Origin of the sequence: Actinomycetospora atypica (assembly GCF_042653685.1) — a bacterium.
GTDB lineage: Bacteria > Actinomycetota > Actinomycetes > Mycobacteriales > Pseudonocardiaceae > Actinomycetospora > Actinomycetospora atypica.
This window is the reverse complement of record NZ_JBHSIV010000006.1, coordinates 55,514-111,543: the sequence shown is the minus strand read 5'-3', so window position 1 is coordinate 111,543 and position 56,030 is coordinate 55,514. Positions and strand designations below refer to the sequence as shown.

Below are 56,030 nucleotides of genomic sequence, written 5' to 3'. Positions count from 1 at the left end.
CACGCCGCGAACGGCCACGCGAGCAACGGCCACGCCGCGAACGGGCACACGAACGGCTCGTCGCGCCCCGGCGCGCCCGACCGCGACCAGGCGGCCGACTTCGCCCGCCCCACCGGGGACGACGGCTCGTCGGCGGGCGCCCGCAACGGCTCCGCCCCGGCCGCCGCGCCGTCACGGGAGCCCTCGGTCGCCCTCGCCGGGGCCTTCGGCCGCCCCGAGGGGGCGGCGGAGCCCCTGCAGCGACCCGCCCCCGCTCCCGCGCCCGACGACCGTCCCGACGACTTCTGGGACGGCGACGCCGTCGCCGACCCGTGGCGCGACCCGGGCGCCCCGGTCGAGCTCGGGGCGCCCGCGGTCCGCGAGTCGGGTCCCGGGCCCGACCGCCGCGCCGGCGGCCCGAAGCTCTCCGCCCGCGAGCTCGTCTTCGGGCGGCGGGTGGCCCCGAGCGCGCTCGTGCTGCTCGTCGTCCTCGCACTCGTCGTCGGCGCGGTCGGCGGCCTCGTCGGGCACCTCACCGCCGAGGGCGCCGACGCCGTCGTCGACCCCGGGGCCACGCTCGCCCAGGTCGACGCCGGGAAGGAGCGCCCGGCCGGGTCGGTCGCCGACCTCGCGGGCCGGGTGGTCCCCGCGGTCGTCTCGATCGAGGTGCGCTCCGGCACCACGGGCGGCACCGGCTCCGGCGTCGTCGTCGACGACCGCGGCGACATCGTCACGAACAACCACGTCGTCTCCCTGGCCGCGACCGACCCGCGGGCCACCCTCGAGGCCGTGTTCGCCTCCGGCACCCGCGCGCCCGCCCGCATCGTCGGGCGGGACCCCCAGACCGACATCGCGGTGATCAAGGTCGACGTCGCCGACCCGGTGGTCGCCCAGCTCGGCCGGTCGGGAGACCTGCGGGTGGGCGACGGCGTGATCGCGATCGGCTCGCCGCTGGGCCTGGCCGGCACCGTCACCACGGGCATCGTCAGCTCGCTGCGCCGCCCGGTGCGCCTCGACGCGGAGAGCGCGAACGCCAACCCCGTCATCGACGCGATCCAGACCGACGCCGCCATCAACCCCGGCAACTCCGGGGGCGCGCTCGTCGACTCGACCGGGGCCGTCGTCGGGATCAACACCGCCATCCGCACCCTCGGGGGCACCGACTCCTCGGGGCAGGGCGGGTCGATCGGGCTCGGGTTCGCCATCCCGATCGACGACGTCCGCGTGATCGCCGAGTCGCTGATCCGCACCGGCTCGTTCACGCACACCGACCTGGGCGTGAACGCGAAGTCCGTCACCGACGGGACCTCCGACGGTGCGCAGGTGCTCAACGTGGTCCAGGGTGGACCTGCGGCCCGTGCGGGCGTGCTCGAGGGCGACGTGGTCACCCGCGTCGACGCCCGCCCGATCGCGTCCGCCGACGAGCTGGTGGTCGCCGTGCGGGAGCACCGGCCCGGCGACGCGGTGACGCTGGGCGTCGTCCGCGGCGGGCGGCCGCTGTCGCTGCAGGCCCAGCTCTAGGGAGAGGGAACGCGGTGTTCGAGAGCGTCGGGTGGGGCGAGATCCTCGTCCTCGCGCTGATCGGGCTGTTCATCCTCGGGCCCGAGCGGCTGCCGGGCGCCATCCGGTGGGTCGCCGACACGATGCGCACCGTCCGCGAGTACGCTGCGGGTGCCCGCGACCAGCTGCGCAACGAGATCGGGCCGGAGTTCGACGAGTTCCGCAAGCCGCTCGAGGACCTGCGCTCGATCCGGCAGATGGACCCCCGCCAGGCGGTGCGGCGCACCCTGCTCGAGCCGGTGAACGACGGCACCTGGACCGGCGCGGCCACCCCGGCGGTCCCGGAGCCCGCCGGCGGGTCCGCGGGTCTCCCGGCGGCGGGCGCGAACGGCGTCGTCAAGGGGCAGTCCGACCGGGCCGTCCCGCTCAAGCCCGGCGAGGCCGCCCCGTTCGACCCGGACGCGACCTGAGGTGAACACTCGCAAGCACTGTTCCGTGCCTGGACACGGAATAAGGGGAGCACGCCGATAGGGCCTACGAGGGCTCGCCCACCTCGCGGCTGATCGGGTTCGCCCGCATCCGGCCGCTCGGGTCGAGCCGGCGCAGGATCGCGCCGGCGATGCGGTCGAGGTCGCCCACCTGCTCGGGTCCGATCGCGTCGACGACGAGGCGGCGCACCTCGGCGGCGTGCCCCGGGGCGGTCGCCACGACCTTCTCCCAGCCGGCGTCGGTCAACCGGGCCATCGTGACCCGCCCGTTGCCCGCGCACGGCTCGCGGGCGACCCAACCCTGCTGCTCGAGGCGTGACACCACGTGCGAGAGGCGGGAGAGTGACGAGCTGACGGTGGAGGCGAGCTCGCTCATGGGCATGGTGCGCCCGGGGGCCTCGGAGAGCATCGCGAGCACGAGGTAGGAGAACTGCGTGAGCCCGGCGTCGCGCTGCAGTTGGGCGTCGAAGGCCGCGGGCAGCAGGGTGAACACCGCGGCGAACCGCCGCCAGGCGTGCTGTTCCTCCGCGCTCAGCCAGGGCTCCATGTCCGCCAGGCTACACTTGATGCTTCAACTGTGCAGGACTAGCGTGCCGGTCGACCCGTCACGCGCCAGGAGACCCCCATGAGTTCCCCGTTCGCCACCGCCGCTCCCGGAGCGGCCTTCGACGCCTTCATCGGCCCGGCGCGGGACACGGCCGCCGGCCGCCGTCCCTGGACCCCGGAGGACGGGCCGATGCCGGCCCTCTACCTCTCCCACGGGGCCCCGCCGCTCTACGACGACGCCGACTGGATGCGCGACCTGTTCGACTGGGCGCACCGCATGCCGCAGCCGAAGGCCGTCGTCATCGTCTCGGCGCACTGGGAGTCGGCCCCGCTGACGATCAGCTCGCCCACCGCGGGCACCCCGCTCGTCTACGACTTCGGCGGGTTCGCCGCCCGGTACTACACGATGACCTACGCCACGCCCGACGCGTCGGCCCTCGCCGACCGGATCGCAACCATGCTCGCGGGCTCCGAGGACGTCCACCGGTCGTCCCGCGGGCTCGATCACGGAGCGTGGGTGCCGCTGTCGGTGATGTACCCCAACGCGGACGTCCCCGTGCTGCAGGTGTCGATGCCCGACGAGGACCCCGACCGGCTGATGCGCCTCGGGGCCCGCCTCCGCGAGCTGCGCTCCGAGGGCGTGCTGGTGGTGGGCTCGGGGTTCATGACCCACGGCCTGCCGTTCCTCACCCGCGACATGCTGCGCGGCGAGTCCGTCCCGGGGTGGACCGACGACTTCGACGCCTGGGTGTCCGACGCCCTGGCGCGCGGTGACGTGGACACGCTGCGCCGGTTCGGGAAGGCCCCGGGCATGCCCTACGCCCACCCCACCGCCGAGCACTACGTCCCGCTCTTCGTCACGCTCGGTGTCGCGAGCGACCCCGCGGCGCCCGTCACCACCGAGATCGACGGGATGATGTGGGGCCTCTCCCGGAGATCGTTCTCCGTGGCCTGACCTCCCGGACCGAGACCGGGCTGTAACAAAGACTCTCCCCGTGACGTACAAAGGGTTCGTAAACCCGGTCGAGGGACCTCGACCGGGTGAGTCAACGGGGTCGGGGAGGGACCATGAGTCAGACCGCGGTGCGGTCGGGGGAGGTCGCCTCCCCCGACGATGCCCCGACCGGACGCCTGCCGCGCGCCCGGCGGGCGCGCCACCGGGCGGACCGCCTGACGGTGGCCGACCTGCTCGCCGCGCAGGCCTCCGGTACGGCTCCGCCGGTCCGACGGGTCCCGACGACGTCGGGGGTCCCGGCGCCGCGCGACGCAGACCGCTCGGCCCTCACGTTCACGCCCGCGCGACCGCCGGCGTCCCCCTCGGGCCTCACGTTCACCGCGCCCCGGGCCACGACGACCGCGCCGCCGGCCCCCACGTCCGCTCCGGGCCACCGCGCGGCTCCTGCGCCCGCCCCGGCCCACCGTGCGGCTCCTGTGCCCGCTCCGGCCCACCGTGCGGCCCCCGCTCCCGCCCGCCGGTCCACGCCCGCTCCGGCCCCGACCCCGGCCCGCCGCGCGGAGAGCGAGCCCGCGACCGTGCTGCTCGCGCCGAGGTCGAACCCGGTCCGCGCGGCCGCTCCGGTCGCGGCACCGGCTCCCTCCCCGGCCGCCACCCCGGCCCGGGCCTCCTGGCGCCGCGCCGACACCGCCGTCACCACCCTCGTCGTCCTGGTTCCCGCCCACGACGAGGAGGCGGGCATCGCCGACACCGTCGAGGGCCTCCTCGCGCAGGAGATGCCCGACGGGCTGCGCATCAGCGGCATCGTCGTGGTGGCCGACAACTGCACCGACCGCACCGTCGAGATCGCCCGGCGCTACCCCGTCGAGGTGATCGAGACCCGGGGCAACACCGAGAAGAAGGCCGGGGCGCTCAACGAGGGCTGGCGGCGCGCGGCCCGCGACGCCGACCTCGTCCTGACGATGGACGCCGACACGGTGCTGCGACCCGGGTGCGCGGCGGCGATGGCCGAGGAGCTGCAGCGGAACACGGCACTCGGTGCGGTCTGCGCCCGCTACTGGGCCGCGCCCGGCCGGGGCCTGGCCTGGCGCCTGCAGCGGCTGGAGTACAGCCGGTACGACGACCTGCGCGAGCTGCGGGGCTGGCGGGTCAGCGTCGCGAGCGGGGCCGCCGCGATGTACCGGCGCGAGGCGCTGGACGAGGTCGCGGTCCACCGGTCCGCGGGGCCGTGGGACGGGTCCTCGCTCATCGAGGACTACGCCCTCACCCTCGACCTCAAGACCGCGGGCTGGACCGTCGGGGCCGCCCGCGGCGCCCACGTGCTGACCCACCCGCCCACGTCGTTCCGCGAGCTGTGGGTCCAGCGGCTCCGGTGGGGCCGCGGCGGGATGGACGAGTGCCTCAAGCGCGGATGGACCCGGGCCACCCGCAAGGACATCCTGTCCTACGGGTTGTTCGTGCTCAGCGTGTTCTTCCGGCTGCTCTTCGTGACGATGCTCGTCCTGATGATCACCCACGCGGTGCCGTTCCGGTACGCGCTCATCGGCCTGATCCCGCTCGGCGTGATGTGGCTGGAGCGCGTCACGTCGATGTGGCGACTACCGGGCCGCACGGGCACCGACGTGGCAATCGTGGCCGTCCTGGTCGTCGAGGACCTGTACGGCTTCTTCCTCGAGTTCTGCGCCGTCGTCGCCGCATGGCGGTGCCTGTTCGCCCGACGACAGGGCTGGTAGTCCCCCGACCCCCTCGCTCCCCACCGAGAGGCAGTTCCCCCATGTACGGCGAGTCCTTGTACCTGACGAGCGGTGTCACCGGCGGTGCCACCGGCATGGCGCTGGCGGCGACCCAGGGGGTCAGCGCGATCGCCATGGTCCTCACCGCGGTCACCGTCGCGTTCACGACGATGCTGCTGGTGCGCATCGCCCGCCGCGGCGCCCGGCACTTCCACTGAGGCACCGGACGGACGAGGTGTCGGGCGGGAGGAGACGGCGGGGGGCGCGCGACACCTCGTCGACGGAGACGACGTTGCTCGGGGCGGCCGCGCTGGCGGCCCAGGCGAGGGCGCGCGCCCCGGGGCGACGGCGGGGCAAGGACGCCTTCGACGTCCGCCGGCGCCGCACCCTGGTGACCGTCTCGGTGCTGGTCGCCCTGCTCGGCAGCGGGGTGGCCGGGTTCGCGACGTGGCTCTCGGGGGCGGACGAGGCCACCGCGGACGCGTCGCCGGCGTCGGTGCAGGAGGTGAGCGTCGTCGGGCCGCGCTACGCGCCGACGGCGGCCGACCGGGCCCGCCCGCCCGCCCGCATCACGCCCGGCACCCCGCTCGTCGGGCTGACCTTCGACGACGGCCCGACCCCCGAGCGCACCCCGTACGTGCTCGACGTCCTCGCCGCGAAGGGCGTAAAGGCCACGTTCTTCTTCCAGGGCGACCAGACCGAGAAGCACCCCGACATCGCGCGCCGGGCGCTCGCCGAGGGCCACGTGATCGCGCTGCACTCCTACGAGCACGTGTACTTCCCCGACCTCGACCAGGCGCGCGCCCGTGACCAGATCGTCCGCGGCGAGGAGGCGCTGACCCGCGAGCTCGGCGTCCGGCCGACGATGTTCCGCTACCCGTTCGGCGAGGCCTCGCCGGTGGCCGACGCGGTGCTCGCCGAGCGCGGACTGATCGGCGGCGTCGGCTGGGACTGGCGCTCGAACCTCAAGGGCGACTTCGAGTGCCCGGGGGCGGACGCGCTGACCCGGTTCGTGGTGACGGAGGCGCGCGACGAGGCCGTGATCCTGCTGCACGACGGCGGGGACGCCATCACCTGCCCCGACCCGCAGTGGCAGTACCTGCCGCGGGCCATCGACGCGGTGCGCGACAACGGCCTCGAGTTCGGGGTCGTCCGGCCGACGGGCCGCAAGAACGGGGACGAGGAGACGGCGGTGGTGGCGCCGTGACCCGCGTGCTGCTGCTCGTGGTGGTGCTCGCCCTGGCCGCCGGCTGCTCGACGACGGCGGGCGCCGGGTCGGGCGGGTCGGGTGGACCCTCCCCGAGCCCGGTGGCGGCCTCGGCGCCGGCGGACGTGGCCCGCGGCGTCGACGCGCTCGTCGCGGCGGCCGAGGAGCACCCCGGCGGTGGCCGGGCCTGGGCCAGCGTCATCCAGGCGCCGCACCGGCAGGTCGACCGCGACGTCGGGGCCGCCGGGATCGCCGCCGGTCTGCTCGCGGTGGCCGAGGGCGCCCCCGACGCCGCGGTCCGCGACCGCGCGCTCGACACCGCCCGCGACGCGGCCGACTTCCTCGTCGCCGCCCAGCGCGGCCCGGGCCGGTTCCCCGACTACGTCGACCCGGGTCCCGACGGCGGCGAGTGGGCCCCCGCGGGCTACGCCTACTCCTCCTACGACGACGGCGCGGCCGGCGTCGCGGACCTGCTGTGGAGCGTGGGGGAGCGCACCGGCGAGCAGCGCTACCGGGACGTCGCGCTCGACGCGGCGGCCTGGCTCGTCGAGCGGGCCGAGGACGTGCCCGGGGCGCCCGCCTGCCCGGCGGTGTGCCGCTGGGCCTGGAGCGACGACGGTGAGCCCTCCTATCGCAACGGCATGGGCGAGGGGCAGGCCGGCATCGTGTACGCCCTGAGCGTCCTCGCCGAGCGCTCCGGCGACCGCCGCCTGGCCGAGTACGCGGCGGGCGGGGGCGCCTACCTGCTCACGCAGCAGGGCCCCGACGGCGGGATGCCCGAGCGGGCCGACGTGTCCGCCCGCAACACCGGGTTCCTCTCCGGGGCCGCGGGCGCGGCGTTCTCGTTCCTGCGCCTGTACCAGGCGACGGGGGAGCAGCGCTTCCGCGACGGCGCCTCGCGGGCGCTCGAGTTCCTCGACCGCAGTGCCGTGGAGGACCGGGGCGGCCGCACCTGGCCGATCTGGGTCGACCCCACGGGCGCCGTCGGCAACCCGCGGCGCGCCACCGGCATGGAGGAGGGCGCCGCCGGGATCGGCTGGGTGTCCCTGCAGGCCGCGGCGATCCTCGACGACGACGCGCACCGCGAGCGGGCCGAGGCGGCCGGGCGCTGGCTGCTCGCCGTGGCCGACACGCGCGACGGCGGCACGTCGTGGCCCGAGTTCGAGGGGGCCTCGACCACGCACCTCTCGACCAACTCCGGCGCCGCGGGCACCGGGTGGTACCTCGACACCCTGGGCCGGGTCACGGGGGAGACGTCCTACCGGGACGCGGCCGTCGGCGCGCAGCGGTTCCTCGCGGGCGCGCAGCTCCCGGACGGCTCGTGGCCGTCGAACCTGACCGACGGGCGGCCCCGGCTGGTCGGGGAGCCGTCGTGGCACTGGGGCACGGCGGGTGTCCTGGGCTTCCTCACCCGGATGTCGGGCGGCCCGATGGACACCCCCGCCATGCAGCCGCCCCTGGTCCCGCTCGGCTGAGCGGACCGGGGGCGGACGCGGGCGTGGCGGATTCCGGACGTCCGGTGTCAGCGATGGTCCATCGCTGACACCGGCGCGGGCTAGCGGCCCGCCGGCGAGATGTTCAGCGACATCCCGGCGAGGCCCCGGGCCCGCACGGTCAGCCGGTCGGCCACCTTGCGCAGCTCCGCGCCCGCCGCCGACTGCGGCGCCGAGAGCACCAGCGGGACGCCGGCGTCGCCGCCCTCGCGCAGGCGGGTGTCGATCGGGATCTGGCCGAGCAGCGGCACCGGCGACCCGATCGACTTCGTGAGCGAGTCGGCCACCTGCTGGCCGCCGCCCGAGCCGAACAGGTCCATCCGCGAGCCGTCGGGCATGTCCATCCACGACATGTTCTCGACGACGCCCACGAGGCGCTGGCGCGTCTGCAGCGAGATCGCCCCGGCGCGCTCGGCGACCTCGGCCGCGGCCTGCTGCGGCGTCGTCACCACGAGGAGCTCCGCGTTCGGGATCAGCTGCGCGGTGGAGATCGCGATGTCGCCGGTGCCGGGCGGGAGGTCGAGGAGCAGGACGTCGAGGTCGCCCCAGAAGACGTCGGCGAGGAACTGCTGCAGCGCGCGGTGCAGCATCGGCCCGCGCCACACCACGGGGGTGTTGCCCGGGGTGAACATGCCGATCGAGATGACCTTCACCCCGTGCGCCTGCGGCGGGAGGATCATCTCGTCGACCTTGGTCGGCAGGACGTCGCAGCCCAGCATCCGCGGCACCGAGTGGCCGTAGATGTCGGCGTCGACCACGCCGACCGAGAGGCCCTTGTCGGCCATCGCGGCGGCGAGGTTCACGGTGACCGACGACTTGCCGACGCCGCCCTTGCCCGAGGCGACCGCGTAGACGCGGGTCATCGAGCCGGGCTGGGCGAACGGGATCACGGGCTCGTCGGCGTCGCCCTTGACGGTCTTGCGCAGCTCGCGCCGCTGCTCGTCGTTCATGACGTCGAGCTCGACCGCCACGGCGGTGACGCCCGAGACGCCGGAGACCGCGGTGGTGACGCGGCTCGTGATCGTGTCCTTCATCGGGCAGCCGGACACGGTGAGGTAGACGGCGACCTCGACCTTGCCGTGGTCGAGGACCCGGACGTCCTTGAGCATGCCGAGTTCGGTGATCGGGCGGTGGATCTCGGGATCCTCGACGCCCGCCAGTGCGGTGCGGATCGCCTCGATCGACGGTGCAGCCATACCCCGATGCTACGTGTCGGTAGAGGTCGTCCCGTTCGACGGACCCGTGTGCTCCAGCACCCGGCTCAGGGCCCGGTCGACGGCCTTCTCCACCGCCCGGTCGAGAGCCCGCTCCAGGGACTTGTCGAGCGACTTGTCGACGGCCCGGGTGAGCGCCCGCTGCGTCTCGCGGTCGACCCCGGAGCGCTCGGCGCCGCGGTCGGCGAGCTCGCTGCGCAGGAAGTCGCGGGTCACCATCTCGCCGACCGCGATCCGGACCGCCGCGAGCTCCCGGGACAGGTACTCGGTGTCGGCGATGGTGCGCTGCGCGCGGGTGCGGTCCTCGTCGAGCGAGACGCGGTCGCGGTCGTCCTGCCGGTTCTGCGCCAGCAGGATCAGGGGCGCCGCGTACGCGGCCTGGGTGGAGAAGGCCAGGTTGAGCAGGATGAAGGGGTACGGGTCCCAGGACCCGAGGATCCCGATCAGGTTCAGGATGATCCAGATGATCACGAACACCGTCTGCCACAGCAGGTAGGTGCCGGTCCCGAGGAAGCGTGCGAGCCGCTCGGCGGCCCGCCCGAAGGCCTCGGTGTCGAGGTTGACCCGCAGGCGCGACTGGGGGCCGGCCGGCGTGTCGAGCCGGCGGCGGGTGGAGCGCTCAGGCACGGCGGCCTCCGGGTGGGTTCGGGATCGCCGACGGCGGGATGCGCAGGCTGCCCGTGGTGGTGGGCTCCGGGTCCTGGGAGCGCCAGTCATCGGGCAGCAGGTGGTCGAGGACGTCGTCGACGGTGACGGCCCCGAGCAGGTGGTCGTTCTCGTCGATGACGGGCCCGCACACCAGGTTGTAGGTGGCGAAGTAGCGCGTGACCTCGGTGAGCGAGGCCTCGGGACCCAGCCGGGTCAGCTCGGAGTCGAGCACGCCCGCCACCAGCTCGAACGGGGCCTCGCGCAGCAGGCGCTGGGCGTGCACGCAGCCGAGGTAGCGCCCGGTGGGGGTGGCCGACGGCGGCCGGCACACGAACACCATCGAGGCCAGCGCCGGGGTGAGGTCGGGGTTGCGCACCCGGGCGAGCGCCTCGGCCACCGTCGCGTCCGGCGCCAGCACGATCGGCTCCGGGGTCATCATGCCGCCGGCGGTGTCCGAGGAGTAGGTGAGCAGACGGCGCACCGACTCGGAGTCCTCGGGCTCCATGAGGTCCAGGAGCTGCTCGGACTCGGGGTCGGGCAGGTCGGCGAGCAGGTCCGCGGCGTCGTCGGGGTCCATCGCCTCGAGCACGTCGGCGGCGCGCTCGGAGTCGAGGTGGCGCAGCAGGTCGCGCTGGTCGTCGCTCGGCAACTCCTCGAGGACGTCCGCGAGGCGCTCGTCGCCCAGGCCGTCGGCGACGTCGAAGCGGCGGCGGGTGGGCAGGTCGAGCAGGGCCCGCGCCACGTCGGCGGGGCGCATGTCCTCGAAGGTGGCGAGCAGCTGCTCGGTCCCCTGGCCCTCCTCGGCCAGGGACAGCCCGCTGACCGCCGCCCACGGCAGGACCTGCACCGGGCCCCGTCGTCCGAGCACCCCGATCCGCTCGGTGACCGCGAGGCGCGTGATCAGCCAGTCGCGACTGCGGGTGTGCTCCATGAGCACGTCGGCGACGGTGGCGTCGACGGCCTTGTCGACGATCCGCACGCTCGCGTCGAGCATCTCCCCGACGACGAGGACCTCGTTCGGCCGCTGCACGAACGAGCGCAGGTTCACCTGCCCGGTGGTCAGCGTGACCGCGCCGGCGTCGATCGCGGTGACGCGCAGCATCGGGACGAAGATGCGCCGGCGGGACCCCACCCCGACGACGAGGCCGAGCACGCGGGGCGGTCGGGGCCCCACGGAGACGGCGCACACCGCGTCGCGGACCCGCCCGATGTTCTCCCCGTCGGGCCCGAGAACGGGCAGACCGACCATCCGGGCGACGAACACCCTGGTCATCGCGGTGCTGGCGGCTCGGGTCACGCGCTGAGGTTAGCGGCGTTGCACACCGGGCTCGCGGCGGAGAGGGTGCTCACCTGAATCGGGACAGCTCCGCGCTCGCGTGTCAGCATCCCGTCACCGGACGTCTCCGCGACGAGCGGAGGCCCATGAGGAGGTCTGTCGCAAGTGAGTGTCGAGAACCGCCCGCGTCGGTCGTGTCTCGCGGTGCCCGGGTCGAGCCAGAAGTTCATCGACAAGGCCCGCACGCTGCCCGCGGACCAGATCTTCCTCGACCTGGAGGACGCCTGCGCCCCGCTGGCCAAGCCGGGGGCGCGCAAGACGATCGTCTCGGCCCTGAACGAGGGGGGCTGGGAGGGCAAGACCCGCGTCGTCCGCGTGAACGACTGGACGACGGAGTGGACCTACCGCGACGTGACCGAGGTCGTCGAGGGCGCCGGGGCCAACCTGGACGCCATCATGTTGCCGAAGGTGCAGACCGCGGCGCAGGTGCACGCCCTGGACTTCCTGCTCACGCAGATCGAGAAGACCATGGGCTACGAGGTCGGCCGCATCGGCATCGAGGCGCAGATCGAGAACGCGCTCGGCCTGACCAACGTCAACGAGATCGCCGCCGCGTCGCCGCGCATGGAGACCATCGTCTTCGGCCCGGCCGACTTCATGGCCTCGATCAACATGAAGTCGCTCGTGGTCGGCGAGCAGCCCCCCGGCTACACCGAGGGCGACGCCTACCACTACATCTACATGCAGATCCTCATGGCGGCGCGGGCCTACGACCTGCAGGCCATCGACGGCCCCTACCTGCAGATCCGCGACGTCGACGCCTTCCGCCGCGTCGCCGCCCGGTCGGCCGCTCTGGGCTACGACGGCAAGTGGGTGCTGCACCCCGGCCAGATCGACGCCGCCAACGAGGTCTTCTCGCCCGACCAGAACGACTACGACCACGCCGAGAACATCCTCGACGCCTACGAGTACTTCACCTCCGAGGCCGGGGGCAAGAAGGGCTCGGCCATGATCGGCGACGAGATGATCGACGAGGCCTCGCGCAAGATGGCGCTCGTCATCGCGGGCAAGGGCCGGGCCGCCGGCATGACCCGCGGCGAGCGCTGGACCCCGCCGGAGAGCTAGTCCCGCTCCGCCTCGTGCGTGCCTTTCCGCCCTCTCGGGCGGAAACGCACGCACGTCCGGGGCATACTCGCCGGTAACTTCACGTCGTCAGGAGCGATCAGCATGGCCCGTCTCGCCCAGACCGCCGGCCTCACCGAGGTCCAGACCGAGATCCTCTCCACCGTCCGCGACTACGTGGACAAGGAGATCATCCCGCACGCCCAGGAGCTCGAGCACGCCGACGAGTACCCCACGGAGATCGTCGACGGGATGAAGGAGATGGGCCTGTTCGGGCTCATGATCCCGGAGGAGTACGGCGGCCTCGGCGAGTCGCTGACCACCTACGCGCTGACCGTGGAGCAGATCGCCCGCGGCTGGATGAGCGTCTCCGGCGTCATCAACACGCACTTCATCGTCGCCTACATGCTCATCCACCACGGCACGGAGGAGCAGAAGCAGCGCTATCTCCCGAAGATGGCCACGGGCGAGATCACCGGCTCGTTCTCGATGTCCGAGCCCGAGCTCGGCTCCGACGTCGCCGCCATCAAGACCCGCGCGACCCGCGACGGCGACGACTACGTGGTCAACGGCGCCAAGATGTGGCTGACCAACGGCGGCTCGTCGAACCTCACCGCGGTGCTCGTCAAGACCGACGAGGGCGCGGAGAAGCCATACCAGAACCTGACGACCCTGCTGGTGGAGAAGCCCCGCGGGTTCGGCAAGGTCGCCGAGGGCCTCGCGGTCCCCGGCAAGATCGACAAGATGGGCTACAAGGGCGTCGACACCACCGAGATGGTGTTCGACGGCTTCCGCCTCCCGCAGACCCAGGTGCTCGGCGAGCTGCCGGGCAAGGGCTTCGCGCAGATGATGGACGGCGTCGAGGTCGGCCGCGTGAACGTCGCGGCCCGCGCCTGCGGCATCGCGATCCGCGCCTTCGAGCTGGGCATCGAGTACGCCCAGCAGCGCTCCACCTTCGGCAAGCCGATCGCGCAGCACCAGGCGATCGCCTTCAAGCTCGCCGAGATGGCCACCAAGGTCGAGGCCGCCCACCTGATGATGGTCAACGCGGCCCGCCTGAAGGACCGCGGCGAGCGCAACGACGTCGAGGCCGGGATGGCCAAGATGATCGCCTCCGAGTACTGCAAGGAGGTCACCGAGGAGTCGTTCCGCATCCACGGCGGCTACGGCTACTCCAAGGAGTACGAGATCGAGCGGCTCATGCGTGAGGCGCCGTTCCTGCTCATCGGCGAGGGCACCTCGGAGATCCAGAAGACGATCATCTCGCGCGGTCTGCTGAAGGACTACAAGCTCCGCTGATCTCCCGGCCCCGCGTGTCAGCGATGGCACATCGCTGACACTGAACGGCAGGGAACCGCCACGCTCGACCCAGCGGCGGCGTGCACTGGACCAGTGCGCGCCGCCGTTCGGCGTACGGAGCGACCTCACACACACCCCGCGTGGGCACTTTCCACCCGGTCCGACCGTTGACAGGATGCTCGGACCTCGTTCCGGAGGTCGAGAAGTCAGCGGAGGAAAATCGTGAGCTCGCCGTTCCTCGGGAGCCGCCCCGGAGCCGCTCCCGGGCTGCCGAACCTGCCCGAGCCGCCCTCGGGGTGGCCGATCGGGTCGTACGCCAAGTACGAGGAGGCCCAGCGCGCGGTCGACCACCTGGCCGACAACGACTTCCCCGTCGCCGACGTGACCATCGTCGGGGTCGACCTCATGCTCGTCGAGCGCGTCATCGGCCGGCTGACCTGGGGCCGCGTCCTCGCCACCGGCGCCGCGTCCGGCGCCTGGCTCGGCCTGTTCGTCGGCGTGATCCTGTCGTTGTTCAGCGCCAACGGGTCGTTCGGTGCGATCCTGCTCGGCCTCGGCATGGGCATCGTGTTCGGCGTCGTGTCCGGCGCCATCACCTACGGCGCCTCGCGCGGTCGTCGGGACTTCACCTCGGCCAGCCAGATGGTCGCCGGCCGCTACGACGTCCTCTGCCAGCCGCGCAACGCCGAGAAGGCCCGCGACATGCTGGCCAAGCTCGCGATCGGCACCGAGCAGACGTAGCGGCCCGACGAGGCCCGGGCGCCGCTCAGGCGGCGACCGCGCGCCCCGTCCAGGTCTCGAACCGGCGCCAGAACAGCCGCTGGGACAGCGCCCAGAGCCGCAGCATCCGCGGGTGGACGTGCGCGTCGATGCTGACCTCCACCTCGGTGCCGCCCGGCGCGTCGGCCACGGCGATCTGCAGGCGCGTCGGGCGCAGGAGCCGGAACGAGACGGCCCAGGCGCCGTAGAGGTACTGCAGGTCGCGGTACTCGCCGTCGCGGATCTCGCCGAGGACGCCGGGCAGGTGCAGGCCGGGGCCGTGGTGGGTGGTGACCGTGCCCTCGTCGAACCCGCCGCCGAGGAACTCGACGCGCCACGGCGGGATCTGGGTGTCGGTGAACGTGGCCGGGTCGACCAGCCACGCCCACACCCGCTCCCGGGGCGCCGGCGTGACGAAGCGCTGCACGTGCTGGTGGGTCCGCCACCCGGGCGGGACGGGCTGGTCGGGCCCGGCGAGGCTGGTCACGGGAGGTGATGCTGCCCCGCCGGGCGCGGCCCCGCGCGCCGGGCGATCGTCGGGAGGAGCGTCAGGCCCCCGACCCCGACGCCCGCACCACCGAGAGCGGGATGGCGACGTCCTCGAGCGACTTCTGCTCGGCGTCGACGCCGAGGACTGCCGCGACCACGCCGCCGATCATCATCACCACGGCACCGAGGATGTAGGCGTAGAACAGGCCCGTCCCGCTCGGGGCGTCCTTCGGCCCGATCATCGCCGCGTAGACCAGCGGTGCCACCGACCCGAAGACCTGGGCGATCGCGAAGAACACCGCGATGGCCTTCGCGCGGACCTCCATCGGGAAGATCTCGCTGACGGTGAGGTAGGCGGCGCTCGCCCCGGCGGAGGCGAAGAAGAAGATCACGCACCAGGCGATCGTCTGGGTGGTCGCGGTGAGCACGCCCGCCCGGAACAGGAACGCGCTGATCACCAGGAGCCCGCCGGCCAGCAGGTACGTGCCGGCGATCATCTTCCGGCGCCCGACGGTGTCGAAGAACCGGCCGAGCAGCAGGGGCCCGAGGAAGTTCCCGACGGCGAACGGGATGTAGTAGAGCGAGGTGTCCGCGTCGGGGCCGAGGTAGAAGTTCGCCAGCACGATCGCGTACGAGAAGAAGATCGCGTTGTAGAGGAACGACTGGGTGATCATCAGGACGGCACCGAGCGTGGAGCGGCCCGGGTAGGTCCGGAACAGCACCCGGAGCAGCGCGACGTACCCGGTCTGCGGGCTCGGGGTGATCTCCAGGGCCCGGCTATCGTCGACGGGCTCGACCTCCTTGCCCGTCGCCGCGACCTCGCGCTCGATGTAGTCGATCGACCGCTCGGCCTCGTCGCCCCGGCCGTGCATGATCAGCCAGCGCGGGCTCTCCGGCACCGCCCGGCGGAGCACGACGATCACGATCGCCAGCACCGGACCGATGAGGAACGCGACGCGCCAGTCGAGGCCGGGGCTGATGGCGCCCGAGAGCAGCGGGACCTGGATCGCGGCGGCGATCGCGGCACCGGCCCAGTACGTCCCGTTGACGGCGATGTCGGTCTGACCGCGGTACCGGGCCGGGATCAGCTCGTCGATGGCCGAGTTGATCGCGGCGTACTCGCCGCCGATCCCGGCGCCCGCGATGAACCGCGTCGCGTAGAGGAAGGTCAGCGACAGGGCCCCGGAGCCGAGAGTGAAGGCGGTGAGGGCGCTGCCGCCGAAGTAGATGGCCAGCGTGATGAAGAACAGCCGCCGCCGGCCGAGGCGGTCGGAGAGGTTGCCGAAGACCAGGGCGCCGACCACCTGGCCGAGCAGGTAGGCCGTGGCCAGGAAGCCCACCGCGGTGGTCGAGAGGCCGAGGCGGTCGGCGTCGGTGAGCTTCTCGCCGACGTTGCTCGCGATCGTGATCTCGAGGCCGTCGAGGATCCAGCAGGTGCCGAGGGCGACCACCATGCGGGTGTGGAACGGGGACCACGGCAGGCGGTCGATCCGGGCCGGGATGAGGGAACGGACCGGCCGCTCCACCGCGCTCGTCATGGAGGAAGCCTACGCACCTAGTGTGCCTACGCAAGATTTACGGGCGGCGGCCCGAGTGTGCACGCACGAAGGGCGGAGCCCTAGAGCCAGTGGTTGCGGCGGAACGTCCGGAAGAGCCAGGCGCAGATCGTGATGATCACGAGGATCACCAGCGGATAGCCGAACTTCCAGTGGAGCTCGGGCATGTAGTCGAAGTTCATGCCGTAGATGCCCGCGAGCATCGTCGGGACCGCCAGCAGCGCGGCGTAGGCGGTGATCTTGCGCATGTCGTTGTTCTGGCGCAGCGTGATCTTGGCCAGCACCGCGTCGACGAGCGTGGTGAGGAGCTCGTCGAACTGGGCGACGCGCTCGGAGACCGTGACGAGGTGGTCGTCGACGTCGCGGAAGTAGCTGCGCACCTCGGTGGGGATCATCGGGGAGTAGCCCTCGGTGAGCCGGCGCAGCGGGGCCACCAGCGGCGCGACCGCGCGGCGCAGCTCGAGCACCTCGCGCTTCATCAGGTAGATCTGGTCGGCGCCGAGCTCGGAGTGCGGGGCGAAGACCTCGGCCTCGATGGTGTCGAGGTCGCCCTCCACCGCGGCCGACACGTCGAGGTAGGCGTCGACGATGTGGTCGGCCACCGCGTGCAGCACCACGGCGGGGCCCTGGGCCAGGTGCTCCGGGTCGCCCTCGAGCATCCGGCGGACCCGGCGCAGCCCCGAGTGCTGCCCGTGGCGCACGGTGACGACGAAGTCCTTCCCGACGAAGCACATCAGCTCGCCCGACTCGACGATCTCGTTCGCCGTGGTCGGCGAGGCGTGCGCGACGTAGCGCATCGTCTTGAACACCGAGAACAGCATGTCGTCGTAGCGCTCGATCTTCGGGCGCTGGTGGGCGTGCACCGCGTCCTCGACGGCGAGCGGGTGGAGCCCGAACACCTCGGCGATGTCGTCGATCTGCTCGGCGTCGGGCTCGTGCAGGCCGACCCAGACGAAGCCCTCGCCGCGGCGGCGGACCTCGGTGATGGCCTCGCGGTGGTTCCAGCGCCCCTCGAGGCGGTGCCCGTCGACGTAGACCGCGCAGTCGACGACGAACGCCGAGATCGGGACGTGCGGGACGTGGACGCCGTTGTCGAGGGCGCGGGGGCGGCGGGCACGGGTGGCCGTGCGCAGCGAGGGGAGAGCGGGCATGGGTGGCCTCGTCATGGTGGGGAGGGGCGGAGGGCGACTCTCCGCGTCACCTGCGTCAGCGGGGGGTGACCCACGACGAGGGGACGCGGCCGGTACTTCCGCCCGGGGTGTCAGCTGCCTGCTCGGTCTGGTCCACGTCCACCTCCTGACACGATCCATGTCGTACGGCTCACGCATCCGCGCTGGTCCGCGCGCTGCACCAATGGTCCATCCTACGACTTCGTCGGGGCGAACCCACGCCCGGACGCCATGAGGTCGACGACGTTCAGGGAGTGGACACGTGCAGTTCGGTCGGTACTTCGAGGAGTTCGAGGTCGGGGCGACGTACAAGCACTGGCCCGGCAAGACGGTCACCGAGTACGACGACCACCTCTTCTGCCTCATCACGATGAACCACCACCCGCTGCACCTCGACAGCCACTACGCCGAGGGCACGCAGCAGGGACGCAACGTGGTCGTCGGGAACTACGTCTACTCGCTGCTGCTCGGCATGTCGGTGGCCGACGTCTCGGGGAAGGCGATCGCGAACCTCGAGGTGGAGTCGCTGCGCCACGTGAAGCCGGTCTTCCACGGCGACACGATCTACGGCGAGTCGACGGTGCTGGACAAGAAGGAGTCGTCGTCGAAGAACGACCGCGGCATCGTCCAGGTCGAGACCATCGGCTACAACCAGGACGGCGTCGTCGTGTGCATCTACCGCCGCAAGGTGATGGTGCCGAAGCGCCCGGTGGCCGACAGCCCCGAGGAGCAGTTCCAGCTCGAGCAGCCGAACCGGCCGGTGCCGCAGGACCGCTGACGACGCCCCTCGGCGTGTCGATCGGGGCCGGTCACCCGGTCTGCCTAGGGTCGGGCGACGTGGACGTGAAGAAGCTGGGTATCGCGATCGGCGTCATCTTCGCGCTGTTCTTCGTGATCTCCCAGCCCCGGGGGTCGGCGGACTTCGTCCTCGACATCCTCGGGCTCCTCGAGGATGCGGCCGGTTCGGTGGTCCTCTTCCTCCGTTCCCTCTTCTCGTGACCACCACGGGATAGGCTGACGCGGACGGAGGGGAGGACCGCCGTGCTGGCACCTCGCGACATCGACGAGTACGTCCTGCCCACGGAACGACGGGTCATCCGCTTCCGCCGGCACTGGGTGTTCATCGTCAGCGAGGTCGTCCAGGCGGCCGTCCTCATGACGATCCTCGGCGTCGCGGCCTACGTGCTCCCCGACGGTCCCGTGCTCGACAACATGCTCTGGTACGCGGCGCTGCTCGTGCTGATCAAGGCCTGCTACAAGGTCGCCGAGTGGTGGGTCGAGAAGGTCGTCATGACCGACAAGCGCGTGATGCTCGCCGAGGGCGTGTTCACCCACAAGGTCGGCATGATGCCGCTCGGCAAGGTCACCGACCTGACGTTCGAGCGCTCCTTCACGGGCCGCGTGTTCGGGTTCGGCACGCTGGTCATCGAGTCGGCCGGTCAGATCCAGGCCCTCAACAAGATCACCTACATGCCCGACCCCGACGAGGTCTACGAGGCCATCTCGGAGCTCGTGTTCGGCGAGAAGCGCCAGACGCCGTCCCGCCCGTGACCAGGGCGAGCGCAGCGACGGGGCTCGGATGATCGACCTGCACCTGCACTCCAGCGCCTCGGACGGCACCGACGCCCCGGCCGACGTCGTCCGGCTGGCCGCCGCGGCGGGCGTCACCACGCTCGCGCTCACCGACCACGACACGACGGCCGGCTGGGCCGAGGCCGCCGCGGCCGTGCCCCCGGGGGTCCGGCTCGTGCGCGGCGCGGAGTTCTCGACGACGAGTCCCGACGGCCGCGGCGGCGAGGTGCCGGCCCACCTGCTGGGCTACCTGTTCGACCCCGGGCACCCGGCGGTCCTCGCCGACCAGCAGCGCCTGCGGGTCGAGCGCCGCCGCCGGATCCGGGTGATGGCCCAGCGGATGGCCGACGCCGGGTACGGCGTCGACCCCGACGAGCTCGAGTCCCGCCTCGACCCCGACGCGCCGATCGGCCGGCCGCACCTGGGCCGCGCGCTGGTGGAGCTCGGCGTCGTCGGGTCGGTGGGGGAGGCGTTCGAGTCGCTGCTGGCCAAGGGCGGGCGCTTCTACGAGCCGAAGGCCGACACCCCGATCGCCGAGGCGGTCGACACCATCCGCGCGGCGGGCGGCGTCGCCGTGTGGGCGCACCCGTGGGCCCGGCTGCGCGGCGACGTGATCGAGCCCGAGGTGATCGCCGACCTGGCCGAGCGGGGCCTCGCCGGGATCGAGGTCGACCACCGCGACCACACGCCCGCCGACCGCGACCGGCTGCGCGGGCTCGCGGGCGAGCTCGGCCTCGTCGTGACCGGCTCCAGCGACTACCACGGCGAGAACAAGACGATCCCGATCGCGGCCGAGACCACCGCGCCCGACCAGCTCGACGCCCTCCTGGCCCGGGCCACCGGCGCACGGGTGATCACCGGCGGTACCTAGACTGGAACCGATGAGCGGGCAGCTGAGTCTCCAGGACATGCCCCTTCCCCTGGTCAAGGTCACCCCCGCCCGCCTCGCCACCTGGGACGACTGTCGTCGCCGCTACCGGATGGCCTACCTCGACCGCCCCACCCCGCCCCGCGGCGGCGCGTGGGCGCACGCGACGCTCGGCGCGGTGGTCCACAACGCGCTGCGCGCGGTCTACGAGATGCCCCCGGCCCGACGATCGCCGGGGCGCGCCGCGGGCCTCGTCGGGACACTGTGGTCGAGCGAGGGGTTCCGCGACGACCGCCAGGCCGCGGCCCACCGCGAGCGCGCCCAGGACTGGGTGGCGCGCTATGTCGCCGAGACCGAGGTCGGCGAACCGCTGGGCATCGAGCGCTGGGTCGCGGCGCCGGTGGGCGGGATCGTGGCGGAGGGCCGCGTCGACCGCATCGACGCCGGCCCGCACGACGACGCGGTGGTGGTCGACTACAAGACCGGGCGCGGCGTCCCGGGGCCCGACGACGCCCGCGGGTCGCGCGCGCTCGCGCTCTACGCCCTGGCTGCGGCGCGCACGCTGCGCCGAGCGTGCCGGCGCGTCGAGCTGCACCACCTGCCGTCCGGGACGGTCGCCGTGGCCGAGCACGACGAGGCCTCGCTCGCGCGGCACCGCGGGCGGGCCGAGGAGTCGGCCCGGGAGATGGCGGACGCGACCGCGGCGCTCGCGGCGGGCGGCGACGCCGAGGCGCTGTTCCCCCCGACTCCCGGCGGCCAGTGCGCCCGGTGCGACTTCCGGCGGTCGTGCCCGACGGGCCGGGCGGCCTCGGCCACCCTGCCGTCGTGGGCGTTGCTGGCCCCCCTCGACGAGGCCTCCTGATGGCGGCGGTGCACCCCGAGGACGAGCCGACGCCCCCGTACGGTGTCGAGGCCATGGACCACGCCTTCACCCCCACCCCGGCGCGGCCGCTGCGGGCGGTCCCGACGGTGCCCGTGGGCTCGTCGAACCCCCGGACCGGGGCGTTCGGCCGGCCCATCGGCAAGCACCGCCCGACAGCGCTGCACCGCCTCGTGGAGGTCTCCCGGGTGCTGACCGGTGGGCTGATGGTGCTCGCGATCGCCGTGATCGTGGCGCCGCTCGTGCTCTCGGCGGTGGGGCCCGGCGTGTCCACGCTGATCGGCCACCTGGTGGGGGCCGGGGCGGCCCTCACGGCCACCGGGATCGCGGCGTCGCGGCGGACCCCGGTGTGGGCGGCGACCGTGGCCGCGGGTGCGGTCCCGGTGATCGTGCTGGCGGTGCTCGCCGTCTACTGGTGGGCCTAGCTCTCGGGCAACGGAACTAGCCGAGGGCCAGCAGGCCCTCCGCGACCTCGGCGAACGACGTCGACAGCGGCGCCAGGCCCACCCGGATGCCGTCGGGTGCCCGGTAGTCGGGGATGACCCCGCGCTCCCACAGCGCCGCGACGACCGCCTTCGCGTCCGGGTGCCGGAGCGTGACGTGCCCGCCGCGGCGGGCCGGGTCGCGGGGCGAGGCGACCTCGAGGGCGAGGGCGTCGGCGATCTCCACCGCGAACGCCGTCAGCGCCTCCGACTTGGCCCGCACCGCGTCGATGCCGACCTCCGCGTACAGGTCGAGCCCCACCTGCAGCGGCACGGTGGCGAGCACCGGCGGGGTGCCGGAGAGGAACTGGCGGATGCCGGCCGCGGGCTCGTACCCGGCGGCCATCGCGAACGGGTCGGAGCGGCCGAACCAGCCCTGGACGGGCTGGCGCAGCACCCCGTGGTGGCGCTGCGCGACGTAGGCGAAGGCCGGGGAACCGGGGCCGCCGCCGAGGTACTTGTAGGTGCACCCGACGGCGAGGTCGGCGCCCCACGCGTCGAGCTCGACCGGCACCGAGCCCACCGAGTGGCAGAGGTCCCAGCACACGGGCGCCCCGGCGTCGTGCACGAGCCGCGTGATCGCCGCGGCGTCGGCGAGGAACCCGGACCGGTAGGTCACGTGGGAGAGCACGACGAGGGCGGTGCGCGGCCCGACGACCTCGGCCACCTGCTCCGGGGAGACGCCGCCGGCGCGGTCGGTGGGGATCCAGCGCAGCGTGCGGCCGGTCTCGGCGGCGACGCCCTCGAGCAGGTAGCGGTCGGTGGGGAAGTCGTCGTCGGAGAGCACGATCTCGTCGCGTTCCGGCGGGGCGGCGTCGACGGCGGCGCGGGCGAGCTTGTAGATCAGGACGCTCGTGGAGTCGCCGACGATCGTCTGGCCCGCGGCGGCGCCGAGGAGCAGCGCCCCCAGCCGGTCGCCCAGCTCGGTGGGCAGCGCCACCCACTGTTCGTCCCAGCCCCGGATGAGCCGCCCGCCCCAGTCCTGCTCGACGAACCGCGTCATCGCCCCGGCGGTGACCCGCAGCGGGCGGCCGAGGGAGTTCCCGTCGAGGTAGGAGACGACGTCGGGGTCGACGAGGAACCGGTCGCGACAGTCGGCGAGCGGGTCGTCGCGGTCGAGCTGCGCGGCCCGGGCGCGGAGGCCGGCGGGATCGGGGGAGCTCACGCCGCGCCGCCGAGCAGGTCCTTCTCCTTCGCCAGCGCCTCGCGGGCCACGGGGCCGCGTTGCCAGGTCTCGGGGAGCGACAGCATGCCGCCGCGCAGGGCGCGCAGCGCGAGCCCGGCGGCCAGGTCGGTCGTGGGCAGGCCCGGCATGCCGTGCAGGCGGCGCGCCCAGCGGGGCTGCAGCGCGAAGCCGAGGACGCCGAGCGCCGCCCACGCGGGCCGGGCGGGCGTGGCGAGCGCGACCTTCGCGGGCATCGGCGGGGCCAGCAGGCGCAGCACGCCCCGACGGCTCGTCGAGGAGGCGCGCAGCTCCGGGCGGACCGCCTCGAAGTAGTCGGCCACCTCGGCGCGCGAGGCCGGGACGTCGGTGGCCCCGAGCAGCTCGGCGGCGCGGACCTGCTCGGCGAGGAAGCGGTCGGCCTCGTCGTCGGTGAGCCCGCTGCCGGCCCGGCGGACGGCCTCGAGGAAGCCCGTCACCTCGGTGACGTGCACCCAGCGCAGCAGGTCGGGCTCGGAGGCGGAGTAGGTGCGGCCGGTGACGGGGTCGACGCCGCGGACGTCGAGGTGGGCGGCGCGCACCCGCGCGGCGATCGCGTCGACCTTCTCCCGGGGCGAGTACGTCACGGTCATGACGTACTCGGCGGTGCGCATGAGCCGCGGCCAGAACTGGGTGTGGAAGTCGGAGTGCTGGTCGACCCCGGCCAGCGCCCGCGGGTGCAGGGCCTGGGTGAACAGGGCCGCGATCCCGCCCGGACCGGCCGCGGGGTCGGCCATGACCTTCCAGGTCACGCTCCCCGGACCGAAGTAGCCGAGGGCCGGGTCGGCCGGGATCTCCGTCATCCCTCCAGGGTGTCCTCCCGCAGCCAGGTGCGCCACGTGGGGACGACGACGTCGAGCAGGGCGGCCGGGTTCTCGACGTTGGGGGCGTGCACCGAGCGGGCCACCGCGGCGAACTCGGCCTCGAGCCGGTCGGCCATGGTGCGCTGGGTGGTGACCGGCCAGGCGTCGTCGTACATGCCGCACACCACCAGCACGGCGAGCCGGCGCCCGCGCAGCGTCGCCACCAGCTCCGGCACCCGGTCGGGCTCGCTGCGCAGCGCGTCGCCCATCCCGAGCAGCGCGACCGTCGACGACGAGAGCAGGCGGTGGCGCAGGAAGCCGGCGACGGCGGGCGCGACGAGGTCCCAGTCGCCCGCCTCCTCCCGCAGCGCCACGACCGCTTCGAGGCCGCGGCGGCGCAGCACCGGCTCGAGGACGTCGAGGCGGGTCCGCCGGGGGCCCATGGGCAGCTCGCCGGGGCCGGAGTCCATCAGCGTCAGTCCCCGGACGGGCGCCCCGGCGAGGACGGCGGCCCGCGCGACGAGCCCGCCGTAGGAGTGGCCGAGGAGCAGCACGGTGCGCCCGGCGCCGACCTCGGCCCGCACGAGGTCGGCGACGAGCGCCCCGAGCGGGCCCGAGCGGTGGTCGAGCTCGCCGGGCAGCGGCGGGGACTCGAACTGGCCGGGCAGGTCGATCGCGAGCACCCCGATCCCGGCGTCGGCGATCGGGTCGATCAGCGGCGCGAAGTCCTCCTTCGAGCCCGAGTAGCCGGGCACGAGCAGCGCCACGGCGTCCCACGTCTCGTCGGGGGTGCGCGGGCGTGCCTCGGCCCGCAGGGCGGCGATCGGTCCCGCCGGACCCGGGAGGTCGACCCGGCGGGCGCGGTGCGGTGTCAGCTGCGCGGCGACGGGCAGGTCGGCGACCCGCACCGGGAGAGGGTCGCCGCTCACCCGGAGGAGTCTGCCCCATCCCGGGGGTGCGCCGGGGTGAATGCGCGGGTCTAAGCAGGCGGCCGGAGCCCGACGACCGTGGCCCCGCGCTGCTCCACCACGGTCGACCCGACCACCGCGACCCCCACCGGGCCGGCCGGGTCGGCCCGCCGGTCGACGGGCAGGACGGGACGGGCAGCGCCGGTGGCGGCGTCGACGGGGACGAGCCCGGCCGGCACCGGGACGAGCACGGTGGTCGGCGCGCCGAGCACGCCGGTGGGCACCGCCGCGCCGGGCCCGAGCGTGCCGGGCAGGGTCCAGCGGGGGAGCAGCGTGCCGGGGTCGAGCCCGAGCGTCGCGGTGCCGGTCCACCACAGCAGCACCGGCCCGGCGAGCCGGACGCCGTTGGACTGACCGGCCGGGTCGGTGGTGGCGGCGTCGGGGAGGCGTCCGGCCGCGCCACCCAGGGGAACCGTGGCGACGGGGGTCCCCGCGGTGTCGTAGACGCGCAGGGTGCCGTCGGGGGCCTCGAGGGCGGTGCGGCTCTCGCCGGTCGCGACGAGGCGTCCGCCGGTCACCCCGGACAGCACGCTGAAGCGGTCCTCGGGCTTGTCGTACTCCGCGGGGGTGGAGGAGATCACGGAGAGCCGGTCGGACGGCTCGGCGGGGCAGCGCTCCAGCACGGCGACCGAGTCGGCGCCCGCGGCCACCGAGACGTGCGGGCAGGTCGCGCGGGCCTGCGGGGTGCTCTGCACGGGGGTGGGGAGCGTGCCGTACTCGAGGGTGGCGACGAGGTCGTCGCGCCAGGTCTCCAGGTAGTCCCGGCCCGTGGCGGTGACGTGGGAGCCGTCGGCGAGCAGCCGGGTGCCGGGGCGGACGTCGGAGGTGCGGGTGGGGCCCCGGGCGCCGCTGGAGGGGTCGAACGTCGTGACCTCGCTGCAGTAGGTGCCGACCGGCGAGGAGGTGGAGAACATCGCGACGATCTCGCCGAAGGCGGCGTCGAGGGCGCACAGCGGGGCGGGCCGGCGGTACTCCCACGCGACGGTGCCGGTGGCCGCGTCGAGCCCGGACACGACGCTGCCCCCGGCGTCGGTGCGCCCGGTGGCCACGGCCGGCCCGGAGGTGGCCGGGCCCGCGAGGAGCCCAGGCCCGGGGGGTGCCCCGGCCGGGTTCGCGGCCCGCCACGCCTCGGCGAGCGCGGTGGGCACGGGCCCCTCCGCCACCGGCGCGAGCGGGGTCGGGGCCTGGGTGAGCGAGGTCGACGACTCGTCGCCCGCGTTGAGGACGAGCACCGTCCCGACGACGGCCGCGACCACGATCAGCGCGATGACCACGAGGTCGGTGCGCCGGCGCCGTTCGGGACGGGGGAACCAGGTGTCCCGCCAGGACGGCGGCGACCCGGGTGCGGGCGCGGGGCCCGACCCGGGCGGCCGCTCGTGCTGCGCGGGGGCACTCACCGACCGATCAGTCCTCTGCGCCCACCGCGGCGGTCTCCGGGGCCGTCCCGGCCGTGGAGCCGCCCCGGCTGCCGCGGCCGCGACGGCGGCGGCGGCGTCGACCCCCGGAGTCGCCGTCGGACGCGCCCTCGGCGTCGCCGTCGGCGGACTCGGCGTGGTCGGACCCGGTGGTCGGCGCCGCGACCGCGTCGGCGGCCGGACCGGCGTCGTCGGACGCCTCGTCGCCGTCGCCGGCCTCCTCGGACCCGGAGACGACCTCGCCGCCGCGGCGGCGGGTGCGGGCGCGGGAACGGCGGGGCCGCTTCGGCTCCTCGGTCGTGACCGTCGCCTCGGGCTCGGCGGGGGCGTTCTCGTCCTCCTCCTCGGCCGGGCGGCGACGCCGGGCGACGCGCCCCGTGGCGTCGTCGGGGATCCCGAGGTCGCGGTAGAGGTGCGGCGAGTTGGAGTAGGTCTCCGGCGGGTGCGGCGCGCCGAGCTCGAGGTCGTCGGAGATGACCTTCCACTTGGGCAGGTCGTCCCAGTCGACGAGCGTGATCGCGATGCCGGTCTTCCCCGCGCGGCCGGTGCGGCCGATGCGGTGGATGTAGGTCTTCGCGTCGTCGGGGCACTGGTAGTTGATCACGTGCGTGACCCCGGTGACGTCGATGCCGCGGGCGGCGACGTCGGTGCAGACCAGGACGTCGATGCGCCCCGTGCGGAACGCCTTCAGCGCGTGCTCGCGGGCGCCCTGACCGAGGTCGCCGTGCACGGCCCCGACCTTGAAGCCGCGCTCGGCGAGCTCCTCGGAGACCTTGCTCGCGGTGCGCTTGGTGCGGGTGAACACCATCGTCGGGCCGCGGTCGGTCGCCTGGAGGGTGCGGGCGAGCATCTCGACCTTGTCCATCGCGTGGGCGCGGTAGACGAACTGGGCGGTGCGCTCGCCGATCGCGCTGGCGTCGACCTGCTCGGCGCGGATGTGCGTGGGCTGCGTGAGGAACGTGCGGGCCAGCGTGATGATCGGCCCGGGCATCGTCGCGGAGAACAGCATCGTCTGGCGCGTGGCCGGGAGCATCGACAGGATGCGCTCGACGTCGGGCAGGAAGCCCAGGTCGAGCATCTCGTCGGCCTCGTCGAGCACCAGCCCGCCCACCTTGGCGAGCACGAGGTGGCCCTGCTGGGCCAGGTCGAGCAGCCGGCCCGGGGTGCCGACGACGAGCTCGACGCCGGACTGCAGCGCGGCGATCTGCTGCTCGTAGGGGCGGCCGCCGTAGATGGACACGACGCGGGTGCCGAGGCCCTTCGAGGCGCCCTCGAGGTCCTTCGCGACCTGCACGCACAGCTCGCGGGTGGGGACCACGACGAGCGCGCGGGGCGTGCCGTCCTCGGTGGGGACGCCGAGGCGCTGGAGCAGCGGGACGCCGAAGCCCAGCGTCTTGCCGGTGCCGGTGCGCGCCTGGCCGATCACGTCCTCGCCGGCGAGTGCCAGCGGCAGCGTCAGCTCCTGGATGGCGAACGTGCGCTCGATGCCGTTCGCGGCGAGCGCCTCGACGATCTCCGGGGCCACGCCGAGCTCGGCGAAGGTGGGGGAGCTGTCCGACGTCGTGGTGGTGGCGACGGCGGTGGTGCCGAGGTCGCCCTCGTCGGCGGGTGCGGGATCGTTCTCGGTGGTGTTCAAGCGGGCTGCCTTCCTCGCGGCTCGTGCACGCGAGATGTGCCGGCTGGCTCGACCGCCTTCCCGGTCCCGGGCAGCGATGCCCGGTCGGGACGGTGCCGGCGGGGCCGGCACCGGGGCGGGAGAGCCGACGTGGCGCCCGCGCGCTCTGGTGCGTCCCGCGGTGGCGGTTCCGGGTGGTGGGTACCTCTCGGCCGCACGCCCGCGGGAGGCCGGAGCCGGCGACGGAGTGCGTGGGGGAGCGGCCCCGGCGGGGCCACATCGGTCTGAGGGGGCGTCACCGGCTCGGACCAGTCGCCATGGTACCCGTCGGTCCCGCGTGCGGTCGGCACCACCACGTCGCGCGCCCGGTTCACCCCTAGGGTGGCCGCCGTGAGCGGTGATCCCAGCGGTGTGCAGGACGAGGCCGTCGCCCTCCTCGGCCTGGTGGCCTACGGGGAGCTCTGCGCGTTCAGCCGGCTCGCCGCCGACGCGCAGCAGGCGCCCGACCTGGCCGGGCGCGCCGAGCTCGCCACGCTCGCCGCCGTCGAGATGGACCACTACGTGCGGGTCCGCGACCACCTCGCGGGCCGCGGGGTCGACGTCCTCGACGCGATGGCGCCGTTCGTCGAGCGCGTCGACGGGCTGCTGCGCACCGTGGAGCCGCGGGACTGGCCCGAGGCCCTCGTCGCCACCCGGCTGGGGCGCGGGCTCGTCACCGACCTGCAGGCCGAGGCCCTCGAGGGGCTGACCGGGCCGGAGGCCGAGCTGGTGCGCGAGGTGATCGCCGACGCGGGGCACGACGCCTTCGTCGACGCCCGCGTCCACGCCGCGTGCGCCGACCCGCAGGTGCACGCGCGCCTGGCCATGTGGGCCCGTCGCCTGCTCGGGGAGGCCCTCGCCGCGGTGACGGCGGCCCTGCAGGAGTACCCCGGGCTCGCCGCGGTGGTCCCCGAGGACACGACGTCGACGCGCTCCGTGGTGCTCAAGCGCCTCAAGTCGGCGCACAACCGGCGGGTGACGGCGCTGGGGCTCTGATCCGGGCGCCGGCCCGTCGCGCGTTCGCCCTCAGCGAGCCCGGCCCTCCCGGGTGGTCGATCTGCACTAACCTGCGGTCGCCCGCCGGTATCGGGGGGCAGTCGATAAGGACCGGAGGGTCGCGTGGAGGTCAAGATCGGCGTCGCGGAAAGCCCGCGCGAGCTCGTCGTCTCGAGCGCTCAGACGCCCGAGGAGGTCACGGAGCTCGTCGACGGCGCGCTGTCGGGCAGCAGCAGCACGCTGTCGCTGACCGACGACAAGGGCCGTCGCTACCTCATCCCGGCCGCCCGGATCGCCTACGTGGAGATCGCGCCGTCCGAGGTGCGCCGCGTCGGCTTCGGTGTCGGCAGCTGAGATCCCCCGCTCGACCGGGGGTCCCGCGGGGCCCCCGGCCGGGCTCGGGTGTCGCCCGGCGGGGTGACTCGGTCTAGTGCTCCTGGCGGGGGAACCCGCCGCCGATCCCGCGCCAGGCGAGGGTCGACATGAGGGCGATCGCGTCCTCGCGCGGGGGCTGCAGGCCGGCGTCGAGCCAGTAGCGGGCCGCCGTCGTCGAGAGCCCCACCAGCCCGACCGCGAGCAGCCGCGCCCGCTCGGGCTCGAGCCCCGCGTCCGCCGTCACCACCTCGGTGACCGCGTCGATGCAGTCCGACGTCGCCCGGTCGACGATCTCGGCGATCTCCGGGGTGGCGCGCGTGTCGGTCTCGAAGACCAGGCGCATCGCGCCGTCGCGGGACGACACCACGTCGAAGTAGGCCTGGACCGCCGCGTGCACGCGGGCCTTGTTGTCGGTGGTGGAGCGCATGGCCGCCCGGACGGTGCGCACCATCTCGTTGGCCGCGGTGTCGACGAGCGCGCGGTACAGGTCGAGCTTGCCGGGGAAGTGCTGGTAGAGCACCGGCTTGCTGACGCCGGCACGCTCGGCGATCTCGTCCATGGCCGCCGCGTGGTAGCCCTGGGCGCCGAACACCGACCGCGCGGCGGCCAGCAGCTGCGCGCGTCGCTGCGACCGGGACATCCGGGGGCGACCCGCTCCCGACGGCGCCGTGGGCGCACCCGCCATCCGTCCGGGCTCGCTCATCGCCCGTCCCCCGCTCTCCCGCTCGTCACCGGCTCGTCGGTCGCGTGACCGTGGGCACCCGTCCCGGTGAGCACGGGCCCTGACCCGGCGACCCTACCGATCGTCCGGTCCCCGTGCGTCCGTCACGGACCGTCCGCGCGTCGTCGCGCGGCGGACACCTCGGGGTCGGGTTCGCTTCACCCGCCGGACACCGGGCATCCTGGTCGGGTGACGATCACGGTGCCGCGCGGTGGCCAGCCGGTGACGGGCGGGTGGACGGTGCCGCTCGCCCCGACGCGCGCCCTCGGGCCGATCGGCGCCCCGACGCCGCACTGGCCCGGCCGCCGGGTGGTGGCGGACGGGATCGAGCTGCACGTCCGGGAGACCCCGGCGGTCGGCGAGGCGACCGGCACCGTCGTCTACGTCCACGGCCTCGGGGGGTCGGCCACCAACTGGACCGACCTCGCGGGCGGGCTGTCGTCGCGCTGGCACGGGCACGCCGTCGACCTGCCCGGCTTCGGGCACTCCTCCCCGCGTCCCGACCGGGACTACTCGCTGCGTGCCCACGCCGACGCCGTGGCCGCCTACGTCGACGGGCTCGACGGGCCCGTGCACCTCGTCGGGAACTCCCTCGGCGGCGCGGTGTCGCTCACCGTGGCGGCCGAGGTGCCCGCGAAGATCCTGACGACGACGCTGGTCAGCCCGGCGATGCCCGACCTGCGGCCCGCGCCCGCGCGCCTCGGCGACGGGAAGATGGCGCTCGCGGCGATCCCGCTGGTCGGGGCCCGCACCCGCCGGGAACTGGCCGCCGAGGACCCCGGGACACGGCTGCGCCGCACCATGGCCCTCTGCTACGCCGACCCCGACGCCGTGAGCCCCGCGGCGTTCGCCCAGGCCGTGACCGAGGCGACCGAGCGGGCCGCCTACCCGTGGCTGGCCGAGGCGCTGCAGCGCTCCTTCGGCGGGCTCGTCGGCACCTGGTTCGCCCCGCGCTCGCGCTCGCTCTGGGCCACGGCCGCCCGCGTGAGCTGCCCGACGCTCGTCGTGTGGGGTGAGCAGGACCGGCTGATCTCGGTCCGGAAGGCGCGGCGGACGGTCGCGACGATCCCGCGGGCGCGGCTCCTGCGCCTGCCCGGGACCGGGCACGTGGCGCAGATGGAGCGCCCGGAGCTGGTCGCGCGGGCGGTCCTCGGGATGGCCGATGCCGTGGCCGCGGGTTCGTGGGACACCGTCGGGGGCACGTCCGAAGTGTGTGGGACCGTGCAGGAGTGACCCGACCGAGCGGCTCGTCGCGCCCGTCGGGGACGGAGCACGGCGAGGCTCGGCCTCCGCGGGGCGCGGACGCGCCCGACGACCGGCGTCCGGAGGACCAGCGCCCGGCCCGCTCGCGGCGGCGCCGGGGCGAGCCCCTCGCCGCGTCGTGGAGCCCGGAGCGGGCGCCGGCCGCCCCCGCGCCCCGCTCGCGCCGGGGCGCGCTCGTCGCGATCGGCGTCGTCCTGCTCGCCCTCACCGGCTTCGTCGTGGTGCGCGCCCTCGCGCCGAGCGCGGAGACCACCGACGTCCGCTCGCCGGCCGCGGCGGCCGAGCAGGGCCCCGTCGTCGGGGAGGCCCCGCTCGGCGGGGACTACGCGGGCGTCAGCATCCCCACCGCCGAGCTGCCCGCGGGCGGCGACTTCCCGGTCTCCGGCGCGGGCACGTGGCGGGTGGTGCCGGGCACCACGCCGCAGGTCGGCGTCGGGCGCGTCTACACCTACACCGTGGAGATCGAGGACGGCGCGACGCTGGCCGAGGGCGACGGCGCGTTCGCGACCGCGGTCGACGCGACCCTCGACGACCCGCGCAGCTGGGCGGGCACCGGCCAGATCGCGCTGCGCCGGGTCGACGCGACCTCCGGCGTGGTGCCCGACTTCCGCATCAGCCTCACCTCGCAGCTGACCACGCGCGCGCAGTGCGGCTACCAGATCCGGTACGAGGCGTCGTGCTGGAAGTCCGACATCGGGCGGGTGCTGATCAACGGGTCGCGCTGGGTGCGCGGCGCGGCCGCCTTCGAGGGGCAGCTGGGCCTCTACCGGCAGTACGCGATCAACCACGAGGTCGGGCACGTGTTCCGCAACCAGCACGTGCCGTGCCCGGCGGCCGGGGAGCTGGCGCCGGTGATGATGCAGCAGAGCTTCGGGGTGTCGAACGACTACCTCGCCCAGCTCACCGACTCGAACCCGCAGGGCATCCAGATCCCCCGCGACGGCAAGGTCTGCCGGCCGAACGCCTGGCCGAACCCCACGGGTCGCTGAGGCGGGAACACGCGCCGCGGCCGTGGGGTTGAATCGTGGCGAGGTAGTCGACGAAGGAGATGGACGCGCGATGGCATCCCTGCCGCCCCTGGTGGAACCGGCCGCCGAGCTGACGAAGGAGGAGGTCGCCCGCTACTCGCGGCACCTGATCATCCCCGACGTCGGGGTCGACGGTCAGAAGCGCCTCAAGAACGCCAAGGTCCTGGTGGTCGGGGCCGGCGGCCTCGGCAGCCCGGCGCTGCTCTACCTGGCCGCCGCCGGTGTCGGCACGCTCGGCATCGTCGACTTCGACGTGGTCGACGAGTCGAACCTGCAGCGCCAGGTGATCCACGGCCAGTCCGACATCGGGAAGCCCAAGGCCGTGTCGGCCAAGGAGTCGGTCGCCGAGATCAACCCGTTCGTGCACGTCAACCTGCACGAGCAGCCGCTGGACTCGTCGAACGCGCTGGACGTCTTCCGCGACTACGACCTGATCCTCGACGGCACCGACAACTTCGCCACGCGCTACCTGGTGAACGACGCGGCGGTGCTGCTCGGCAAGCCCTACGTCTGGGGCTCGATCTTCCGCTTCGAGGGCCAGGTCTCGGTGTTCTGGGAGGACGCCCCGAACGGGCAGGGCCTCAACTACCGGCACCTCTACCCCGAGCCCCCGCCGCCGGGCATGGTCCCGTCGTGCGCCGAGGGCGGCGTGCTGGGCGTGCTCTGCGCGTCGATCGGCTCGATCATGGTCACCGAGGCGATCAAGCTGATCTGCGGCATCGGCGACACGCTGCTCGGCCGGCTCAAGGTCTACGACGCCCTCGACATGGAGTACCGCGAGGTCAAGATCCGTCGCGACCCCAACGCCGTCGAGATCACCGAGCTCATCGACTACGAGGCCTTCTGCGGCGTCGTCTCCGACGAGGCGCAGTCGGCGGCCGCCGGCCACACCATCACGGCGGTCGAGCTCAAGGAGAAGATGGACGCGGGCGACAAGTTCGAGCTCATCGACGTCCGCGAGCCCCACGAGTGGGAGATCGTCCGCATCCCGGGCGCGAAGCTCATCCCCAAGGACAAGATCCTCTCGGGTGAGGCGTTCGCGGAGATCCCGCAGGACCGCCAGACGATCCTCTACTGCAAGTCCGGCGTCCGCTCCGCCGAGGCGCTCTCCGCCCTGCAGCACGCCGGCTTCTCCAACGCCGTGCACGTGGGCGGCGGCGTCACCGGCTGGGCCCAGCAGGTCGACACCTCGCTGCCGACGTACTGATCCCCGGAACGGACGAACGGCCCGCTCGTCACCTTTTCTGGTGACGAACGGGCCGTCGGTCGTTCTCCGACGGGCCGGGCGGGATCAGGCCGAGGCGCCCACCGGCGTCCGGTCCTTCTCCTCGGCGTCGAGGTCCTCGCCGCCCTGGGTCTCCTGCTCGATCGCGTCGCGGACCAGCGACGGGTCGTCCAGCGCGGCCTTGAACTTCACGTCGTCGCGCTCGCCGCACCAGCCGGCCACCACCATCACGGCGACCGTGTTGCCGATGACGTTCGTGAGGGCGCGGCCCTCGCTCATGATGCGGTCGATGCCGGCGATGATCGCGATGCCGATCGCGATCGACTCGACGGTGTAGAACTCGCCGCCGAAGGCCTGCAGCGAGGCCGCGAGGGTGATGAGGCCGGCGCCCGAGACGCCGGCCGCACCCTTCGAGGTCAGCAGCATCAGCGCCACGAGGCCCAGCTGGACGCCCCAGGGGAGGTCCTGCCCGCCGGCCTGGGCGATGAACAGCGCGGCCATCGTCAGGTAGATGCAGGTGCCGTCGAGGTTGAACGAGTACCCGGTCGGCAGCACCATGCTGACGGTCGAGCGGGAGGCGCCGGCCGCCTCGAGCTTGGCGAGCAGGCGGGGGAGCACCGTCTCCGAGGACGACGTCCCGACGATGATGAGGATCTCGTCCTTGATCATCCGGATCAGCTTGAGGACGTTGAAGCCGGACAGCAGGCAGACGACGCCGAGCACGCCGAAGACGAAGAGCGCGCAGGTGGCCCAGAAGGTGACCATCAGCGAGAGCAGGTTGGTGAGGCTCTCCCCGCCCAGGGCGCCGACGGTGTAGGCGATGCCGCCGAAGGCCGCGAGCGGCGCCAGGAACATGATCATGCGGATGATGCCGAAGATGACCTTGGCGATGAGGTCGATCCCGCCGACGACCCGCTTGCGCAGGGCCGGGGCCAACATCGAGGTCGCGGCGGCCACGAGGATCGCGAGGACCAGCACGCGCAGGATCTCGTTCTCGACGAACGGGCCGAGGAAGCTCTCCGGCAGCAGCGAGTTCTGGATGAAGTCGAGTGCGCCGCCGCCCTTCGAGCCCGCGGCCACGTCCTCCTGGGCCTCGGCGAGCGTCGACGGGTCCGGCGGGATCTGGGGGAAGCCGGCGCCCGGCTTGACGATGTTGACCACGACCAGGCCGAGCCCGAGCGCGATGACGGTCATCAGCAGGAAGTAGCCGAGGGCCCGGGCCGCGATCCCGCCGGCGGAGGCGAGGCTGCCGATCGAGGCGATCCCGACGATGACGGTGCAGAAGATGACCGGCGCGGTCACCATCTTGATGAGCTGGATGAAGATGTCGGGCAGGACCTTGAGGTCGGAGGCGAAGCCGGGCGCCGCCAGACCCACGACGATGCCGGCGGTGATGCCGACGACCACCCAGAACCACAGCTGCTTGTAGACACCTCCCCGGCGCTTGGCGGGCGGTGACGGATCGGCCGGGGCGGCCTCGGCGGTCGTCGACATCGATGTCTCCTATTTCGGGCGGTGTGGCGGCCGACCCGGCCCCAGGGGTGGCGCAGGTCTCATCCGGTGCTGTGAGGTTAGGGACGGCCCGACGGTGTGGCACAGGTCGCGCACCATGAACTTGAGGAATCTTTGAGCCAACCATGAAGGTGCTGCTGGTCGAGGACACCGAGGCCGTGCGCGAGGCACTGGCGAAGGTCCTGCGCGCGCAGGGCTGGCGGGTCGCCACGGCCGGGACCGGGGTGGCCGCCGTGGAGCGGGTCGCCGACACCGCCGACCCGCCCGACCTCGTGCTGCTCGACCTCGGCCTGCCCGACCTCGACGGCATCGAGGTCTGCCGCCGCATCCGCGGCCTGTCCTCCGTGCCGATCATCGCCGTCACCGCCCGCGGCCACGACAGCGCGCGCGTGATGGGCCTGCGCAGCGGGGCCGACGACTACGTGGTCAAGCCCTTCTCGATCGACGAGCTGCTGGCGCGGATCGAGGCCGTGATGCGCCGCTCGGCCGGCCACGCGCTCGCCTCCGCCGTGACGGTCGGGCCCATGCAGATCGACCTCGCCGCCCGCGAGGTGCGGATCGACGGCGCCGAGGTCGTCCTGCGCCGCAAGGAGTTCGACCTGCTCGCCGCGCTCGCCCGCCGCGAGGGCCGGGTGGTCACGCGGGAGGAACTGCTCGACGACGTGTGGGGCCTCGCCCCCGACGACGCCGGCGCGGACGCGGGCCGGCGCACGCTCGAGGTGCACGTCGCGGCCCTGCGCTCACGCCTGGGCGCCCCCGGGCTCGTGGTCACGGTGCGCGGCGTCGGCTACCGCCTCGCCGCGCAGTCCGCCTGAGCTGCCTGAGCTGCTCCCGCGCGGCAGGGTCACGACGAAGCCCGTCCCGCTGCCGTCGATGCCGGGGCCGGTGGTCACCGTCCCGCCCCGCCGTTCGACCACCCGCGCCACCAGGGCCAGCCCGAGCCCCCGGCCCCCGGGACGACCGCCCTTGGTCGACCAGCCCGGGGTGAAGGCCGCGTCGGGGTCGGCGAGCCCGGGGCCGTCGTCGGCCACCCGGATCGCCACGGCCCCCGCGCCCTCGCGCAGGTCGAGCTCGACGGTGCCGCGCCCCGGTCCGTCGAGGACGGCGTCGAGGGCGTTGTCGAGCAGGTTCCCGACGATGGTCACGAGGTCGTCGGAGCCCTCCGGGACCTCCAGCGCCGACTCCGCGGTCACCCGCAGGTCGACCCCGCGGTCGCGGGCGTCGGTGGCCTTGTCGAGCACGAGCGCCGCGAGCCCGGCGTCGGCGATCCGCTCCCGCAGGTCGACGCCGAGGTCGGCGATGTCGCGGCTCCAGCGCACGGCGAGCTCGCGGGCGTCGTCGTGGGCGCCGAGCTCGATGAGCGTCGAGACGGCCTGCAGGTGGTTGGCGTGCTCGTGGGCCTGGAAGCGCAGCGCGCCGGCCACCGAGCGGGCGTCGTCCAGGGCACGCATCACCTGCTCGACCTCCGTGCGGTCCCGCAGCGTGAGCACCCACGAGCGGCCCCGTTCCCCCGTCGCTCCGCTCGCCTCGCCGGCACGGGTGCGGTTGAGCAGCAGCAGCCGTTCCCCGACGAGCAGGGTCTCGTCGGCGACGGGACTGGGGTCGGCCAGCCGTGCGGCGAGCGCGGGGTCGACGCCGAGCTCGGCGAGGGTGTGGCCGACGGTGTCCGGCGGGAGACCGAGCAGGCGCACCGCCTCGTCGTTGACCACGACGATGCGGTCGTCCGCGTCCAGGACCAGCAGGCCCTCGCGGATCGCGTGCAGGACGGCCTCGTGGTGGCGGTGCAGGGCCGTGATCTCCGAGGGCTCGAGCCCGAGGGTGTCGCGGCGAACCCGCCGGGCCGCGAGCACGGCGAGACCGACCCCGAGCCCGATCGCCACGAGCGCCCCGAGCGCGAGGAACCCGAGCTCGCGGAGCACCCGGCCGGCCACGTCGACCTGCAGCAGCCCGACCGCCACCATCCCGACGACCGCGCCGTCGCCGCCGCGGACCGGCACGATCGCCCGCACCGAGGGCCCGAGGGTGCCCGGGAAGGTCTCGACGACCGTCTCGCCGCGGGCGGCCGGGAGGAACGTGCCCTGGTAGGTCGCGCCGATGAGCGAGCGGTCGGGGTGGGTCAGGCGCGTGCCGTCCGGGGTCATGATCGTGACGAACGAGGTGTCGGCGGTGGTCCGCACCTGCTCCGCGGCGGGCTGGAGCGTGGCGACGTCCCGGGCGACGACGGCCGGGGCCACCCCCGGGGCGGCGGCCACGGTGCGGGCGAGCCCGAGCATCCGAGCGGTCGCGTCGGCCTCCACGAGCGAGCTCGTACCCACCGCGCTCACCCCGGCCGCGATGAGCACCGTCACGAGGACCGTGACGATCTCGATCCCCAGCAGGCGGCGGACCAGCCGCGACCGGCGCGGCCGGGCGGGGCGCCCGCCCGCCCGCGAGAGGGGAGGACGGCGACCGGACATGCCGAGCACCGTGACGCCGACCACCCGTCCGCGCAACCGTCTCCCTCGAACGCCCCGCATCGTGAGGATCAACCGGACGAACCGGACAGCGTACCCGGGAGGGTCCACGGACGGTGACGGCACCCGCTCGTCCCGTCGGAGCGTGACCGGATCGAGATGTCACACTACGGACACGATCGTCGGCGCGTGACGATCCCGGTGACGAGGACGGTGGACGGGTGGCACGTTCGGGTGACGCGTCCACGCGCCCCTCGGTCGGCACCTGGCTCGTCGTCACGGTGCTGGTGCTGCTCGTCGCGACGGTGCTCGCGGTGACCGGCCTCGTGAACGCCTCGGTGGGCAACGACGCCGTGGAGCACGAGCAGGGCGAGAGCGCCACGGTGCCGCCGGAGGTCTCGAACGGCGGGACCTTCGTCGACGGCCGCACCGCCCCGGCGCGGTCGACCCCGATCCCGCCGCGCACGATCGCCCTGACCTTCGACGACGGCCCCGACCCCACGTGGACCCCGCAGATCCTCGCGGTGCTCGCGAAGCACCGCGTGCCGGGCACCTTCTTCGTCGTCGGGTCGCTCTCGGTGCGCCACCCCGACCTGCTGCGCCAGATCCGCGCCGCCGGCAGCGAGATCGGCATCCACACCTTCACCCACGTCGACCTCGGCACGGTGCCCGCGTGGCGCCTCGACCGGGAGCTCGGCGAGACCCAGCTCGCGATCGCGGGCGCCACCGGCGAGACCACCTACCTCGTCCGCCCGCCGTTCTCCTCCACCCCCGACGCGATCGACGACCCCGCGTACGCCGCGGTGCTCGAGTCGGGCCGGCAGGGCTACGTCAACGTCTTGACCGACGTCGACGGCGAGGACTGGCAGCGCCCCGGCGTCGACGCGATCGTCCGGAACTCCACCCCGCGCGACGGGGCGGGCGCCGCGGTGCTGCTCCACGACGCCGGCGGCGACCGCGCCCAGACGGTCGCGGCCCTCGACCGCCTGATCCCCGAGCTGCGGGCGCAGGGCTACCGGTTCGAGACCGTCACCGGCGCCGTGGGCGCGCCCTCGGCGCACATCGCGGCCACCGACCGCGACCGCATGGTCGGCGGCGGGCTCGTCGGGGCGGTCGACCTCGCCACCGGCACCGTGCGGTTCCTGCAGGCCATGCTGATCGTCGTCGGGCTGATCGTGGTGCTGCGCCTGCTGCTCACCCTCGTCGTGGCCCGCCGCCACGCGCGGCGTCGTCGGGACCCGTCCTTCAGCTGGGGCCCGGCGGAGCGCCGGCCGGTCTCGGTGATCGTCCCGGCCTTCAACGAGACCGAGAACATCGAGGCCACGCTGCGCTCGATCCTCGCGAACGACCACCCCCTCGAGGTCCTGGTCGTCGACGACGGCTCCACCGACGGCACCGCGGAGCTCGTCGAATCGCTCGGCCTGCCCGCCGTGCGCGTGATCCGGCAGCCGAACAGCGGCAAGGCGATCGCGCTGAACACCGGCGTCGCGCGGGCGAAGAACGACCTCGTGATCATGATGGACGGCGACACCGTGTTCCAGCGGGACACCGTCGCCCGCCTCGTCGCCCCGTTCGCCGACCCGGCGATCGGGGCGGTCGCGGGCAACGTCAAGATCGCCAACCGCACGGCGCTGATCCCGCGCCTGCAGCACATCGAGTACGTCGTCGGCTTCGGCGTCGACCGCCGCGTGCAGGACACGCTCCGGGCCATCACGACGATCCCCGGCGCGGCCGGGGCGTTCCGGCGCGAGGCCGTGCTCGGGGTCGGCGGGCTCTCCCTCGACACCCTCGCCGAGGACACCGACCTCACGATCGCGCTCGGCCGGGCCGGCTGGGGTGTGGTCTACGAGGAGCGGGCGATCGCCTGGACCGAGGCGCCGACCACGCTGTCCCAGCTCTGGCGGCAGCGCTACCGGTGGACCTACGGGACGATGCAGGCGGTCTGGAAGCACCGGCGGTCGCTGCGCGAGCAGGGCGACTCGCGCCGCACCGGCTGGCTCGGGCTCGGTCACATCGGCCTGTTCCAGGTGCTGTTCCCGCTGGCCGCGCCGCTGGTCGACCTCTTCTTCGTCTACGGGCTGATCTTCGGCGACCCGGCGCTGACGCTGGCGCTGTGGGGCTCGATGCTGCTGCTGCAGACCGCGGCCGCCGCCTACGCCTTCCGCCTCGACGGCGAGCCGCTCGGGCCGCTGTGGGTGGCCCCGGTGCAGCAGGTCCTCTACCGGCCGCTGATGTACGCGGTCCTCGTGCGCTCGCTGCTCGCGGCGGTGATGGGCGGCCGGGTGCGCTGGCAGCGGATGCAGCGCCTCGGGGCGCTGCGCGCGCTCATGCCGGGTCAGCCCGCCGTGGTGCCGGCCGGCGCCGGTGGTGCCGGGGCTGTCGGTGTCGGGGCCGGCGGTGTCAGCGGTGGCACTCCGCGGACGTCCGGTGTCCGCGGTGGCACATCGCTGCCACCGGCCCGGGCCACCGGGGCCGCGGTCGTCGGGAAGGACCCGGCGGTCGTCGCGAAGGACGCCGCGAGCCCGAAGGGCGAGGCCCCGCTGGAGCGGACCCGCTGGCTCGACGTGCTGCGGGCCGTCGCGCTGGTCCGCGTGATCGGCTACCACGTCGTCGGGTGGGGCTGGCTGTCGTTCGTCTTCCCCTCGATGGGCGTGATGTTCGCGCTCGGCGGGTCGCTGATGCTGGCGTCGCTGCGCCGCGCGGAGGCCGTCGACGTGATCGGGCGCCGCCTCAAGCGGCTGCTCCCGCCGTTCTGGCTGTTCGCGGTGATCGTCGTACCGGTGATGGTGTGGCACGGGTTCGGTCCCGACGAGGCCCCCGACACCGCGCAGTGGCTGTTCTGGGTGCTGCCCGTCCTCGACCCGCCGGGCACGGAGTGGGCCGGCGAGGCGACCACCGTCCTCTGGTACATCCGCACCTACCTGTGGCTGGTGCTGCTCACCCCGGCCCTGCTGTGGGCATGGCGGCGCCGCCCGGCGCTGGCGATCCTGGCGCCGCTCGTGATCGTCGCCCTCGACGCGGTCCTCGGCGGCGCGGTGCGCGACTTCGGCGCGGTGGGCACGGCCCTCGTCGACGCCTCGATCTTCGCCGGCTGCTGGATGCTCGGGTTCGCCCACCGCGACGGGACGCTGCGCCGGCTCAACTGGGGCTGGGCGCTGCTGGCCGCGGGGACCGCGATCGGCGCCGGGGTCGCGTGGGCGCTCTCGCACCCCGAGGGCGAGATCGGCATCGACCTCAACGACATCCCGCTCGGCCAGGCGCTGGTCTCCCTCGGCGCGGTGCTGCTCGTCCTGCGCTACACGCCGCGCCTGGCGTGGCTGGAGCGCATCCCGGGGCTCGGCCGCCTCATCACGGTGATCAACGCCCGCGCGGTGACGATCTACCTCTGGCACAACGTGGCGATCGCGCTGGCCGTGCCGCTGAACGATCGGTTCGGCTGGCCCGGCACGTGGGAGCTGGTGGGGACCGCGGTGGTCCTGACCACGGCGTTCGCGCTGGGTCTCGGCTGGATCGAGGACCTCGCGGCCGGGCGCCGGCCCGCGATCGTCCCGGGCCCCGCCCAGCGCCCCCTGCGCCCCCGCGGGGCGCGCCGCCCCGCCCCGGCCCCGCCGGTGATCGACGCCGGCTCGATGATGCTGCCGAGCGAGACCGAGGAGAGCCCGCTCGCGGCCCTCAACGCGCTGCGGCCCGCGTCGGACTTCCGCCGCGACCCCCGGTTCCAGGCGCCGCCGTCGCCCCCGCGGGGTCTCGCGCGGACGACGACGGTGCGCGTCCCCGAGTCCCGGCGTGCGGGCCCCTCGTCACACCCGGGGACGGCCGTGCGCCCGCCGCTCGCCCCGGCCCCGCCGCGCCGCACCCCGGTCCGGCCCGCGCCCTCGCAGCCGGTCCCGGCCGTGCCTGCGACGGGACGGCGGCGGGCCCCCGAGCCCGACGCGGTCACCGGGGTCGTCCCTCGCCCGGCGAGCGGCGGGCGGCGCCGCCTCATGTCCTTCGGCGAGGGCGACGAGTCGGCCGGGAGCCGTCACCAGCACGACGAGCCCGCGGTCTCCCCGAGCGGGGCCGGCGGGCGTCGCCGGGCCGAGGACGCCGACGCGCGGCCCGGCGACCACCGGGCCGCCGACGAGTCGCCGAGCCGCCACCGCAGGTGAGCACACGTGAGCACTAGTCCGTGCCCCGGCACGGATCAGTGCTCACCGGTGATCACCCCACGAGGTCCGCGAGGCCGATCCGCCGGTAGAACTCGGTGCGGATCCGGTCGCCCACGGCGTTGACCACCTCGGCGCCGTCGTCGGCCGGGTCGACGTGCACCCGCAGCGGGCGGCGGCCGTTCGGCAGCCCGACGACGCGCACGATCTGGCGGGCCACCTCGGTGGGGTCGGCGTCGGGCGGGGAGAGCTCGGCGAGGCGCTCGCCCACCTGGTCCATCAGCCCGGCGTAGTGCTCCTCGTAGGCGCCGGCCACGGCCTCGTCGGCCGCGTGCCCGGCGTTCGCGAAGTGGTTGGTGCCCGTGGTGAACGATCCCGGCACGACGATGCTGGTGTCCACGCCGAAGCGGGCCAGTTCGGCGGCGTAGCTGACCGCCAGGGAGTCCTCGGCGGCCTTCGCCGCGAAGTACGGCGCGAGGTAGGGCGGGGTGCCGCCGCGCGTGCTCGACGACCCCACCCAGAGGACCAGCCCGTGGCCCTGGGCCCGCAGGTGCGGGAGCGCCGCGCGGTTGACGCGCTGGGTGGAGAGCACGTTGACGTCGTAGACGGCCGCGATCTGCTCCGGGGTGAACGCCTCGGTGGGCCCGAGGACCATGTGCCCGGCGTTGTGCACCACGACGTCGAGCCCGCCGGCGTCCCGCACGATCGTCGCGATCGCGGCGTCGACGGAGGCCTGGTCGGCGACGTCCATCTCGACGGTGCGCAGGTCGACCCCGTGCGTGGCCGCGTACTCGGCCGCGTCGGCGACCGCGGGGGCGTTGCGGCCCTCGGTGTCGCGGATGCCGGCGTAGACGGTGTGCCCGGCGTCGGCGAGGGCGCGGACGGTCATGGCGCCGAATCCGCTCGACGCTCCGGTGACGATGCTGATCATGAGAATCCCTCCGGGGCTCAGGCGAGCCCGCCGTTGGTGAACAGGGTCTGGCCGTTGGTCCAGCGCGCCGGACCGGCCAGGAACGCGACCGCGCCCGCGATGTCCTCGGGTGTGCCGAGGCGCTCGAGCGGGGCGGCCTGCGCGAGCCGGGCGACGTCGTCGTCGGACTTGCCGTCGAGGAACAGCGGCGTGGCCGTGGGGCCGGGGGCGACCGCGTTGACCGTCACGTCGCGCCCGCGCATCTCCTTCGCGAGCACCGGGACGATCGCCTCGACGGCCCCCTTGGTGGCGACGTAGCCGCCGTAGGTGGGGAACGAGGTGCGCGTGACGGTGGTGGAGAACAGGACGATCGCCCCGCCGGCCCGGACCCGCCGCGCCGCCTGCTGGGCGACGACGACCGTGCCGCGGACGTTGGTGCGGTGCATCCGGTCGAACGCGTCGAGGTCGAGCTCGGCGATCGGGGCGAGCGTCATGATCCCGGCGGTGTTCACGACCACGTCGATCCCGCCGAACGCCGCCTCGACCTCGTCGAACGCGGCGGCCATCGCGTGCTCGTCGGCGACGTCGCCGCCGACGGCGATCGCGTGCCCGCCGGACGAGGTGATCGCCTCGACGACCTCCTTCGCGCGGGCCTCGTTCCCGGCGAAGTGCACGGCGACGGCCATCCCGTCGGCCGCCAGCCGCTCGGCGGTGGCCCGCCCGATCCCGCCCGACCCTCCGGTGACCAGGGCGACCCTGGTGCTGTTTGTGAACGTCATGTCCATATGGAAGCACGATATGCTCGTCGTGTCCACAAGCGGGAGGAGATTCGTCGTGGCTCGAGGTCGACGGCCGGCGGCCGAGGTACGGAGCGAGGTCCTCGACGCGGCCGGGGAGCTGCTGCTCGAGGGCGGGATGGGCGGGTTCACCTTCGAGTCGGTCTCGGCGGCGTCGGGGGCCAGCCGGACGACGCTGCACAAGTGGTGGCCCTCGAAGGGCGCGCTCGCGCTCGAGGCCTACTTCCACGCCGTCGAGCAGCAGCTCGCGTTCCCCGACACCGGCGACATCGCCGCCGACCTGACCACGCAGCTCCGGGCGTTCGCGCGCCTCGTCGGGACGACCCGGGCTGGGCAGGTGATCGGCGAGCTCATCGGGCAGGCGCAGTCCGACCCCGACCTCTCCGCCGCCTTCCGCGCGACCTACTCACGGCCTCGTCGGGACCTGGCCATCGAGGCGGTGGTCCGGGCGCAGGGCCGGGGGCAGGTGCGGGAGGACGTCGACCCGGAGATCGTCGTCGACCAGCTCTGGGGTGCCTGCTACCACCGCCTGCTGATCCCCGACCTCCCGGTGACCGAGGAGTTCGCGACGGCGCTCGTCGACACGCTCGTCCGGGGCCTCCGGCCTGTGAGCACTAATCCGTGCCTGGACACGGAGTAAGGGGAGCACGCCGATAGGGCTCACGGGCGCCGAAGGCGTACCTGCTGCCGACCGCCCCCGGGAGGAACGCGTCGCCGAGCTCCTGGGCCAGGCGCATCTGCGCGCGCCAGCCGGTGCAGTGGGCCGGCACGACGACGTCGGGGGCCAGCTCGACCAGCGCCGCGACGGTCGGCTCGATGATCTGCTCGAAGCCCGGGCCAGTGAGGTGCAGGCCGCCGAGCAGGGCGTGCAACCGGTCCTGCCCCGTGAGCCGCAGCGCGTGGCGGGCGATGTTCACCGCACCCGCGTGCCCGCAGCCGGTGAGCACGACGAGGCCGTGACCGCGCACGTTCACGACGAGGGCCTGGTCGTCGACGATCCACGGGTCGGGGCGCCACGTGTCGTCGACGAACGCCTCGTGGAACGCCATCCCCCGCTCGAACTCGGTGGTGCGGTCGACCTCGCCGGTGATCAGGACGCAGTCGTCGAGCAGGAACGACGGGTCGCGGCGCTCGACGAGCTCGATGCCGTCGCCGACGAGGGCGGCACGGTCGAGCTGCGGCATCGCGAACGGCGGGGCCCCGGGCGGGGCGAGGCGGCGGCGGGTGAACGCCGCCGGGTGCAGCACCAGCGGGCTCGCGGTGCGGCCGAGCCAGCGCTCGAGACCGGGGAAGCCGCCGGTGTGGTCGGCGTGGCCGTGGGAGAGGACGACGGCGCCGATGTCGGTGGGGTCGACGTCGAGGCGGCGGCCGTTGGTGGCCATGCCCTCGGCGGAGACGCCGGTGTCGAAGAGCAGCGTGTGGTCGTGCCCGTTCCGCGTCACCGTGACCAGCGCCGAGAACCCGTGCTCGGCGACCAGGCCCGGCCGGGCGAGGCCGTCGACGTACTGGCCCGCGGGCTCCCCGGGGCCGGTGCCGAGGCGGGCCCGCGTCGCGACGTCGGTGTTCGCGAGCAGGGCGTCGAAGGAGTTGTCGACGAGCACCGTGATCGTCAGCGCGTCGACCGGCTCCAGGTGCACGGGATCGACGGCGGCGCCCTCGACCGGACGCGGGGCGGAGAACGCCACGGCGGTGGGATCGGCGATCTCGGTGCACACGGCGTCGATCCTGGCCCTACGTGAGGTCCAGCGTCATCTCCGGTCCACCGGCCACGGAGACGGTCCAGCGCTGACCCGGCTCCACCCACGGCGGCGCCACCAGCGTGCCGGTGGTGACGACCTCGTCGGGCCCGATCGGCAGGGCGCCGGGGAGGTCGGCGAGCGCCCGCAACGACTCGGCCGGCCCGCCGAGCACGTCCGCGCCCCGGCCGGTGACCGTCGTCCCGGGTCCGGTGAGGGTCACGACGAGCCCGGCCAGGTCGTCGGTCGGCAGCGGCGGGCCGAGCACGAGCAGCGTGTGCACGCCGAAGTCGGCGACCGCCTCCGCCGGGGAGAACCGCCACCCGGGGTGGTGGCTCGCGACGATCTCCACCCCGAGCGCCGCCCACGTGATCGCCAGGTCGGGTCCGGTCCCGACGACGATCTCCGGCTCCAGCCGGGGTCCGGGGAGATTCCCGACGACGACCGTGGTGTCGCGGGTGAGCGTGGCGTCGTAGACGGGCGCCCAGATCGGCCGGTCGAGCCCGTGCTGGTCCCACGTCGCGCGGTTGGTGAAGCCGATCTTGCGCCCGACCCGCCGGTGCCCGCGCTCGACGAGCCGGCGCTCCAGCTCGGCGGCGACGACGTAGGCACCGGGCAGGTCGAGATCGGGGTCCCGGGGGAGCGCCGTCCCGGCGTCCCGGGCGGCGAGCCGTGTCGCGACTCGTTCGGCGAGGTCCACGGCGGTCAGTAGTACCCGAGCGTCACGCCAGGAGCGTGCCCGGGGCCGGCTCGTAGGGCCGGAAGAAGTCGTTGGCGGGCGCTCCGGCCAGGGTGAGCACCAGCGCCGGGACCGAGACCCCGTCGATCTGCTCGCGGATGATGTCGGCGTGCCCGGCGTGGCGGCCGAACTCCTCGACGAGGTGGACCAGGTAGTACCGCGCGTGGATCGGCCGCGCCTCGAACACCCCGTGCCACGGCGCCGGCGGCGCCGTCGTCACACCGGCCGGATCGGTCGCGGCGATCGCCGCGATCAGCTCCACGCGCGTGCGGTCGAAGTCCTCGATCACTCCGGCGACCTTCTCGTCGTCCCGCACCACGAAGCTGTCGGTGAAGGCGGCGTAGGCCACCGCGTCGAGCGGCTGCTCGGTGACCTCGGTCCGCAGCCGCTCCAGCGCGCCGCGCATGACGTACGCGGCGTGCTTGATCAGGCCCCCGACCGACAGCGCGCTGCGGCACGGCGTCTCGCGCGCCTGCTCCTCGGTCAGGCCGAACGCGGCGGACCGGAGGGCCGTCAGCTGCTCGTCGACGTAGTTGACCAGGCCGGTGACCTCGTCGTGCTGGGCGGGTGCGTACATCGGGCGACCTCCGGGGCTCCGCGGGTGGGTGGACGGAGTCTCGCGGATGAGGCGGTCAGGTCCTGTCCTCCACGGGCGCGCCGCCGGCGAGCAGGTCGTCGAGGGAGCGGGGGTGGTGACCGGTGAGGGTGCGTACGTCGTCGGTGGGGCCGTCGAGCTCACCCGCCGCGATCGCGGTGTAGGTGCTGACCCAGGCGTCGAGCTGCCAGTCCGGGGCCTGTCCGGCGCGGGAGGCGTAGGCCTCCTCGAGGGTCTGGTTCCGGAACGTCACGGCCCGGCCGGTGCGTCGCGCGATGATCCCGGCGGCCTCGTCGAGGGTGAGGGCCTCGGGCCCGGTGAGGTCGTAGGTCGCGCCGTCGTGCCCGCGGGGCTCGAGCAGGACCGCGGCCGCGGCCTCGGCGATGTCGTCCTGCGCGACCGCGGCCACCCGGCCGGTGCCCGCGGGCCCGCGGATGACGCCGTCGTCCTCGACGAGCTCGGGCAGGAAGTCGAGGTAGAAGTTGTCGCGCAGCACCACCGGGGTCAGGCCGCTCGCGCGGAGGTGCTCCTCGGTGTCCCAGTGGTCGCGGGCGAGGGTGAACGTCGCCGTGGGGGAGGCCCCGAAGAAGGAGACGTAGACGAGGCGGCGGACCCCGGCCGCGGCGGCGGCGTCGATGAAGCACAGGTGCTGCGCGACGCGGTCGGGCGTCTCGGAGCCCGAGACCATGAGCACGGTGTCCACGCCGTCGAGGGCGGCCCGGACCTGGTCGGGCCGGTCGTAGGCGCACGCGACGGGCTCGGCGCCGGGGAGCTCCGGGGCCCGGGCGGGGCTGCGGACCGCCAGCCGCTGGGGCACGCCGCGCTCGGCGAGCAGCCGGGCCACCCGGCCGCCGAGGCGTCCCGTCGCCCCCGTCACCGCGATCTCCGGTCCACCAGCACCCACGAGACGTCCCCTTCCGCCGACCCGGTCGGACGCCGCAACGTCGCCGTCCGCCCGGGTCTTCCCGGCGGGGCGGTCAGTAGTACCAGGGGAAGGGCGACCAGTCGGGCTCGCGCTTCTCGAGGAACGACTCCTTGCCCTCGGTCGCCTCGTCGGTCATGTAGGCCAGGCGCGTGGTCTCGCCGGCGAAGAGCTGCTGCCCGACGAGGCCGTCGTCGATGAGGTTGAACGAGTACTTGAGCATCCGCTGGGCCTGCGGCGACTTCCCGAGGATCTCCCGGGCCCACTGCAGCGCGGTGGTCTCCAGCTCGGCGTGCGGGACGACCTCGTTGACCGCGCCCATCCGGTGCATCTGCTCGGCGGTGTAGGTGCGGCCCAGGAAGAAGATCTCGCGGGCGAACTTCTGGCCGACCTGGCGGGCGAGGTAGGCCGAGCCGTAGCCGCCGTCGAAGGAGCCCACGTCGGCGTCGGTCTGCTTGAACCGGGCGTGCTCGGCGGAGGCCAGGGTCAGGTCCGACACCGCGTGCAGGGAGTGCCCGCCGCCGGCGGCCCAGCCGTTGACCACCGAGATCACGATCTTCGGCATGAACCGGATGAGCCGCTGGCACTCGAGGATGTGCAGCCGCCCGGCCCGACCCTGCTCCTGCGCCGACACCGCGGTCTCGGAGTCGGCGTACTGGTAGCCCGTCCGCCCGCGGATGCGCTGGTCGCCCCCGGAGCAAAAGGCGTGCCCGCCGTCGCGCGGGGAGGGGCCGTTGCCGGTGAGCAGGACGACGCCGACGTCGGCGGAGGTCCGTGCGTGCTCCAGGGCGGAGGCGAGCTCGTCGACGGTGTGCGGCCGGAAGGCGTTGCGCACCTCGGGCCGGTCGAACGCGATGCGCACGCAGCCCAGCTCGACGGAGCGGTGGTAGGTGATGTCGGTGAGGTCGAAGCCCTCCACCGGGCGCCAGGCGGAGCTGTCGAAGAGGGGTTCGTCCACGACGAGGGACCCTAACGGGACTTCCGGGCGCGCCCGGACGGCGCCACGATGGCGCGATGCGGCGGCGTCTCCTGCGATGGCTGCTGCGCCGCGATCCCGGACTGGCGGCCTCGCGGCGGGCGGTGCGCATCGCGGTGGCGGCCTCGGTCGCCTTCCTCGCGTGCCGGTACGGGCTGGGCGAGCCCACCGTGGCGGTGTACGCGGTCTTCGGCGTGCTGGGGTTCGGCGTCTTCTCCGACGTGAGCGGCACCCCCGCGCAGCGCACCCGCACCATCGCGGTCTGCTGCCTGGCCGGTCTGGGGCTGGTCGCCCTCGGGTCGCTGCTCGCGGTGAGCACGTGGGCGGCGACGGTCGGCGTGCTCGTCGCGGGGGTGGTGGTCGGCCTGCTGGCGCTCGGCGGTCCACGGGCCGCCGGCGTGGCCGTCGGCCTCCACCTGCTCTACATCCTGCCGTCGTTCCCGCCCTTCGCGCCCGACCAGCTCCCGCTGCGGCTCACCGGCCTGGTGATCGGGACGGCCCTGCTCGCACTGGCCGACCGCTACCTGCTCCCGCCCGCGTCGCCGCGCCCGTTCGCCCGGCGGGCCGCGATCGGTGCGGCCACCCTCGCCGACCACCTCGACGCGCCGGCCCACGGCGGCGGGCCGGTGGGGGACCTCGCGCGGGCCTCGGCCCGGGCGGCGGGGCGGCTGCGGCTCTCCGTCGTCCCGATGTCCGAGCGCCCCACCGGTCCCGGCGCGGTCGACCGCGGGCTCACCCACCTCGCCGCGGCGCTGCGCGCCCTGCACAACCGCGTGGCGGCCCTCGCAGAGCTGGCGCCCACCGCGACCGACGGGGGCTCCGAACCGGACCCGAGGGCGCTGCTCGCCGCGGTCGCCGGGTCCCTGCGCCAGGTCGCCGCGGCCCTCGACGGGCACCGCCCGCCGCCCGACCTCGAGGGGCTCGACGCCGCCCGGGCCGCCTTCACGCTCCGGCGGCTGCACGCCGTCGAGCACCTCGGGCCGGGGGAGGGGACGGTGCTGCGGGCGGAGGCGGCCGTGGCGGTCTCGCAGATCGCCGAGGAGGCGCGCATCGTCGTGCTGGCCACGCACGCCGTGCTGCGTCCCCGGACACCGGCCCCGGCGACGCCGGGGGAGGACCTGGACGGCCCGTCCTGGTACGCCGGGGCGTCGCCGGTGCGGCTGTGGTGGCGCCGGCTGCGGTGCCACCTGTCCCTGCGCTCGGTGTACCTGCAGAACGCGCTGCGGCTCGGGGTCGGCCTCGCGCTCGCCCGCCTGGTCGCCGGCGAGCTCGACGTGGCCCACGGCTTCTGGGTCCTCCTGGCGACCCTGACCCTGCTGCGCACCTCGGCCGCGGCCACCCGCGCCGCGCTGCCCCCGGCGCTGCTGGGCACGACGATCGGCGGCGTCCTGGCGGTCGGTCTGGTGCTGGTCGTGGGCCCGCACCCGGTCGCCGTGGCAGCCCTCCTGCCGGTGGTCGTGGTGGTGGCGGTCGCCTCCGGCCGGCTCGCGGGCGTGATCACCTCCCAGGCCTGCTTCACCCTCGTCGTCGCCGTGCTCTTCACCCAGCTCGCGCCCCCGACGGTGCTGCTCGGGCCCGAGCGGGTGCTCGACGTCCTCCTCGGGGCCGTGGTCGGCCTGCTCGTCGGCGCGGCGATCTGGCCGGCCGGCGGCCACGGGGAGATCCGCCGGGCCGCGGCCCTCGGGCTGGAGGACGCCGCGGCGCTCGTGGACGACACCACCGCGTGGCTCGCGGGGGCGGCCACCCGCCGGCTGGTGGCCGAGCGGCTCGCCGCGACCTCGGTGGGGCTCGCCCGCTACGAGGCGACCTACACCCAGTTCCGCTCGGAGCACGGCCCCGCCGACTCCCACCCCCACGACCTCGACTGGATGGCCGTCCTCGGCGTCCTCCACCGCGTGAACCGGGGCGCCCGCAGTGCCCTCGCCGACCCGCCCGGCCCCGCCGAGGCCGCGCCCTGGCCCGGGCTCGCGGCCCGGCTCCGGGCCGACGTCGAGATCGTCACCGATCGCTACCACCGGTGGGCCACGACGCTGGGCCGCGACGAGGACCCGCGTCCCGTCCGGCCCCCGCCCCCGAACCTGGTGCGGGCCGGGCTCCGGGCGGTCGCCGACCTCCCCGACCGGGCGGCGCACCCGGTGGTCGCGATGCGCCTCGTCGACGCCTGGGGGTGGCTCGGCTGGCTCGCCGACGACCTCGTGGTGCTCGAGCGGATCGCCCCGGCCGCCGCGGGGGCGTCCGTCACCGCGCGAGGTGCTCCGTGAGGAAGGCCGCCAGGGTCGCGCGGTGGCGCCGGTCGGCGGCGTCGTCGTGCGTGGGGTTGTCGGGCACGGCGAACCCGTGGGCGGCGGGGTAGGTCTCGATCGTCGCCGTGACCCCGGCCGCGTCGAACGCCTCGCGCAGGCGGGCGTGCGCCGCGTCGTCGAACGCGGCGTCGTCGGTGGCGGCCGCGACGTACACCGCCGCGCGCAGGTCCCCGACGAGGAGGTGAGGGCTGGTCGGTTCGTCCGGCGCCGCGAGCCCACCGCCGTGGACGGACGCGACGGCGGCGACGGTCTGCGGGACGGTCGCGCCCGCGCGGAACGCCATGGAGCCACCGAAGCAGTAGCCGACCGCGCCCATCCCGGAGTCGGCCACCTCGGGGCGCGCGCTCAGCGCCTCGACGTAGGCCCGCGCGTCGGTGACGACCCGGTCGGGCGTGAGGCCCGCGACGAGCTCGCCGAGGCGCGCGAACTCCTCCGGGTCGCCGAACAGGGTGGCGGTGTCGAAGGGCGCGTAGGGCGTCCGGTAGTAGATGTCGGGCAGGAGCACGGCGAAGCCGGACCCCGCGACGGCGTCGGCCATCGCGGCGATGGTCTCCCGCACGCCGCCCGCGTCGGGGTAGTGCAGGACACCCGGCCACGGCCCGTCGCCCTCGGGCGTGTGCAGGGTGGCGCGGCAGGTGCCGTCGGGGGTGTCGACGGTCAGTTCGGTGCGGGGCACGCCGGGATCGTCGTGCATCGGTCGCGGTCGGGACGCGGATCTCGCCCAGGGCGAACGGATCAGGCGGGACCGATCAGAGCGGATTGATCACGGCGCGTCGACGAACAGGGCCCGGACGGCCGCGCGGTCGGGCTTGCCGATCCCGCGCAGCGGCACCTCGTCGACCACCCGGACCGCCCGCGGTGCGGCGCGCCCGAGGCCGGGGGCGACCCGGCCCCGCACGTCCTCCGCGTCGAGCCCGGCCCCGGCGACGACCGCGACCACCCGCGCGCCCCACTCGTCGTCGGGAATCCCCACCGCGCACGCCTCGCGGACCCCGGGCACCCCGAGCAGGGCCCGTTCGACGAGGACCGGGGGCACCTTCTCGCCGCCGGTGACGATCACGTCGTCGGCGCGGCCGAGGATCTCGAGCCGGCCGTCGGCGTCGATGCGCCCGATGTCGGAGGTGCGGAAGCGGCGGCCGGGCAGGAAGTCGGTGTCGGGCGCGCCCCGGTAGCCCTCGGCGATCGTGGCGCCGGAGAGCACCACCCGGCCGTCGGGTTCGAGGTCGACGGAGACCCGGTCGAGCGGGACGCCGTCGTAGACGCAGCCGCCGCAGGTCTCGCTCATCCCGTAGGTGGTCACCACCCGCACACCGGCAGCGCGGGCCCGCGCGAGCAGCGCCGCCTCGGTCGCGGCGCCCCCGACGAGCACCGCGCCGAGGCTGCGGAGCGCGTCGAGCCCGGCCCCGCCGTCCTCGAGCAGGCGCCGCAGCTGCGTGGGGACGAGCGAGGTGCGGCTCACGGGCCCGCCGTCGCGGCGGGCGTCGCGCAGGGTCGCGGCGAACCCGTCGGGGCGGAAGCCGTCGCGCAGGTCCATCACGGCCGCGGGGGAGCCGGCCCGGGCGGAGCGCAGGAGGACCTGGATCCCGGCGACGTGGTGGGCGGGCAGCGCGAGCAGCCAGCGGCCCTCCCCGCCGAGCCGGGCGGCGGTCGCGGCGGCCGACGCGGCGAGCGCGGTGCCGGAGAGCAGGACCGCCTTGGGGGAGCCGGTCGACCCCGAGGTGGTGACCACCGCGGCCACCCCGCCGGCCACCGGGGCGGTCAGCGACGCCGGCGGCGGGGGGTCGTCGGGACCGGTGGGCAGGATCGCGGTCCCGTCGCCGCCGGCCGCCGCGATCAGGCGCGACCCGAGTGCCCGGGCGGCCTCCGCCGAGCCGTCGGTGGGGACGACCTCGACTGCGCGCATGCTCACTACCGTAGGCACGGTGACGTCCCCGGGAACGACGACCGTCGCCGGCCCCGGCGGAGTGCCCCTCGACGTCGTCGTGCTGGCCCTCGCGATGCCGGTCCGCTTCCGCGGCATCACGGTGCGGGAGACGGCGCTGCTGCGCGGCCCCGACGGGGCGTGGGGCGAGTTCTGCCCCTTCCCCGAGTACGACGACGAGGAGGCCGCGCCCTGGCTGCGCTGCGCGCTGGAGTCGGCGCTCGGCCCGGCGTGGCCCGCGCCCCGGCGCACGAGCGTGCCGGTGAACGCGACCGTGCCGGCGGTCGGGCCGAAGCACGCGCACCGCATCGTCGTGAACTCCGGCGCCTCGACCGCGAAGGTGAAGGTGGCCGAGGCCGGGCAGACCCTCGCCGACGACCTCGCCCGCGTCGAGGCGGTCCGCGCGGCGCTGGGCCCGGCGGGGCGGGTGCGGGTCGACGCGAACGGCCGCTGGGACGTCGGGGCCGCCGTCGCCGCCGTCGCCGCGCTCGACCGGGCGGCGGGCGGGCTGGAGTACGTCGAGCAGCCGTGCGCCACGGTCGAGGAGCTCGCCGCGGTGCGGCGCCGGGTCGACGTGCCGGTCGCGGCGGACGAGTCGATCCGCCGGGCCGCCGACCCGATGCGCGTGGTGGCCGCGGAGGCCGCCGACGTCGCCGTGGTGAAGGTGGCCCCGCTCGGCGGGGTGCGGGCCGCGCTCGAGATCGCCGCCCGGATCGGCCTGCCGTGCGTGGTGTCCTCGGCGGTGGAGAGCTCGGTGGGGCTGGCCGCGGGGCTCGCGCTCGCCGGGGCGCTCCCGGAGCTGCCGCACGCCTGCGGGCTCGGCACGACGAGCCTGCTCGCCGACGACCCGGTCGCCGAGCCGTTCGTCCCGGTCCACGGCATGCTGCCGGTGCCCGACCGGGCCCCCGCGTTCGTCGGGACCACCGACCAGCAGGCGTCCCCGGACCGGGTGGCCTGGTGGCTCGACCGGTTGAGCCGGGTACTACGCCGCGTGGACGACGTCGTCCGCTGAGGAATTCACGGAGGAGGACGTATGTCGGACCGGATCGCACGCCTGGACGCCGGACGCGAGGTGGTGCGGGCCAAGGACCGCCTCGGGATCAGCTGGCAGCAGCTCGCCGACGAGCTCGGGCACTCGCTGGTGCACACGACGGCGGCGCTGCTCGGCCAGCAGCCGCTCTCGGCCAACGAGGCGGAGAAGGTCGGGACGATGCTCGAGCTCGACGAGGAGATCGTCGAGGACCTGGCGCTCCCGCCCGTGCGCGGCGAGGCCGCCCTCGACCCCACCGAGCCGGTGACCTACCGCCTGCAGGAGGCGCTGCAGGTCTACGGCACGAGCATCCACGAGCTCATCCGCGAGGAGTTCGGCGACGGCATCATGTCGGCCATCGACTTCTCGATGACCTTCGAGCGCGAGCCCGACCCGAAGGGCGACCGCGTGAAGCTCGTCTGGAGCGGCAAGTTCCTGCCGTACAAGGTGAACTAGACGCACCAGACACGCCGGTGGGCCTGGCCCTGACTCGACCTGTGTCAGGGGTAGCGTGCGGAGCGTGACGGCGGCCCCTGCTCAGGACTCCCGCGAGGGAGCGGTGACGGACGAGCCCGAGGGCCCTCCGGTGCACGTCCGCACCGCGTTCGGGGTGCGGGACGCGACGCCGCGTCCGCGCGCGCACCTGCCCGGTCCGGCCTGGAGCTGTGACGGGGTGCTGCTGCGCCCGGTGTCCGACACCGTGCTCGCGGCGTGGTCGGCGGCGACCATCGAGGACCTCGGCGCGGGCGGCGTCGACGGCGTCCGCCTCGCGCGCCCCGTGCGCGCGAGTGACGGGCGCCGGGTGGTCTCGGGCTGGTCGGCCTGTCACGACGTGTCCGGCGAGGTGCGCCCGCGCCACGACGACGTCGTCGCGGTGTCGCTGCGCCTGCACCGCGCCCTCGCCCGGATCGAGCGCCCGCGCTTCGTCGACGACCGCGACGACATCCTCGCCCGCGCCGACCGGATGGCCTTCGGCGAGCGCACGGTCACCCTCGACGCGGAGACCGGCGGCGACCTGTTCGCCGAGCTCGCCCGGCGCCGGGCGGCCGCGCCGGTCGTCTCCCAGCTGGTGCACGGCGACCTCTTCGGCACCGTTCTGTTCGACGGCAGCGGCGAGGACGTCCCGCCGGCGGTGCTCGACATCGTGCCGTTCTGGCGGCCGATCGAGTGGGCCGCGGCGGTCGTCGTCGTGGACGCCCTGGCCTGGGGCGGCGCCGACGCGGGCATCGTCGCGCGCTGGGGGCACCTCGCGCAGTGGCCGCAGATGCTGCTGCACGGGCTGCTGTTCCGCCTCGCGGTGCACGCCCAGCACCCCGCCTGCACGCGGGAGTCGCTGCGCGGACTGGAGCACGCCGCCCGCGTGATCACCGAGCTGCTCTGATCCGGCCCGAATTGCCCGTGTGACGATGCGCTCCCGCGTCGTCGTCGCCCGGAAACACACCGTCATCGGCCGGTAACGCGCGCTTCCTACCGTCGGGCCCGATTCGGGCGCACCCACCAGGGGCGCCCCGGGCGAGAGGGCGTAGGGGATGACGGCGGGCGCACCGAGCTCCGGAGGACTGCTCCGGGGTCGCTGGATCGACGACTGGCGGCCCGAGGACGAGTCGTTCTGGCGGGCGACCGGCAAGCGGATCGCGAACCGGAACCTGTGGTTCTCGGTCTTCTCCGAGCACATCGGGTTCTCGATCTGGACCCTCTGGTCGGTGCTGGTCCTGTTCATGGGACCCGCCTACGGCATCGACACCGCCGGCAAGTTCTTCCTCGTGGCCGTCCCGACGCTCGTCGGGTCGGTGCTGCGGCTGCCGTACACGATGGCGGTCGCGGTCTTCGGCGGGCGGAACTGGTCGATCATCGCCGCGAGCCTGCTGCTGATCCCGACGATCCTCGCGGCGTTCGTCATGCAGCCCGGCACCAGCTACACGACCTTCATGATCGTCGCGGCCTTCGCCGGCGTCGGCGGCGGCAACTTCGCCTCGTCGATGACGAACATCAACGCGTTCTTCCCCGAGCGGGAGAAGGGCCGGGCGCTCGGCATCAACGCCGGCGGCGGCAACCTCGGCGTGGCCGTCGTCCAGCTGCTCGGCCTGCTGATCATCGCCACCGCCGGGACGGGGGCGCCGCGGATCCTGCTCGGCATCTACATCCCGCTGATCGTCGTCGCGACGCTGTGCTCGGCGACCTTCATGGACAACCTGTCGTCGGTCCGCAACGACACCGGCGCGCTGAAGGAGTCCTGCCGGGAGGCGCAGACCTGGATCATCTCGTTCCTCTACATCGGCACCTTCGGCTCGTTCATCGGCTACAGCTTCGCCTTCGGGCTGGTGCTGCAGAACCAGTTCGGCCGCACCCCGCTGCAGGCCGCGACGCTGACGTTCATCGGCCCGCTGCTCGGCTCCCTGATCCGCCCGGTCGGCGGCGCGCTGTCCGACCGCATCGGCGGCGTCCGGGTCACCTTCTGGAACTTCGTCGCCATGGCCGTGGCCACCCTGATCTGCCTCGGGGCCTCGGCGGTCGACTCCCTGCCGGTCTTCGTCGTCGGGTTCGTCCTGCTGTTCATCACCTCGGGCATCGGCAACGGGTCGGTCTACAAGATGATCCCCGCGGTCTTCCGGACGAAGGCCCTGGCCTCGGCGGAGTCGACGGGCCGGGACCTCGAGGCGTCGCTGCTGTGGGCCCGGCGCATCTCCGGCGCGGTGATCGGGATCGCCGGCGCCATCGGCGCCTTCGGCGGCCTGCTGATCAACCTCGCGTTCCGGCAGTCGTTCCTGACGACGAAGTCGGGCTCGCCCGCGTTCTGGGCGTTCCTCGCCTTCTACGCCGTCTGCTTCGTCGTCACCTACGTCGTCTACATGCGGAAGCCGCCCACCGCGACCGACCCCGCCACCGGGTCGACGGTCAGCTACGCGTCCGTGTGAGTACTCGTGGGCACGTCGGGGGGCCACGGCCGCCCGACGTGCTCGCGAGCGACCGGAGGGAGCACATCGTGCGCACCGTCGTCGTCGTCGGCCACGGGATGGTCGGCCACCGCTTCGTCGAGAGCCTGCGTCGCCGTGACGTCGAGGGCTCCTGGCGCGTCGTCGTCCTCGCCGAGGAGACCCGGGCGGCGT

At 74.5% G+C, this 56,030-nt stretch carries 54 protein-coding genes (2 of these 54 running past the window's edge); 30 read left to right on the top strand and 24 right to left on the bottom strand.

The window, feature by feature from the left end; all coding sequences use genetic code 11:
- Window positions 1-1,500 carry the 3' portion of a S1C family serine protease gene (locus tag ACFPBZ_RS07760; protein WP_378035447.1) on the top strand. Its footprint begins 75 nt before the window's first position, so 1,500 of the gene's 1,575 nt are visible here — the last part of the coding sequence; the start codon falls outside the window, past its left edge; its stop codon occupies window positions 1,498-1,500.
- Window positions 1,501-1,514: 14 nt separating this feature from the next.
- On the top strand, window positions 1,515-1,949 hold the full coding sequence (tatB, locus tag ACFPBZ_RS07755) for a Sec-independent protein translocase protein TatB (protein ID WP_378035446.1): 435 nt from the start codon (window positions 1,515-1,517) through the stop codon (window positions 1,947-1,949).
- 64 nt (window positions 1,950-2,013) lie between these two features.
- On the opposite strand, the gene ACFPBZ_RS07750 is transcribed toward tatB, so the two are convergent.
- Window positions 2,014-2,514 carry a MarR family winged helix-turn-helix transcriptional regulator gene (locus ACFPBZ_RS07750; protein WP_378035445.1) on the bottom strand — a complete coding sequence of 167 codons (501 nt, stop codon included), beginning with the start codon at window positions 2,512-2,514 and terminating at the stop codon, window positions 2,014-2,016.
- Between the two features lie 78 nt (window positions 2,515-2,592).
- Between ACFPBZ_RS07750 and ACFPBZ_RS07745 the strand changes: the two genes are divergently transcribed.
- From ACFPBZ_RS07745 to ACFPBZ_RS07725, 5 genes are all read left to right on the top strand, one after another.
- Window positions 2,593-3,468 carry a dioxygenase family protein gene (locus ACFPBZ_RS07745; protein WP_378035444.1) on the top strand — a complete coding sequence of 292 codons (876 nt, stop codon included), beginning with the start codon at window positions 2,593-2,595 and terminating at the stop codon, window positions 3,466-3,468.
- 113 nt (window positions 3,469-3,581) lie between these two features.
- Window positions 3,582-5,201, top strand: coding sequence for a glycosyltransferase (locus tag ACFPBZ_RS07740; RefSeq protein WP_378035443.1), 1,620 nt, complete (start codon window positions 3,582-3,584; stop codon window positions 5,199-5,201).
- 41 nt (window positions 5,202-5,242) lie between these two features.
- Entirely contained in the window at window positions 5,243-5,419 is a 177-nt protein-coding gene (locus tag ACFPBZ_RS07735; RefSeq protein ID WP_378035442.1) for a hypothetical protein, read from the top strand.
- 74 nt (window positions 5,420-5,493) lie between these two features.
- Complete coding sequence (locus ACFPBZ_RS07730; RefSeq protein WP_378035441.1) at window positions 5,494-6,408, top strand: polysaccharide deacetylase family protein; 915 nt, start codon at window positions 5,494-5,496, stop codon at window positions 6,406-6,408.
- Window positions 6,405-7,883, top strand: coding sequence for a lanthionine synthetase LanC family protein (locus ACFPBZ_RS07725; protein ID WP_378035440.1), 1,479 nt, complete (start codon window positions 6,405-6,407; stop codon window positions 7,881-7,883). The genes ACFPBZ_RS07730 and ACFPBZ_RS07725 overlap by 4 nt, the downstream gene beginning before the upstream one ends.
- Before the next feature lie 80 nt (window positions 7,884-7,963).
- Here the strand turns inward: ACFPBZ_RS07725 and ACFPBZ_RS07720 are convergent, their stop codons facing one another.
- From ACFPBZ_RS07720 to ACFPBZ_RS07710, 3 genes are read right to left on the bottom strand one after another with little or no spacing between them, the layout of a single operon-like run.
- Window positions 7,964-9,097, bottom strand: a complete 1,134-nt coding sequence (locus tag ACFPBZ_RS07720; protein ID WP_378035439.1) for an Mrp/NBP35 family ATP-binding protein — start codon at window positions 9,095-9,097, stop codon at window positions 7,964-7,966.
- Between the two features lie 9 nt (window positions 9,098-9,106).
- Window positions 9,107-9,742 (bottom strand): DUF1003 domain-containing protein, encoded by a 636-nt coding sequence (locus ACFPBZ_RS07715; protein WP_378035438.1) that lies wholly within the window; start codon window positions 9,740-9,742, stop codon window positions 9,107-9,109.
- The gene (locus ACFPBZ_RS07710; protein WP_378035574.1) at window positions 9,735-11,036 is read right to left on the bottom strand and encodes a magnesium transporter MgtE N-terminal domain-containing protein; all 1,302 of its coding nucleotides are present in this window, start codon (window positions 11,034-11,036) and stop codon (window positions 9,735-9,737) included. The genes ACFPBZ_RS07715 and ACFPBZ_RS07710 overlap by 8 nt, the downstream gene beginning before the upstream one ends.
- Before the next feature lie 168 nt (window positions 11,037-11,204).
- Here ACFPBZ_RS07710 and ACFPBZ_RS07705 point away from each other — a divergent pair, with 168 nt between their 5' ends.
- The 3 genes from ACFPBZ_RS07705 (at window position 11,205) to ACFPBZ_RS07695 (ending at window position 14,201) form a co-directional block, all read left to right on the top strand.
- Window positions 11,205-12,164: an HpcH/HpaI aldolase/citrate lyase family protein gene (locus ACFPBZ_RS07705; protein WP_378035437.1), complete on the top strand. Its 960-nt coding sequence runs from the start codon at window positions 11,205-11,207 to the stop codon at window positions 12,162-12,164.
- A gap of 102 nt (window positions 12,165-12,266) precedes the next feature.
- Window positions 12,267-13,460, top strand: coding sequence for an acyl-CoA dehydrogenase family protein (locus tag ACFPBZ_RS07700; protein ID WP_378035436.1), 1,194 nt, complete (start codon window positions 12,267-12,269; stop codon window positions 13,458-13,460).
- A 222-nt stretch (window positions 13,461-13,682) separates the two neighbouring features.
- Window positions 13,683-14,201, top strand: coding sequence for a YflT domain-containing protein (locus ACFPBZ_RS07695; protein WP_378035435.1), 519 nt, complete (start codon window positions 13,683-13,685; stop codon window positions 14,199-14,201).
- 25 nt (window positions 14,202-14,226) lie between these two features.
- On the opposite strand, the gene ACFPBZ_RS07690 is transcribed toward ACFPBZ_RS07695, so the two are convergent.
- The 3 genes from ACFPBZ_RS07690 to ACFPBZ_RS07680 all read right to left on the bottom strand — a co-directional run bounded on the left by ACFPBZ_RS07690 (window position 14,227) and on the right by ACFPBZ_RS07680 (window position 17,415).
- Window positions 14,227-14,706, bottom strand: a complete 480-nt coding sequence (locus ACFPBZ_RS07690; protein ID WP_378035434.1) for a hypothetical protein — start codon at window positions 14,704-14,706, stop codon at window positions 14,227-14,229.
- 61 nt (window positions 14,707-14,767) lie between these two features.
- Entirely contained in the window at window positions 14,768-16,246 is a 1,479-nt protein-coding gene (locus ACFPBZ_RS07685; RefSeq protein WP_378035433.1) for an MFS transporter, read from the bottom strand.
- A gap of 80 nt (window positions 16,247-16,326) precedes the next feature.
- On the bottom strand, window positions 16,327-17,415 hold the full coding sequence (locus tag ACFPBZ_RS07680; protein ID WP_378035432.1) for a magnesium and cobalt transport protein CorA: 1,089 nt from the start codon (window positions 17,413-17,415) through the stop codon (window positions 16,327-16,329).
- Between the two features lie 280 nt (window positions 17,416-17,695).
- Here ACFPBZ_RS07680 and ACFPBZ_RS07675 point away from each other — a divergent pair, with 280 nt between their 5' ends.
- The 6 genes from ACFPBZ_RS07675 to ACFPBZ_RS07650 are packed head-to-tail and all read left to right on the top strand — an operon-like array spanning window position 17,696 to window position 21,178.
- A complete protein-coding gene (locus ACFPBZ_RS07675) occupies window positions 17,696-18,211 on the top strand; it encodes a MaoC family dehydratase (RefSeq protein WP_378035431.1) in 516 nt (171 codons plus the stop codon).
- 59 nt (window positions 18,212-18,270) lie between these two features.
- On the top strand, window positions 18,271-18,432 hold the full coding sequence (locus ACFPBZ_RS07670) for a hypothetical protein (RefSeq protein WP_378035430.1): 162 nt from the start codon (window positions 18,271-18,273) through the stop codon (window positions 18,430-18,432).
- A gap of 42 nt (window positions 18,433-18,474) precedes the next feature.
- Window positions 18,475-18,984, top strand: coding sequence for a PH domain-containing protein (locus ACFPBZ_RS07665; protein ID WP_378035429.1), 510 nt, complete (start codon window positions 18,475-18,477; stop codon window positions 18,982-18,984).
- Between the two features lie 28 nt (window positions 18,985-19,012).
- Entirely contained in the window at window positions 19,013-19,876 is an 864-nt protein-coding gene (locus ACFPBZ_RS07660) for a PHP domain-containing protein (protein WP_378035428.1), read from the top strand.
- Window positions 19,877-19,886: 10 nt separating this feature from the next.
- A complete protein-coding gene (locus ACFPBZ_RS07655; RefSeq protein ID WP_378035427.1) occupies window positions 19,887-20,735 on the top strand; it encodes a RecB family exonuclease in 849 nt (282 codons plus the stop codon).
- Window positions 20,735-21,178 (top strand): hypothetical protein, encoded by a 444-nt coding sequence (locus ACFPBZ_RS07650; protein ID WP_378035426.1) that lies wholly within the window; start codon window positions 20,735-20,737, stop codon window positions 21,176-21,178. Before ACFPBZ_RS07655 ends, ACFPBZ_RS07650 begins: the two co-directional genes overlap by 1 nt.
- Before the next feature lie 16 nt (window positions 21,179-21,194).
- Here the strand turns inward: ACFPBZ_RS07650 and ACFPBZ_RS07645 are convergent, their stop codons facing one another.
- Genes ACFPBZ_RS07645 through ACFPBZ_RS07625 form a run of 5 tightly spaced genes read right to left on the bottom strand, consistent with a single transcriptional unit; the run spans window position 21,195 to window position 27,294 of the window.
- On the bottom strand, window positions 21,195-22,400 hold the full coding sequence (locus tag ACFPBZ_RS07645; protein ID WP_378035425.1) for a kynureninase: 1,206 nt from the start codon (window positions 22,398-22,400) through the stop codon (window positions 21,195-21,197).
- A complete protein-coding gene (locus ACFPBZ_RS07640) occupies window positions 22,397-23,239 on the bottom strand; it encodes an oxygenase MpaB family protein (RefSeq protein WP_378035424.1) in 843 nt (280 codons plus the stop codon). Before ACFPBZ_RS07640 ends, ACFPBZ_RS07645 begins: the two co-directional genes overlap by 4 nt.
- A complete protein-coding gene (locus ACFPBZ_RS07635) occupies window positions 23,236-24,168 on the bottom strand; it encodes an alpha/beta fold hydrolase (RefSeq protein WP_378035423.1) in 933 nt (310 codons plus the stop codon). Before ACFPBZ_RS07635 ends, ACFPBZ_RS07640 begins: the two co-directional genes overlap by 4 nt.
- Before the next feature lie 50 nt (window positions 24,169-24,218).
- Window positions 24,219-25,604 carry an Rv3212 family protein gene (locus tag ACFPBZ_RS07630; protein WP_378035422.1) on the bottom strand — a complete coding sequence of 462 codons (1,386 nt, stop codon included), beginning with the start codon at window positions 25,602-25,604 and terminating at the stop codon, window positions 24,219-24,221.
- A gap of 7 nt (window positions 25,605-25,611) precedes the next feature.
- Window positions 25,612-27,294, bottom strand: a complete 1,683-nt coding sequence (locus ACFPBZ_RS07625; protein ID WP_378035573.1) for a DEAD/DEAH box helicase — start codon at window positions 27,292-27,294, stop codon at window positions 25,612-25,614.
- Window positions 27,295-27,627: 333 nt separating this feature from the next.
- Between ACFPBZ_RS07625 and ACFPBZ_RS07620 the strand changes: the two genes are divergently transcribed.
- Window positions 27,628-28,272, top strand: coding sequence for a ferritin-like fold-containing protein (locus ACFPBZ_RS07620; protein WP_378035421.1), 645 nt, complete (start codon window positions 27,628-27,630; stop codon window positions 28,270-28,272).
- 123 nt (window positions 28,273-28,395) lie between these two features.
- The gene (locus ACFPBZ_RS07615; RefSeq protein WP_378035420.1) at window positions 28,396-28,626 is read left to right on the top strand and encodes a DUF3107 domain-containing protein; all 231 of its coding nucleotides are present in this window, start codon (window positions 28,396-28,398) and stop codon (window positions 28,624-28,626) included.
- Between the two features lie 73 nt (window positions 28,627-28,699).
- On the opposite strand, the gene ACFPBZ_RS07610 is transcribed toward ACFPBZ_RS07615, so the two are convergent.
- Complete coding sequence (locus ACFPBZ_RS07610) at window positions 28,700-29,350, bottom strand: TetR/AcrR family transcriptional regulator (protein ID WP_378035419.1); 651 nt, start codon at window positions 29,348-29,350, stop codon at window positions 28,700-28,702.
- 207 nt (window positions 29,351-29,557) lie between these two features.
- Between ACFPBZ_RS07610 and ACFPBZ_RS07605 the strand changes: the two genes are divergently transcribed.
- The 3 genes from ACFPBZ_RS07605 to moeZ all read left to right on the top strand — a co-directional run bounded on the left by ACFPBZ_RS07605 (window position 29,558) and on the right by moeZ (window position 32,866).
- Window positions 29,558-30,601, top strand: coding sequence for an alpha/beta fold hydrolase (locus tag ACFPBZ_RS07605; RefSeq protein ID WP_378035418.1), 1,044 nt, complete (start codon window positions 29,558-29,560; stop codon window positions 30,599-30,601).
- The gene (locus tag ACFPBZ_RS07600) at window positions 30,598-31,620 is read left to right on the top strand and encodes a DUF3152 domain-containing protein (protein WP_378035417.1); all 1,023 of its coding nucleotides are present in this window, start codon (window positions 30,598-30,600) and stop codon (window positions 31,618-31,620) included. The genes ACFPBZ_RS07605 and ACFPBZ_RS07600 overlap by 4 nt, the downstream gene beginning before the upstream one ends.
- A 70-nt stretch (window positions 31,621-31,690) precedes the next feature.
- Window positions 31,691-32,866: an adenylyltransferase/sulfurtransferase MoeZ gene (moeZ, locus tag ACFPBZ_RS07595; protein ID WP_378035416.1), complete on the top strand. Its 1,176-nt coding sequence runs from the start codon at window positions 31,691-31,693 to the stop codon at window positions 32,864-32,866.
- Window positions 32,867-32,950: 84 nt separating this feature from the next.
- Here the strand turns inward: moeZ and ACFPBZ_RS07590 are convergent, their stop codons facing one another.
- Window positions 32,951-34,378, bottom strand: coding sequence for a cation:dicarboxylate symporter family transporter (locus ACFPBZ_RS07590; RefSeq protein ID WP_378035415.1), 1,428 nt, complete (start codon window positions 34,376-34,378; stop codon window positions 32,951-32,953).
- Between the two features lie 143 nt (window positions 34,379-34,521).
- On the opposite strand from ACFPBZ_RS07590, the gene ACFPBZ_RS07585 reads away from it, so the two are divergent.
- Complete coding sequence (locus tag ACFPBZ_RS07585) at window positions 34,522-35,211, top strand: response regulator transcription factor (protein ID WP_378035414.1); 690 nt, start codon at window positions 34,522-34,524, stop codon at window positions 35,209-35,211.
- Here the strand turns inward: ACFPBZ_RS07585 and ACFPBZ_RS07580 are convergent.
- Window positions 35,137-36,852, bottom strand: a complete 1,716-nt coding sequence (locus ACFPBZ_RS07580; protein ID WP_378035413.1) for a sensor histidine kinase — start codon at window positions 36,850-36,852, stop codon at window positions 35,137-35,139. The genes ACFPBZ_RS07585 and ACFPBZ_RS07580 overlap by 75 nt on opposite strands.
- Window positions 36,853-37,070: 218 nt before the next feature.
- On the opposite strand from ACFPBZ_RS07580, the gene ACFPBZ_RS07575 reads away from it, so the two are divergent.
- Window positions 37,071-40,997 carry a glycosyltransferase gene (locus tag ACFPBZ_RS07575; protein WP_378035412.1) on the top strand — a complete coding sequence of 1,309 codons (3,927 nt, stop codon included), beginning with the start codon at window positions 37,071-37,073 and terminating at the stop codon, window positions 40,995-40,997.
- Window positions 40,998-41,049: 52 nt separating this feature from the next.
- On the opposite strand, the gene ACFPBZ_RS07570 is transcribed toward ACFPBZ_RS07575, so the two are convergent.
- Together ACFPBZ_RS07570 and ACFPBZ_RS07565 are read right to left on the bottom strand one after the other, a co-directional pair.
- Window positions 41,050-41,925 (bottom strand): SDR family oxidoreductase, encoded by an 876-nt coding sequence (locus ACFPBZ_RS07570; protein ID WP_378035411.1) that lies wholly within the window; start codon window positions 41,923-41,925, stop codon window positions 41,050-41,052.
- Window positions 41,926-41,942: 17 nt separating this feature from the next.
- Complete coding sequence (locus ACFPBZ_RS07565; RefSeq protein WP_378035572.1) at window positions 41,943-42,683, bottom strand: SDR family oxidoreductase; 741 nt, start codon at window positions 42,681-42,683, stop codon at window positions 41,943-41,945.
- A 55-nt stretch (window positions 42,684-42,738) separates the two neighbouring features.
- Here ACFPBZ_RS07565 and ACFPBZ_RS07560 point away from each other — a divergent pair, with 55 nt between their 5' ends.
- Window positions 42,739-43,341 carry a TetR/AcrR family transcriptional regulator gene (locus ACFPBZ_RS07560; protein WP_378035410.1) on the top strand — a complete coding sequence of 201 codons (603 nt, stop codon included), beginning with the start codon at window positions 42,739-42,741 and terminating at the stop codon, window positions 43,339-43,341.
- Here ACFPBZ_RS07560 and ACFPBZ_RS07555 read toward each other — a convergent pair.
- From ACFPBZ_RS07555 to ACFPBZ_RS07535, 5 genes are all read right to left on the bottom strand, one after another.
- Window positions 43,316-44,416 carry an MBL fold metallo-hydrolase gene (locus ACFPBZ_RS07555; protein ID WP_378035409.1) on the bottom strand — a complete coding sequence of 367 codons (1,101 nt, stop codon included), beginning with the start codon at window positions 44,414-44,416 and terminating at the stop codon, window positions 43,316-43,318. The two genes, ACFPBZ_RS07560 and ACFPBZ_RS07555, sit on opposite strands and share 26 nt — an antisense overlap.
- A 16-nt stretch (window positions 44,417-44,432) precedes the next feature.
- Complete coding sequence (locus ACFPBZ_RS07550) at window positions 44,433-45,137, bottom strand: 2-keto-4-pentenoate hydratase (RefSeq protein WP_378035408.1); 705 nt, start codon at window positions 45,135-45,137, stop codon at window positions 44,433-44,435.
- Window positions 45,138-45,159: 22 nt separating this feature from the next.
- Window positions 45,160-45,753, bottom strand: a complete 594-nt coding sequence (locus tag ACFPBZ_RS07545) for a mycothiol transferase (protein ID WP_378035407.1) — start codon at window positions 45,751-45,753, stop codon at window positions 45,160-45,162.
- Window positions 45,754-45,808: 55 nt separating this feature from the next.
- Window positions 45,809-46,675: an SDR family oxidoreductase gene (locus tag ACFPBZ_RS07540; protein WP_378035406.1), complete on the bottom strand. Its 867-nt coding sequence runs from the start codon at window positions 46,673-46,675 to the stop codon at window positions 45,809-45,811.
- Window positions 46,676-46,748: 73 nt separating this feature from the next.
- Entirely contained in the window at window positions 46,749-47,651 is a 903-nt protein-coding gene (locus ACFPBZ_RS07535; protein ID WP_378035405.1) for a 1,4-dihydroxy-2-naphthoyl-CoA synthase, read from the bottom strand.
- A 56-nt stretch (window positions 47,652-47,707) separates the two neighbouring features.
- On the opposite strand from ACFPBZ_RS07535, the gene ACFPBZ_RS07530 reads away from it, so the two are divergent.
- Window positions 47,708-49,930, top strand: coding sequence for an FUSC family protein (locus tag ACFPBZ_RS07530; protein ID WP_378035404.1), 2,223 nt, complete (start codon window positions 47,708-47,710; stop codon window positions 49,928-49,930).
- On the opposite strand, the gene ACFPBZ_RS07525 is transcribed toward ACFPBZ_RS07530, so the two are convergent.
- Together ACFPBZ_RS07525 and menE are read right to left on the bottom strand one after the other, a co-directional pair.
- Window positions 49,908-50,648 (bottom strand): dienelactone hydrolase family protein, encoded by a 741-nt coding sequence (locus tag ACFPBZ_RS07525; protein WP_378035403.1) that lies wholly within the window; start codon window positions 50,646-50,648, stop codon window positions 49,908-49,910. The two genes, ACFPBZ_RS07530 and ACFPBZ_RS07525, sit on opposite strands and share 23 nt — an antisense overlap.
- Window positions 50,649-50,735: 87 nt before the next feature.
- Entirely contained in the window at window positions 50,736-51,875 is a 1,140-nt protein-coding gene (gene menE, locus ACFPBZ_RS07520; protein WP_378035402.1) for an o-succinylbenzoate--CoA ligase, read from the bottom strand.
- 19 nt (window positions 51,876-51,894) lie between these two features.
- On the opposite strand from menE, the gene ACFPBZ_RS07515 reads away from it, so the two are divergent.
- The 5 genes from ACFPBZ_RS07515 to nirB all read left to right on the top strand — a co-directional run.
- Complete coding sequence (locus tag ACFPBZ_RS07515; RefSeq protein ID WP_378035401.1) at window positions 51,895-52,905, top strand: o-succinylbenzoate synthase; 1,011 nt, start codon at window positions 51,895-51,897, stop codon at window positions 52,903-52,905.
- A gap of 21 nt (window positions 52,906-52,926) precedes the next feature.
- Window positions 52,927-53,379, top strand: coding sequence for a cyanase (gene cynS / locus ACFPBZ_RS07510; protein ID WP_378035400.1), 453 nt, complete (start codon window positions 52,927-52,929; stop codon window positions 53,377-53,379).
- Between the two features lie 64 nt (window positions 53,380-53,443).
- Window positions 53,444-54,304, top strand: a complete 861-nt coding sequence (locus ACFPBZ_RS07505) for a TIGR02569 family protein (RefSeq protein WP_378035399.1) — start codon at window positions 53,444-53,446, stop codon at window positions 54,302-54,304.
- 148 nt (window positions 54,305-54,452) lie between these two features.
- On the top strand, window positions 54,453-55,838 hold the full coding sequence (locus ACFPBZ_RS07500; RefSeq protein ID WP_378035398.1) for a nitrate/nitrite transporter: 1,386 nt from the start codon (window positions 54,453-54,455) through the stop codon (window positions 55,836-55,838).
- Between the two features lie 68 nt (window positions 55,839-55,906).
- A protein-coding gene (gene nirB, locus ACFPBZ_RS07495; protein ID WP_378035397.1) for a nitrite reductase large subunit NirB crosses the window boundary here: on the top strand, window positions 55,907-56,030 show its 5' end (the start). The gene runs 2,459 nt beyond the window's last position; only the first 124 of its 2,583 coding nucleotides appear in the window; it begins with the start codon at window positions 55,907-55,909; its stop codon lies off the right edge, out of view.

What these genes read in the sequence shown, in the direction of transcription:
- ACFPBZ_RS07750 (WP_378035445.1), bottom strand. Translation starts at nt 2,514, where the DNA reads ATGGAGCCCTGGCTGAGCGCGGAGGAACAGCACGCCTGGCGGCGGTTC.
- ACFPBZ_RS07745 (WP_378035444.1), top strand. Translation starts at nt 2,593, where the DNA reads ATGAGTTCCCCGTTCGCCACCGCCGCTCCCGGAGCGGCCTTCGACGCC.
- ACFPBZ_RS07740 (WP_378035443.1), top strand. Translation starts at nt 3,582, where the DNA reads ATGAGTCAGACCGCGGTGCGGTCGGGGGAGGTCGCCTCCCCCGACGAT.
- ACFPBZ_RS07735 (WP_378035442.1), top strand. Translation starts at nt 5,243, where the DNA reads ATGTACGGCGAGTCCTTGTACCTGACGAGCGGTGTCACCGGCGGTGCC.
- ACFPBZ_RS07720 (WP_378035439.1), bottom strand. Translation starts at nt 9,097, where the DNA reads ATGGCTGCACCGTCGATCGAGGCGATCCGCACCGCACTGGCGGGCGTC.
- ACFPBZ_RS07710 (WP_378035574.1), bottom strand. Translation starts at nt 11,036, where the DNA reads ATGACCAGGGTGTTCGTCGCCCGGATGGTCGGTCTGCCCGTTCTCGGG.
- ACFPBZ_RS07700 (WP_378035436.1), top strand. Translation starts at nt 12,267, where the DNA reads ATGGCCCGTCTCGCCCAGACCGCCGGCCTCACCGAGGTCCAGACCGAG.
- ACFPBZ_RS07685 (WP_378035433.1), bottom strand. Translation starts at nt 16,246, where the DNA reads ATGACGAGCGCGGTGGAGCGGCCGGTCCGTTCCCTCATCCCGGCCCGG.
- ACFPBZ_RS07680 (WP_378035432.1), bottom strand. Translation starts at nt 17,415, where the DNA reads ATGCCCGCTCTCCCCTCGCTGCGCACGGCCACCCGTGCCCGCCGCCCC.
- ACFPBZ_RS07660 (WP_378035428.1), top strand. Translation starts at nt 19,013, where the DNA reads ATGATCGACCTGCACCTGCACTCCAGCGCCTCGGACGGCACCGACGCC.
- ACFPBZ_RS07655 (WP_378035427.1), top strand. Translation starts at nt 19,887, where the DNA reads ATGAGCGGGCAGCTGAGTCTCCAGGACATGCCCCTTCCCCTGGTCAAG.
- ACFPBZ_RS07650 (WP_378035426.1), top strand. Translation starts at nt 20,735, where the DNA reads ATGGCGGCGGTGCACCCCGAGGACGAGCCGACGCCCCCGTACGGTGTC.
- ACFPBZ_RS07640 (WP_378035424.1), bottom strand. Translation starts at nt 23,239, where the DNA reads ATGACGGAGATCCCGGCCGACCCGGCCCTCGGCTACTTCGGTCCGGGG.
- ACFPBZ_RS07610 (WP_378035419.1), bottom strand. Translation starts at nt 29,350, where the DNA reads ATGAGCGAGCCCGGACGGATGGCGGGTGCGCCCACGGCGCCGTCGGGA.
- moeZ (WP_378035416.1), top strand. Translation starts at nt 31,691, where the DNA reads ATGGCATCCCTGCCGCCCCTGGTGGAACCGGCCGCCGAGCTGACGAAG.
- ACFPBZ_RS07590 (WP_378035415.1), bottom strand. Translation starts at nt 34,378, where the DNA reads ATGTCGACGACCGCCGAGGCCGCCCCGGCCGATCCGTCACCGCCCGCC.
- ACFPBZ_RS07585 (WP_378035414.1), top strand. Translation starts at nt 34,522, where the DNA reads ATGAAGGTGCTGCTGGTCGAGGACACCGAGGCCGTGCGCGAGGCACTG.
- ACFPBZ_RS07580 (WP_378035413.1), bottom strand. Translation starts at nt 36,852, where the DNA reads ATGTCCGGTCGCCGTCCTCCCCTCTCGCGGGCGGGCGGGCGCCCCGCC.
- ACFPBZ_RS07570 (WP_378035411.1), bottom strand. Translation starts at nt 41,925, where the DNA reads ATGATCAGCATCGTCACCGGAGCGTCGAGCGGATTCGGCGCCATGACC.
- ACFPBZ_RS07565 (WP_378035572.1), bottom strand. Translation starts at nt 42,683, where the DNA reads ATGACGTTCACAAACAGCACCAGGGTCGCCCTGGTCACCGGAGGGTCG.
- ACFPBZ_RS07545 (WP_378035407.1), bottom strand. Translation starts at nt 45,753, where the DNA reads ATGTACGCACCCGCCCAGCACGACGAGGTCACCGGCCTGGTCAACTAC.
- ACFPBZ_RS07530 (WP_378035404.1), top strand. Translation starts at nt 47,708, where the DNA reads ATGCGGCGGCGTCTCCTGCGATGGCTGCTGCGCCGCGATCCCGGACTG.
- menE (WP_378035402.1), bottom strand. Translation starts at nt 51,875, where the DNA reads ATGCGCGCAGTCGAGGTCGTCCCCACCGACGGCTCGGCGGAGGCCGCC.
- cynS (WP_378035400.1), top strand. Translation starts at nt 52,927, where the DNA reads ATGTCGGACCGGATCGCACGCCTGGACGCCGGACGCGAGGTGGTGCGG.
- ACFPBZ_RS07500 (WP_378035398.1), top strand. Translation starts at nt 54,453, where the DNA reads ATGACGGCGGGCGCACCGAGCTCCGGAGGACTGCTCCGGGGTCGCTGG.